Here is a 57,671-nt window from a genome sequence, read left to right on the forward strand (position 1 = left end):
AAAGCAGCGCATTGCTTTGTTTTCCCTGTGCGGGATACTGGAGAAAAATATGTCTGATTTACGCCAACGCTTTTTTATTGAGGACTGCCCTGTTCGCGGTGAAGTGGTGCATCTGGAAGAAGCATTGCAAACCATTTTGGCGCAACGTGAATATATGCCTGCAGTACAAAGCCTGTTAGGCGAAATGTTAAGTGCAACAGCATTACTTGCCAGCACACTGAAAATCCGTGGTCGTATTAGCTTACAGATTCAGGCAAGCGGCACCTTCAAATGGGCAATGGCTGAATGTAACCATTTAGGTGAAGTTCGTGCTCTGGCTGATTATGAAGAAGATCCAAGATTTGTAGAAGGTCATGATAGCCGCACGGTACTTGCAGCGTTAACCAATCCAGTTCTGTTCATTAATATTGAACCTGAGCACGGCGAACGCTATCAAGGGATCGTACCGCTTGATCAACCGACCTTGGCAGGGTGCTTGACGCAATATTACGATTTATCGGCGCAGATCCCGACGCATATCGTATTGGCGACCAACAGCAAACGTTCAGGTGGTTTACTGATTCAATTACTTCCTCGTAATGATGAAGAAGAGCAAAAAATGGTGGACGAAGACCTGTGGCCTCGTCTGACCATGCTTACTGAAACCTTAAAACCAGAAGAGCTGACCGATCTTTCAGCCAATGAAATCCTCTATCGTTTGTATAACGAAGAAGAAGTGCGTTTGCCTGAAATTGAACAGTTAAAGTTTGGTTGCACCTGCTCTAAAGAGCGTTGTGCCAATGCATTGATTCAGATTGGTGTAGATGCGGTACACGAAACTTTAGAAGCGCAAAACCCGATCCAGATGGATTGCCAGTTCTGTAATACACGCTATGAATTTACAGCAGAAGAAGCTTTGGCTTTATTCGGTGAACATTTAAGTTAATTTACCCAATGTTCAAAAATAAAAAGAGACGGGCTTCCGTCTTTTTTTATTTTGTATTAAGGTCTACCCGATAAAACAATTTTTAAATCTTCCAATAATATCGACCTTATGATTAAGCTATGAATTACTTCGAATATTTGCTGTTTATTGTGAGTGTGGTGGTCCTCATTGCCACGCCCGGCCCTGTGATGATTCTGGTAGCCAGTGCCGGACTCAAAGGCGGTTATAAAAAAGCTTTACAGACCATCTTTGGAACCAACTTTGCTTCTTTAATCCTGATTTTTATTTCAGTGCTGATTCTCAAGGGCTTTCTCACCATTGATGAAAATTACCTGAAAGCCATTCGGGTGTTAGGTTGCCTTTATATTGCTTATCTTGGTTATAGCATTATTAAAGAAGTCATTCAGGCACCGCATCCAACTGCAATTCAAACCGTATCGGCACAAAATGGTGGTTTTAAGAAAGGGTTTCTGGTCGGAATTTCCAATCCTAAAGATATTATTTTCTTCTCGGCATTTTTCCCGCAATTTATTTCAATTTCATCCAATATCAATTTTAGCCTCAGTCTATTGACCGTGACGTGGATCGTTCTAGATTTCCTGACTTTATCTTTGGTATATCTGTTCTTCCGTCGCTTATCGCAAAGCAGTATTTATCCAAAAATTCTCGGTTTATGCGGTGTCTTGCTGGTCTTGATTGCGCTCTATGGTCTAATCGAAACCTTTATCTAGACGTTCAACCAAGCCAAATAAAATTATTTACACACTGTTTTCTGATTCAAACAGAACAAGTCTTATACAATCGAATCCATTGAAATCTCTTGGATTCGTTTCATAATGAAAGAAACACAACATTATTATATTTAAAGATCATGGCAAAAAATTATTATGAAGAGCTAGGTGTTTCCAGAGATGCCTCAGCAGATGAAATCAAAAAAGCCTATCGAAAACTGGCGCGTAAATATCATCCTGACATTAGTAAAGAAGCAGATGCTGAAGCCAAAATGCAGGCGATTAATGTCGCCTATGACACCCTAAGCGATAGCACCAAGAAAGCTGAATATGATCAGATGCTGGATCACCCACAAGGTTTTTCCAACTTTGGTCAAGGCAACCAAAGCGGTTTCGATGGTTCGCAGTTCTATCGCCAGAGTTCAGGAGAAGGGGCAGATTTTAGTGGCTTTGAAGACCTGTTTGGTCGTTTTGGTTCAGGCTTTGGTGGTGGGCAACAACGCTCTCAACGCCAACAGCGTAGCTATCGGGGTGAAGATCAACATGCCAGTATTCAGGTCGATTTAGATATCGCCTATCACGGATCAACCCAGCAAATCACGCTACAAATTCCGACTTATAACGTCTATGGTGAGCCTGAGGTTCAACGCAAAACCTTAGAAGTTAAAATTCCAAAAGGAATGAAGGAAGGTCAGCAAATCCGTCTCAATGGTCAAGGCCAGAGTGGTATCAATGGCGGCGCAAATGGCGATCTTTATATCGAGATTCAGTACAAGGATACTGACCGGATTCGTGTTGAAGGTGCTGATGTATATCAAACTATTGATGTCAGTCCTTGGGAAGCGGGTCTCGGGCAAAGTATTGAAGTCAATACCCCTGCTGGACAGCTCAAGGTAAACTTGCCGAAAAACGCCAAGAATGGACAACAGTTACGTTTAAAAGAGAAAGGCATTCCGAATAAGACTGCGGGGCATCTGTACCTGATTATTAATATTGTTTTACCGCCAGCGCACAGTGAGCAAGAGCAACAGGCTTATCAACAATTTGCCGAAGCCTTTGCTGCATTCAAACCTCGTGCCTCATAAGGAGTAAGATCATGACAACGATTCAATACAAAGAAATTCAATATGACGGTCACTGCCAAGTTGAAATCATTGATGAACAATTGGCACTTGATCTTGAACACTTTGCAGAAGCATGTGGTCAAAGTACCGAATGGGTACTCAAACTGATCGATTATGATATTTTGCAAATCTCTGTCGATCCGCAAAGCTATCAGTTTATTGGTGAAGATGTCAGCCGTGCTCGGCGTGCCTATCGCCTGCAACGTGACTTTGATGCAAGCCTGTCAGCAGTAGCCGTGATGCTGGATTTAATCGATGAAGTGCAACAGCTTCGCAAACAGCTCAAACATTTTCATTAACCAATATTCTTAATTTAACGAACAACTAGATAAAATCTGATACTCGAGGGGGTCATCCACAACCTGAGCGAAGATAAACAAAGCACTGCTTTGTCTGAAGCGCAAGACGAACAGCTATGCTGTGAGTATGGCATCAAAAGTGAACCTTGCGGAGCTTTAGTCGCTCTTCATGTGGATGACGGTGCCTTTGCTCTTGCGAAGCTTTAAACGCTTCTCAGGTCGAAACCAAAGTAAGGCGAGCCTGAACGAACCAAAGCGATTAAAGCTTTGGTGAAGTGCAAGACGAAGTAGTTAATCCTGAGAACAGATGAGAACTCAGTATGACTCCACTAAAAATTACTTTTTAACAATGAAATATTTGAACGAAATCTGTTATTTCAGCTTGGTCATTTTCTCCACTTCTTTTAGCGTTTGCTTAATCGGTTCGTAGTCCAGAAACCATAGCAAATTCAGATTACGCTGCTTATGTTGCTGTGCTAACAAATCAATCACGCTCCGCTCACCGCGCCCAACCAGATGCTGACGATAGAAATAATATAGCAGCAACACAGTACTCATCAGCATCACGCCCAGCATGATCCAGAATCCGACAGGTGATTTCAACCCTGGAATAAACTCGAAGTTCATCCCATATACACCCGTTAATAAGGTTAATGGCGCAAAAATGGCTGTGATAATGGCTAATATGCGCATGTTTTCATTGGTTTGATTGGCAATCGCAGAAAAGTGCAAATCGATAGCCGACTGAATTGCATTACGCAAACGTAAGGTATGTTTCTGTACCCGTTCGACATGGCTCATCAGGTCATTCAAACGCACCAGCAAGATGTCTTGGGCCTTATGCTTATGCTCACCCACGACATGATGATAATTATCGACCAGTTCATCTCTAAACTCCTGCAAAGTTTCAATCTGCTCCTCACATAAATTTTCGATTTGCTGAAATGCCATGTCTTCATGGAATAACTGATGCCATTGCTTAAAACGACGATTCCCCTGTAACAACTGCTGCTGCCAATATTCAACCCGACGCGTTAACGGTGTGCGCAGATTCAGATAGCCATCAATCATGCTGTTCAGCAAGCGCAAGCAGAGGTCTGCGGGTGTCGCAGGTAATTTACGTGGTTTATTCTGTTCGGCAATCGGACGTCCCATAATGGTCTGTAGACGCTGTATATAGCTTTCGACGGCCTGATTTCCCTGCTCGCGTACACTCACCAGAACTTGTGGCGTCAGGATAAAACTCATTGGCGTGGTGGCGAGTCCAAAAACACTCTCATGGGATTCCAGAACATTTTCGCTTTCAAGAATCTGGTCATCTGGGCTAATTAACTTACGGAACACCAAGAGATCGTATTCTTCAACCGTATCAAAAGCACAAGGATGCTCAATATTGAGTAAATCGCGCATATGGAATTCATTCAAAACCAATCCCGTATGCCGACAAATATCGCTTTGCCACGTCTCGGTATGATTGACCAGATCCTGTCTTAAACTATCGACCCACAAAAATTCCAGCGCGTGTTCTGCTTGTTGTTCTGTACTAATAAAAATTGTATTTTCACTGTTATGGCGATAAAAATAATAAAGCTGCATAGGACAATATGAATTTGGATAGCTACTGAAATGCTGCCATGAAGCGTCGTAAAAAGCTATCGCTATTCAACCCACTATTTCCTGCACAATAAAAAAGCCTCACATGGAGGCTTTTTTAACAGATAAAAGATTATGCATCTTCTTTAACGATACCGTGCTTTAACGCCAGATCGAGTTGTTCTTTATCTAATGCCTTATCCCATTTCGCAACTACGATAGTCGCACATGCATTCCCGACAAGGTTGGTCAATGCACGACATTCAGACATGAAACGGTCAATACCTAAAATCAGCGCCATACCTGCAACTGGAATTGCGGGCACGACTGAAAGTGTAGCTGCCAAGGTAATAAAGCCTGCGCCAGTGATTCCTGCTGCACCTTTAGAGCTCAGCATTGCCACCAATAAAATGGTGATCTGTTGAGTCAGCGTCAATTCGATATTACATGCCTGCGCGATAAACAAGGCTGCCAAGGTCATGTAAATATTGGTACCATCCAGATTAAATGAATAGCCTGTCGGAATGACTAAGCCAACCACTGATTTTTCACAGCCCGCCTTTTCCATTTTCGCCATTAATGAAGGTAATGCTGCTTCAGATGAACTGGTACCGAGTACCAACCAGAGTTCATCTTTAATATAACGAATCAGATCAATAATCGAGAAGCCGTTATAACGTGCGACTGCACCCAGAATCACAATGACAAACAGTAAAGCCGTAATATAGAAGGTCGCAATCAGCAACATCAAATTACCAATCGAGCTAATCCCATACGCACCAATGGTAAAGGCCATTGCACCAAACGCACCAATCGGCGCGAACTTCATCAACATACCGACCAAGGTGAAAACGGGATTGGTCAATTGTTGAAGAAAGTCTGTGACTGGACGGCCTAAATCACCTGATTTTGCCAAAGCCAAACCAAATAATACGGCAACGAATAGAACCTGAAGAATTTGTCCCGATACGAATGGGCTGACCAACGTATCTGGAATAATATTCATTAAGAAGCCAGTAATCGAAGATTCATGCGCCTTAGCTGCATATTCATCGACTTTGGTGCTGTGCAAGGTACTTGGATCAATATTTAAGCCATGACCTGGCTCAATCACATTTCCGACAATCAGACCCACAATCAAAGCCAAGGTTGAAAAGGTCAGGAAGTAAATCATTGCCTTCCCGGTAACTCGTCCAACACTTCCAATATTTTTCATCCCTGCGATCCCTGTTACAACCGTCAGGAAAATCACAGGAGCAATGATCATTTTCACCATTTTAATGAATGCTTCGCCTAGTGGCTTCAAGCTTTCACCAAACTCAGGAAAGAAATGACCGAGTAGTATCCCCGCAACAATTGCGAAGATCACTTGTACATAGAGAATTTGATAGAACTTTGGTTTCTTGGGAGGTTGTTGGTCATCTTGACCTGCGGCTACATGATCGACAAGCATGTGCAATATTCCTTCATATTGAGATGAACAAATAGACTTCCGACTGTCTATCTAAAACCACATAAATACGGCAGGCACGGAAATTTGGGGAATTCTACGTTAGTTGTTGGGCTCAGATTTAAAGCATTAGACTAATGTCTAATATAAAGAAATTTTATGTTTACAGTTTCAACTTTTTATACTTATAACAATCATTAACTTAATAGAAAAAGCGCATTGTTTGTACAATGCGCTTTTTTTAGTCGAAAGACTGAGCTAGCTTATGCTTGCTCGATATCTTTCATTGTCAACTTGATACGACCACGGTTGTCGACATCAGCAACTTGTACTTTAACTTCCTGACCTTCTTTCAATACGTCAGTCACGTTCGCAATACGTTCGTTTGAAATTTGCGAAATATGAAGAAGACCATCAGTACCCGGCATGATGTTTACAAATGCACCGAATTCTACAATACGGATTACTTTACCGTCATAGATCTTACCTGGTTCAACCTCAGCAGTAAGTGCTTGAATTTTTGCAATCGCAGCACGAGCAGCAGCTTTAGTTTCACCAAATACGCGAACTGTACCATTATCTTCAATATCAATTGCAGCTTTAGTTTCTTCAGTAATGGCACGAATCGTTGCGCCGCCTTTACCAATCACATCACGGATCTTATCTGGATTGATGTTAATCACTTCAAATGTCGGTGCATTCGCACTGATTTCTGCACGTGCACGTGAAATCACTTTATTCATTTCATTGAGGATGTGCATACGACCAGCAAATGCTTGGTTTAATGCAACCTCCATGATTTCTTCAGTGATACCTTCGATCTTGATATCCATTTGAAGTGCAGTAATACCGTTTGCAGAACCTGCGACTTTAAAGTCCATATCACCTAAGTGATCTTCATCACCCAAGATGTCAGAAAGAACTGCGAAACGCTCCCCTTCTTTCACTAGGCCCATTGCGATACCCGCAACTGGTGCTTTAAGTGGAACACCTGCATCCATAAGTGATAATGAAGCACCACATACAGAAGCCATTGAAGATGAACCATTAGATTCCGTAATATCAGAAACGATACGAATTACGTACGGGAAGCGGTCAGCCGCTGGAAGAACAGCTTGAACACCACGACGTGCTAAACGGCCATGACCGATTTCACGACGCTTAGGACCAGATTCACGACCAGTTTCACCTACAGAGTATGCAGGGAAGTTATAGTGCAACATGAAGTTGTCAGTTTTCGTACCTGAAAGGGTATCAACCATCAACGCATCACGCGTGTTACCCAAAGTTGTTGTAACCAACGCCTGAGTTTCACCACGCGTGAATAACGCAGAACCGTGTGCACGGTCTAATACGCCAACTTGTACGTCGATACCACGAACAGTTTTGGTATCACGACCATCAATACGCGGCTTACCAGACAAGATGTTGTCACGTACAGTACGGTATTTAAGGTCTTCAAATAATTCATTTACTTCGTCAGCAATACCAGTCTCGTCATTTTCAGGAACGAACTGAGCAACCGCTTCTGCATAAAGTGCATCAAGTGCCGCATAACGGTCTTGTTTGATTGCAATGGTATATGCTTCAGAAATCTTCGCTTCGAAAGCTGCTTTTAATTGCTCAAGAAGCACTTCGTTTTTGCTTGGAGCAACCCAAGTTGATTCAACTGCGCCCGCAGCAGCAGCAAATTCTTTAATCGCTTGAATTGCGATTTGCATTTCGTCATGACCGAAAAGAACAGCACCAAGCATTTGGTCTTCTGAAAGCTCTTTTGCTTCAGATTCAACCATTAATACTGCAGATTCAGTACCAGCAACAACAAGATCAAGGTCAGATTGTGCAAGTTGTTCGAAGTTCGGGTTAAGAACGTATTCACCGTTAATTAAACCAACACGCGCACCACCGATTGGACCACGGAATGGTGTACCTGCAATTGACAATGCAGCAGATGTACCGAGCATTGCAGCAATATCGGCATCCATGGTTTTGTCAGAAGAAACAACAGTTGCTGTGACTTGAATCTCGTTGAAGTAACCTTCTGGGAACAACGGACGGATTGGACGGTCGATCAAACGTGAAATTAAAGTTTCAGCTTCAGAAGCACGACCTTCACGCTTACCGTAACCACCAGGGATACGACCAGCAGCATATTGTTTTTCTTGGTAGTTAACAGTCAACGGGAAAAAGTCTTGACCCGCTTTTGCTTTAGGCTGGGCAACAACTGCAACCAGAACAGTCACGCCACCCATGGTAACTAAAACTGTATTGGCTTGACGTGCAACACGACCCGTTTCTAAAACAACTTGATGTTGACCAAATTGAAATTCTTTACGAATGATATTAAACATTGACATGTATTATATTTTCCTAGTTTTATTCTAGTGAGACCCCTAAGGTTTGGCATTCAGACCACCACTAGCGTGTGGATAAATGACAAAGCTTAGAAGCCATCGCACTAGATCAAAAATTTTTAAATAAAAGTTAAACACAAAGAAGGAGCGAACAAGCGCCCCTTCTAAACTCACCTAACGGAAATTAGGTGAAACTCTCTTTTCAGCGATAAGGCATTGCAACATGCGAAATAGCGAAAACAAAGTAAAATCGAATTAACGACGTAAACCTAATGCGCCGATCAAAGCAACATAACGACCGTGATCTTTACCGTTTAAGTAGTCAAGTAATTTACGACGTTGGTTTACCATACGAATCAAACCACGACGGCTGTGATGGTCGTGTTTGTGTTCTTTAAAGTGACCTTGCAAATCATTGATTTGAGCAGACAATAAAGCAACTTGTACTTCAGGTGAACCAGTGTCGTTTTCAGCACGAGCAAATTTAGCGATGATCTCTGCGCGATCTGCGTTAGTTAAAGCCATTCGATTTCTCCGAGATGCTTAAAAAATAAAATGATATTGATCAGTTGAAAACAACTGACTGCCGTGCATCACTACAGCAAGGCGCTATTTTAAGTGATCTATCGCTATATTGCAAAATTGTTTTATGTTTGCCGGCATTTCGGCAGCTGACAGCATTGCACAAAATAGGCACACTACCCTTGCCCTGTTTAGATTCATGACAGAGGAAAAAAGAAAATGAAAAAATTGCGAGGGATGCGTGAAAATTTTATCAACCAATACTTGCTACGTTCCACATGACCTCAATCAGGTGATTCGCACCAAAGATGAAGTTTCGGCTGAATTGGGTGGCATGACAGAAAAGCAGATTCAAAAAATCTGGAGTAGTGTCGAAGCTCTCTATAAAACGGGGAATTATCCACTCATCACCTTATGTTTACGCCGACAGGGACAAATTCTGTTAAACCGCAGTATTGGTTATGCGCAAGGCAACTCGACGGAAGGCTTAGCACCTGATGCCAAGATTGCGACCCCAGATACACCTATCTGCCTGTTTTCTGCATCTAAAATGGTGACAGCCATGTTAGTGCATATGCTGGATGAGCGTGGCGACCTGAACTTACTTGATCCGATTAGCTATTACATTCCTGAATATGGCGTCAATGGCAAACGCCGTGCCACGATTTTTCATTTGCTTTCGCATCGTGGCGGCATTCCACGTATTGATAGCGAAGTAACGCCAGAGCTGCTATTTAATCAGGAAGAAATCTTAAAACTGCTTTATGCCGCGAAACCAGTTTCCCCTTCAGGTACACACCTTGCCTATCATGCCGTCACTGCAGGTTATATTCTGGGTGAAATCGTTCAACGCGTGACAGGACAAAGTGTTCGCGAATTCCTCGCGGAGCACATCGAAAAACCGATGGGCTTAGACTATTTTAACTATGGTTTAAAAGCTGAATATCGCGATGATGTAGCCTTGAACTATGCCACAGGGATTCATCCAAGCTTAGGCACAGATTTTTACCTCAACCATGTGTTAGGAGGTGGTCTGCAACTGGCGGTGGATGTCACCAATGATCATCGCTTTATGGATACGATTTGTCCTGCGGGTAACATTTATACCAGTGCTGAACAAGCGGGACGATTTTTTGAAATGCTGCTCAGTGGTGGTGAATATAAAGGCAAGCAAATCATGAGTGAAAAAACCGTATTCCGCTCAACCTTGCCGACCTCTGGCATTAGTCTGGATCGAACCCTATTAGCACCAATGCGCTATGCGCTGGGGCCAATGCTGGGTAGTAATCCTGTGGGCTTATTTGGTCCAATGACAGGTCAGGCGTTTGGTCATATCGGTTTCTCAAATATTTTGTGTTGGGCTGACCCTGAACGTGATATTAGTGTGTCCTTGCTTACCACAGGTAAATCAGTCGTAGGTACGCATCTACCTGCACTGGCAAAAACGTTGTACCAGATCTCCACAAATTGTCCAAAAATTCCGAAAAACCAGCGCCGTTCACTGTTTGCGACAGATCGCACTGAGGCGGATCTGGTTTAGCACTTAAATTAAGACAAAACATCAAAACAAAAAAAGCCCAAGTTTCAACTTGGGCCTTTGCGCTGAGGTTTTATTATTATCATTTTGCTTTATTTTTCTTGTTAACTCTTCTTCTCCTTTCACATTCATACCCTCTGAATGATCTTACACACATCATTGTCTTTATTATCTCGTTCTTGTGTGTGCTGTTTCTATACTGACTATTCTGTCAGAATCAATTGTGGAGAAAAATAGCATTTTTCTTATCTCTGTGTAAGATAAAACGTACAAGTCTGTATAACATTTAACTTAATAATAACAAAAAATTGTTCTACAACAGAATTCTCATTTCTTCTTTTTATCTGACTTGATTCAACACATACAAAGCGACAAAAACATGAATATTCACGTTTTGATTGGATTATAGAAATAGATTGATGGTGAAAAATTTGACGTGCTGAAACAGTAAAAATAAAAAAGCCCTGTAGTCTCTCCCAAAACTACAAGGCTTAGCGGCTGTAAGTTTCCTCTCTTATCACTTACTTCACTGTAAGTTCGCTGTCATCACGACGTTATTATTATATTTTTGCGATTTACCTAGCTTTCCGTGCTAGGCTCTTTGTGGGTACATAATCTCAAAAAGCTTTAATTTGCTCTAGCGACAATATCTCGAATCTTTGTAAGCTTTTACTTACAAAAGCTCATATTTTGTAGAAAAAGTTCACAATATAACCAAATTGATCTTTTGCACTAAACCACTGCGGCGTACTGTCCGTGTTGTGAGTGCCTGTTGTAGCGCATTTGGATCAGCCAAAATACTTACCACTTTTTTCGCCCGGGTGACCGCTGTATAGATCAGTTCCTGACTCAGCAATTTCTCCGCATTTGCATCCAGTACAATCGCGGTATGAGTAAATTCGGAACCTTGAGATTTATGGATCGTCAAGGCAAATGCAGTCTGCATATTTCGTGGTAAACGATGTGCTGCAATCCATTTGTTCAGGCTGGGAAAAAAGACTTCAAATTGCTGTGACTGGGTTCTATGTTTGAAGCAGATCCCGATATCCCCATTGGAAATACCGAGCTGGTAATCATTATAGGTCATCATCACTGGACGTCCGATATACCAGTCCCCTACGGCAATTTGTTTGAGTTGCTGGTTCAGCCATTGTTCAGCATGACGATTCAGCTGTTCAATCCCCAATTGTCCGTGGCGAATCGCGGTTAAAATACGATAGTCATCGAAGGCCTGAATCACCTGTGAAATATATTGCTCAGGTTCATCTGCCTTTAGATAAGTTTTTAATGCCTCGACATAGCCTTGAAAACCATACATTAATTTCTGCTGTGCCGTCGTAATATCAGTCTCATTCTGTTCTGGCAGATACTCAAGCTGAATCAGGTCAGGCATATCTTTAGATAAGGCCACTGCTTGTAAAGCTGTTGCTGGTACGATCTGACTTTCCAGATTTTCCAATACAGAAACAGCTTCTGCCTGATTGTGCTGATCCTGAATAAATCTTGCCAGTTGTCCAATCTTGGCCTCTCCAGAGAAACGACGACTGGTTTGCAGTTGCACCCGATTCTCCGCCAGTGCAGGAACTTGCTGTAAATCTGCCAAGACTGACCCAACATCAACCGAAGCCAACTGATTGGCATCTCCCAATAAAATAATGCGGCAAGCATCAGGCACCGCTTCAAATAAGGCAGTTGCCAGATTTAAATCTAGCATTGAGGCTTCATCAACGACAATCACGTCATAAGGTAAAGGTTGTTTCTGATTAAAACGAGGAATCTGCCGATTGCCCATACCCAATAAACGATGCAGAGTTTGTGTATTCTGATGGCGTAATTCATCGGTAATCAGTCCCGATGCCACCAGTTTTGGATCATTAAATGAGTTCTGTAATGCTTCCTGCATACGTTGTGCTGCTTTGCCTGTCGGGGCTGCCATCGCAATCCGAATATCAGGAATCATCTGATTCAGGGCAGCAATAATACGTGCCAACGTATAGGTTTTACCTGTACCCGGCCCGCCTGTAATAATACTCAGCCCTTGTTGCAACACCATTTTCAATGCTGCTTGCTGATGTTGATCACTCAGTAAATCGTGATAATCCTCAGCCTGAATGCTCTGAATCGTTTGTCGCTTTAATCGACAAATCTGATGAGCGAGGCGTTGCTCTAATTGCCAATATCGGTATAATGCCAAGCCCTGCTGATCATAGACGCACGGCGCCACCTGAGTGGTTGCAAGCTCACTAGAAACAGAAAGATCTCCGAGGGCTTCAAGCTGTAGTGGATTGACTTCAATACAACTATCGCCTTGCAAGCTGGCCTCAACCAGTTGCTGTAATACTTGTGCAGCGCCAACAGATTGCGATGATTGAGAAAATGTTGCTTGTGTGAGGTAGTTACTCCACATATTCAACCAAGTCATTTGCTCAGGCTGATTATCCACTAGCTTGTCCACAGAGTTATCCTCAAACTTACCCACACGCTTGTCCACAAGGTTATAAACATATTTATCCACATGATAAGTTTTTGTTTAGTTTAGCTTCATACATTTTATCTACACCATTTTTCCAGCTTTATCCTCAGAGAAATATCCAAGAATTGCATCCAAACGCAAGATAAATTCGTCCTCAGGTTTCCAGTACAGACAGCCTTGTTGCGCCTGTCCATTCATCCCACGTAAATATAAATAAGATGCCCCACCCAAATGCTGCTCTATGCTGTAGTTCTGCAATTTCACGCTCAGATAACGGTGCAACGCGACCAGATATAAAGCCGCTTGTAGCCAATAACTAGAGAGCGACATACTTTCTGCAATCTGATCATGCTGATAATCGGCTTGGTCCGTACCTAAATAATTACTTTTATAATCGGCGATATGGTAACGCTGACCATCGAAGTAAACTAAATCGATTGAACCATTCAGATAACGGGCAGACTTGGCCTCAAGCAGTTCAGGCATCTGGATCTCATATTCTTCAAACAGTTGCTGCACACGCTGCATTGCCAGCACCCGATCCGATAACGCCAGATAGAATGGACATTCCGATAGATATTGCCCCACAAGCAGTTGCTTTAATTGAAAGCCCTGATTCAGTGGCGTTACCAGTACATCCTGCAACCATGCCGCAATCCATTCATACAGTTGCTGTTCTGGTTGCTCCTGCTCTGGAAAGTGCTGTTGATATTGTTCGAGTAAATCGACCCATAAACTTTGATAGGTATTTTTAAAACGACGGCGAATTTCCTCAATCCACGTTTCTGGTCGCTGAAAATCAATCTGCTCAAAAATCTCATGCAGAAAGTTGCCCGCCAGCGTGCCTTTAGGAAAGTATTGCTTAATCCATGCGATCGGTTGAGAGGTTGCTAAACTCTGATGACTGGCAAGATTAAGTTCATCTTCGGCCTGTTCAAAATCGGGGTCGATATTCGCCAGTCGGTCAACGCGATTGGCCTTGTGCTTGAGATGCTGCGCCAGATAACTGAAACTGGTCTTGCCACGTGCATAAAAGCGTTGCTCAGGCAAAGGCTGGGCAGCAAGCAGGAGCTTTTGTTTGTCCTGCTGATGATAGGCGGCATACGGTCGTTCAAGTACCAAAGCTTCATCTGCACAACAACGATGCTGAAACGGCTCACCCTGATTTTTCCAGAAGGCCAGACCAGAAAACTTATTTTTATCCCCTTTTTCAGGTTCAAATACCGCATAAACCCGATGGCTGGCACGCGTCAGTGCCACATACCATAAACGGTTTTGCTCAGCTAAGGCGCGTTGCTGATGTTGATCTAACTCAGCCTGCTGTAGAAAGTTTTTATCTGCGACAGCAACCACCCGTTGCGTACGGATCTGCCCTGTTTCTGGATGCTGAATCTCGGCAGTCGAAAAATTTAAACTCTTCTGCATTTCAACAAAGGCTTTGTTGGCACCAAGCAGAAACACGATTTTATATTCCAGCCCTTTGGACTGATGAATCGTCATCAACTGTACGCCAGCTTCACTGGACAGCTTATGTTCTAGCTCCCATTCACGGTCACTAGGCGAATGCAGTTGTTTGAGATACCAGTGATACAGATTTTGTATGCCTTGTACATGTTCGCTGTGCTGACTCAGAATGTCGGTGAGATGACGTAAATTGACCACCGCACGCTCATTATCCTTACTCTGCGTTGCCACCAGTTGCTGCCAGATGCCAAACTGGTTTAAACAACGTTGCCACGCCGCCAGAAAACCTTGATTGAGCCACATCTCCCGTATTTCATCCAGTTGCTGGATATAAGCACTTAAGCCTTCTGGACTTTGCTCAAGCGCCAACAAACGGGTTAAATCAAAGCCAAATAAACGGCTCAGTAAGGCACGCTTTAATTTGGCCTCATCATAAGGATTGAGAATGGCGGTTAACAATGCCCCAATATCCTGTGCAATCGCTGAATCAAAGACACTGCGTTTGGAAGGACGGTTGACCCGAATCCCCAAACGTTCCAATACGTATTGCACTTCATCGAGTTGGCGATGGCTACGGGAGAGTACTGCAATATCATCTTCGCAAATGGCTTTAGGGGCTTCACCCTCCAAATACAATTGTGTTGCATGCGCCTGATTTAACAGCGTCTGTATTTTCCAAGCCACTTGGGTCGCTTGTTCATTACCATCCTGTAGCTGCAACCAGCGTAATGGTGCGGGATTGATCTGGTTATTTTCAATCAAGGCAGGATGTGGACGCGATCCCGCCTGAATCGGGTCATACAATACCTGCTCACCAAAATCGGTCTGTCGCTGGAACAGGACATCTACCACCTCGACCAGTTCTTTCACTGAACGATGGTTATGAATCAGCTTATAGACACGCCCCTGCTTGGACATAATATCCTGATGGGCATTCAGGAACGTCAGCATATCGCCGCCACGGAAACCATAAATGGCCTGCTTACGATCCCCGACCATGATCATGCAGCCCTTTTTATAGCGCTGTGGATGTCGCCAAATACTGGCCAACATATCATCCTGATCTTGGTTGGTGTCCTGAAATTCATCCACCAGAATCAGCGGATAACGTGCCTGTACAAATACGGCAAAACGTTGTCCCTGCTCGCCTTTTAATGCTTCAGACAAGGTTTTAATTTGCTGGGAAAATGTGGTTTCGCCCTTTTGCTGCAATACTTGTGGCAGCCTTTTTTTGACCTCAATACACAGATAGGCCTTTAGATAAACCTGTAATTGTTCAAATTGTTGCTGTGTTTGTTGTAATGCCTGACCAAGCGTCTGTAACTGCAATATTGCAGGATGCTGATAAAATCCATCACTAATGTCTGCAGGACATTTCTTAAAAATTTTCTGATTATCGAGCTTGTCTAAAAATTTAAATAAGGCATCGCGATCTGCCTCAAAATAAGCATCAAAAACCTGTATCGATGTAGGTTGCTTTAAAGCGTTTAATAGCGCAGGACAATGCACTGTAAACAGCTTATTAAAAGCATGGTTGCGGAAAGACGTACCATTAATATGGGAATAATGCGCGCCATCCAGATGAAAATATTCAGCCAGCTCAGCCAATTCAATCTGTTCAGCTTGCTGCTGCCATTGCTGTAATTGCGCCAGTTCAATCTCAGGCATGGCTGGTAATTTAAATTGAGCCGAACTAAAGTTGAGAGAACTCTCGACCATCGAGACAAAATGGTCGACACTCTTGAGACCGCCGACGCTATAAAGTGCATCAATCACTTGTTGTGGTTGAGCCTGAATCCATTCACGCAATACATCATGAATCAATTGACGAGTATAGCTTTTTGCATCATCGGTAATCTGTGCCGCTTCGATCTTGCCACTTTCAAAAGCAAACTCTCTGAGCAACTTCTGGCTAAAGCTGTCCAGTGTTCCGACAAATAATTCATCTAACTGATCAATCACCAGTTTCAAGCGTTCACAGGCGTAGGCAATACGAGGTGCACAAGTCTGTAAAACCTGCTGTTTGAGCGGATCCGACTCTTGTACAGCCAATGCCTGAATATCCTGTTCCAGCACTGTACGTAACGGTTCCAGATATTGCTGCATCTCCACCAGACGTAAACGGATACGGCTTTTTAACTCGGCAGCGGCGGCACGGGTAAAGGTGGTTGCAATGACCTGATTGGGCAGATATTTCTCCAAGAAAATACGCACCATCAAGCTGGACAGCGTATAAGTCTTGCCTGTCCCCGCTGAGGCTTCAATCAGATGTAGACCTTCGAATTGAATATCTCGAATCGGTTGAAAAGACGTATTTTCTATAGATGACATAAGCCCCATACTCTGAAACTAAAACGATGCGCGAAGGCATGGCAATCATTTTTAATCATAACTGATTGTATTCGAACTTTCACAGCCGTTGTGCTGAGTCCACATCTCTCCGAATAGATGTTATACATCTATATTTCATCGTATTTCAGGATCTATCGCGATGAATATAGGCGATACGGAATATGCAATAAATAAATTCGAAGGAAAATAAATCTATGAAAAATATTATCTTTCTATCTGTCATTATTGGGGCAACTTTAGTTAGTGGATGTAGCAAGTCAAATAATAGCTCGACAGCCCCGAATCATAGCGCCACAGCAGATACAACAGAAGATGACATTTCGGGTCATAATGACACAAATCACTCATCCAATACTTTTGCTATTCAAAACATCCCAATCTCAACCCATCAGTTTGGAGAATTTCCCTTTTTTAATCTTCCAGCAGGGTTGATCACCACTAACCCACCGATTCAACGTAAATATGACATCGTCTACTTTCCTATTAACGGAGTGATGACGCCCATCGAAGGCCGTGTATGGAAATCTCATATTTCTCTAGAGAAACCAGAAAATGGGGACTGGTCTCTGCCTTACTTCTTAAAAAGTTACGATGATGCAATCACTGCGGTCGGTGGGAAAAAGATATTTGACGGAAAAATCACAGATCAGGAATATAAACGCTATCACGATCAGGCACCCTATTTAGGTGAAGATGGCTCGATTGGCTACGCGGATCAGGACATTAAAGTCTATATTATTCGCAGGCCAGATGGCGATGACATCTACCTTCAACTAACTGGTGATACCGCTTCTGGTCGCGTCAACATTTTACAAGAAAAGCCATTTAAACAGACCATCACATTACTCCAGTCAGAGGAGATTCAGCAACAACTGGAAGACACAGGTAAAGCCATTCTATATATCAATTTCGACAGCAATAAAGCGACCTTAAAACCTGAAGGTATGGTCAGTATTCAAGAGATCAAGGAAGTACTCGATAAAGATCCTCAACTTAAGCTTGAAATACAGGGCTATACAGATGATATAGGCAGCGCTGAGCATAACCAGATGTTGAGTCAGGCACGTGCAGAAGCCGTCAAGAATGAGCTTGTTAGAGCCAACATTTCCTCTAATCGGCTTCAGGCAACAGGCTTTGGGCAGACTAAGCCGATTGCAGATAATCAGACCGAGCAAGGAAAAGCGAAGAATAGACGAGTCGAGCTGGTCAAACTCAATGCTGACTAACAGTCCCCATACTCCAACGCTTGTTGATATAGGACAATCAAGATATTCCTGCACTCAACAAGCGGGTGTTGCCGATGTGCTATTCCACACGTAAAAATTCAAAAATAGGTTGGTACAAGCGATAGGAATAGTGATCACAAGCATATTGCAATAATGCTGCTGCATCCTGTTCTTGCAAAATAAACTGCCAGTCCCGATGTAACTTACAGGCTTCATTCTGGGTCATATCAAAGCCAGAGAAATCGCCTGTATCATTCCAGTCTTTCAGCACCTGCTTTTGACTGTCTTCAACTAATACCTGCTTTGAATCCAGCTCAAACCATTCGTATTGCTTAACTTTTTCCAGTGGCTTTAACATCAATGCCGCAGGTAAAACCACAGGCTGTTGTTGTGCAGTTTGCCAAAGTTCCAGCCACGCATGTAAATAAGTCTGTGCTTGCTGGGAACTCAAACCTTCACAAATCACGGTCTGATCGCTAAATACCACGATACGGCGTTTTTCAGTTGCCGTCTCATGATTCAATACCGTGAGCCACAACAGATATTCCAGCCAGACCTTGGCAAAACGTTTGGCACGTGCGCTTGAAGCATCCAGACTAATCCAGTCCTGCCCGATGTGTTTCGGGGTCATACAACCGATCTGTAAATGTTTCGACACCCGCCAAACACGCTGTGTGGTTTCTGTCGGCGCTGGGGCATATTGCTGCAAACGTTCCAGTAAACGCTGTTGCTCTAAGCGGCTTTGCTGCCAAGCACTTTGCTGGACTTTGCCTACAGGCAACTGATCTTGTAATAACTGAGGTGAAGTCTTGTCATCATGCTGCTGTAAAAAATGACGAATGGCATATTTACCCAAACCATCTAGCAATAAAGGCTCAGTTTGATCAACGAGTTCTGTTGCACTCAGGTTTTCTACACCCAAAGTTTTTAAGTACAAACGGGCTGGAAAAGTAACATCCTGAATCCATTGCTGACCATCCAGAATCAGCATTTCATTATTTTCAACAGGATAAACGGTATTGACCCAAGCCGCTCGTTCGCCTTTTTCCTGCTGGATTTGCGAAGCAACTTTAAACCATTGATCTTTAAAACGAATATGGCCTTGTTCTGCCATAAAGCCTAATGGATCAAAGGGTTGTAAGCGATGAATATAGAAAAGTGGATACAACTGTGTCGGGAGTTGCAAGGCTGCAAATTCTTTAGAAAAATCCTCTATATCTCCAGAGTCACCCTTTTTGAAAGATGGGCTGAGAGCAATTTCCCCCAATGAAGTCTCTTCCTCTGAAAGAGATTTAGAGAGGGGTGGCTTTATAATCAGTGCCAAGTGATCACGGAAATTTTGTAACACACTGGATGGCTCTCGTACTTCACCATCATTCACATCAAAACCATTATAGAACAACCATAATTGTTCCTGCGCCAACAAGACCGCATCTAAAAAAGCGCCCTGATCATCTTCCAGACGAGAACGATCCCCCAATTGCTGACGTAACGCATCCATCAAATCAAAAGGAATATGACTATCACGATTTGGAAATTTTCCTGTATCCAGATTCAACATCACAATCAGTCGATAAGGAATTGGCCGAATCTGACCAATCTGGCTAAAGGTAATTTGCCCTGTGGGTTCAACCTGCGCTGACTGGCTTTCCAGCGTCCGTTGAATTTCTTCAATGATATAAGGCAGAGGCAAAGAAATCTGGCGTAACTGGCTTTCCATATCTTCATAATAACTTGCCAGCGTCAGCATCCGCTCCTGCTTCTGAATAATCTCACGCACAGCTTTTAAGGCCACAATATCGGCCTGTTCAAACTCTTGAACATCTGCTTTCAGGCGTTTTAGCCATGTCTCTACTGGTAAGCGCTGGCCTTGCTCATGCGCCACCAGCCAGTGACGTCGCACCGACAAATCCTGATATATCTGGATCAGAATACCAATCAGTTCAAAATCACTTGGCTGTACCGCTGCATAACTTAAAGTTTGCTGCACCATTACATGCGCAGGCACGGCAATGCCTAAAGCCAAACGATCTAAAGCAAACTTAAAGCTATAACGGTAATCTTGATCATCGGCACTTAAACTGTGCTTGAGATGCTCCTCATCCAGACCGCGTTTAAAACCCGCTTCATTGAGCAAGGTCAGGATGCGTTGTGCCTGACTATAATCCAGTCCATAACGCTGTTGGGTTGCTGATAGATTCAACCAGTCAGCAAAATCATCTTGCGTCATTCGAGTTTGCGTCAGTTGCAAACGGCCCAGCACTGCCCGCCAAGCATTCAGTGCATCGAGCTGGGCCACACCTGCAATTTTAACGGGTAGGAACACATCATGATCATTGGGTACTGAAGGGAAAACACTACGAATCAGCGGCTCAAGCTCTGCCAGATTCGGGGTCAGAATCAGAATATCGTTGGGACGACGTGGTGATGAATCTGACTGGGAAAGCCAATGTAAGAGCTGTTCTTTTAACACCTCCAGCTGTCTGAGGCTCGAATGACAGACATGGAACTGAACCGATTTATCCTCGGCTGCCAGTTCATATTGCTCGGGTAATGGCTCTGCCAGATAGAAAATATCCGACTGGATTTTGCCCAGTAAGGTCTCGGGAAAATAATCTTCAAATGCATCAACCCATTTCCCCTCCTCGCCCGTTGCAAGTTGTGATAACAAGGAAAAGTGATCACGCGCCTGCTTGCCTAAACGGGTGAGTAAAGGATGACGAGATTCACGATTTAGGGCATTAAAACCTAAACTGAAACGCTCAAAAAAAGCAGTAATTTCTGCATCGGTTGCCTTGGGATGCTTGGCAATAAAACGTTCTTTCACGCCTAAGTCATAACGTTGCTTCCACAAGGGATCGACACTATCTGCCCAATACTCTTGTGAAGGGTTATAGTGCAAAATCACCACATCAAGATATTGACCTAAACGGCGTAAAAACTGCAGCTGGCTGGGTGGCAAATCAAGCACCGTAAAAACGATCACCTGATTCGGTAATTGTGCTAAAGCTTTTGCCCGTGTCTGCTCATTGTCTAAAGTCTTCCAGAAATCAGCATCAATTCCCTGCATTTCAATAAAGTCATCATGGAAATAGTTTTGCCATAACCAGCGTTGCCACGCTTCCAGTTGCTCGGTCTGGTTTAAGCTAAAGGCTGAGGTCTGCTGATCCGTCTTGGCGATCAGCTGTTCAATATTCAGTGCTTTATTCTGTCCCCAAGTCGAGAGCCAGTTCGTTGTGCAACTGCATTCACTGCGACAGCCTTTTTGACAATGACCGCGATAAATCATGTAGTTATTAAAGAGTTGCGACACCTGCTCCGCCACCCAATACAACATGCTCTGCTTTTTTAACTGTTTTTCTGTGCCCTGCGGTAATTGGGCCGCACTGTCATAAATGCGCTGCACAATTGAATATAAAGGATGATCTGTAGCAAGATCGAGCTGATCAGCACGGATAAAGGGCTGCAAGGCTTGGTGAATACGCCATTTTAAAATTAATCGTGGAATATTGGCCTTTCGCACCTGCTCCTTATTTTCAAGCACCTGCTGATAGGCATACCACTGAAAACCACGAATACGCTGATGGAATTGATAATTGGCGGTCATGCCTTGCTGTTCAGCAATCTTCTGTGTTAACCATTGTTCTTGTGCAGGACTCGGGACAATAAAATGCTGGGTTTTAAACACCTGAAAAGGTGAATCACTGGGCTGGGTAATTGATGCCATCACGCCTTGTAATAACACTTCAAGACGTTGACTTTGAATAACATGAATACCCATGTATTAATATAACCTCATCAAAAAATGATCATTTTGTTGCACGAAAACGTCCATAATAGTCACTATACAACATTCAACTTCATATCATGAAGTCACGTTAAATACACAATCCAACAAAAAAATTGTTTTGAAATTCACCATTCAATACGATTGAATGTACTATCAAGGGATAGACTTTAGGTATAACTTTATGAAAATTGAAAAAATTCCTGATTCCATTGACCCAAGTTTAAACTTGGAACAAATCCGTGACGAATGTTTAGAACTCACTAAAAAACGTGCATATTGGTCCGCAGGTGCAGCAATTGTACCGATTCCATTCTTTGATGTGGTGGTTGATTTGGGCATGCTGACCCAGATTATTCCCGATATTAATGCCCGCTTTGGTTTGGCACCTGAACATATCAGTGTTTACGACCCTGAAACTAAAAAAGTTCACTGGGACGAACTACGTAAACGCGGATTTGAGTTTTCAGGTTTTGTGGTGGCGCGTACCGCGATGAAAAAGTCGTTTAATGGCTTTTTCACCAAGATTGCCACCAAACAGGTGACTAAATTTATTCCTTTAGGCGGACAACTTGTGGCAGCCAGTCTCGGCTATTTCATGATGCGTAAAATCACTGAAGCGCATGTACAGGATTGCTATAATCTGGCAAAACGGATTCAGCAAAAAAGCCGTAATACCATTGTTGCTTAAATCAAAAACGAGCAGGTATCGATTTAAATACCTGCTTTTTATTGGTTTGGTCAGGTGAAATGAAAAACTGAAAATTGCCCTTATTACTCGACCAAATTCATGTGTTATTCACTTCACACCTCAGGACTCCTGTTTACATCACACCAACACACCCATAAAAAAACACCACAATTACGTTAATATTCACTTAATTTTTTAAGCTTTCATAAAGATTGTATTTTTAATCTCCACATCTCGATGATAATTAGATGATGGAGCGTCGTTGTGCAAACTAGCCAATCACCTTCTCGTGTCCGTGCGATTTTTAACGTGACCAGCGGGAACTTCCTTGAACAATACGACTTCTTCCTTTTCGGTCTCTATGCACAGGCGATAGGCGAGACTTTCTTCCATTCCGATAGCAGTTATGCTGCACTGATGAAAACCTTTTTGGTGTTTGCTGTCAGTTTTCTGATGCGCCCGATTGGTGCGCTGGTACTTGGCCCTTATGTTGACCGGATCGGCCGCCGTAAAGGTCTAATGGTGACTTTGAGCATTATGGCTTTTGGTTCTTTAATCATTGCATTTACGCCAAGCTATGCCAGTATCGGCTTTGCAGCCACAGTCCTTATTTTCGCGGGTCGGCTTGCGCAAGGTTTCTCTGCTGGCGTTGAACTTGGCGGGGTCTCGGTTTATTTGGCAGAAATTGCCGAGCCACATAACCGTGGTTTTATCACCAGTTGGCAATCAGCGAGTCAGCAAGTCGCGGTGATCTTCGCTGCTGTGTTGGGCTATCTCGTCAGTGTCGTTTTCACTAAAGCTCAGGTTGATGCATGGGCATGGCGTATTCCCTTTTTTGTCGGCTGTGCCATCATTCCATTTATTTTCTGGCTACGGAAGTCACTGGCTGAAACAGAAGCTTTTGCCTCGCGTAAAGAACATCCAAGCACTCGACAAATTCTAAGCACTTTGGCGGCCAACTGGAAAATTGTGCTGGCAGGTGTGTGTATGGTCGCGACGACAACAACGATGTTCTACTTTATTACTGTCTATACACCGACTTACGGTAAAGAAGTACTCCATTTAACCCGCACCGAAAGTTTAATCGCCACGATTATGGTTGGGCTAAGTAACTTTATTTTATTACCGATTGGCGGACATCTTTCTGACAAATTTGGTCGAAAACCACTGTTAATCACCACAACCTTGTTGATCTTTATCAGTGCTTATCCACTACTGACTTGGTTGACCCATACCATTAGCCTGTCGCATATGTTGATGGTGCTGTTGTGGTTCTCTTTGCTGTATAGCTTCTACAACGGTGCGCTGGTGGTTTCACTAGCGGAAATGATGCCGAGTTCAGTCCGCATTGCTGGTTTCTCCGTGGCTTATAGCTTTGCCACCTCGATTTTTGGTGGACTCACACCGATGATTGCAACCTATCTGGTACAGACCTCAGGCAATAAGAGCATGCCTGCTTTCTGGCTGATGTTCGCCGCAATCACCAGTTTAATCGCGACACTGATCGTATTCCGTCAGCATCGCAGCTATAGCGCACAATTGGCGAGTAACAATTAATTTAATTGAAGTTAGCTGTAAGGCGGATTAATCCGCCTTCAGTTGTTGCAAGATTGCTTTTAAAACCTGGATCCGTGCTGAATATTTATCATCCGTCGCAATTACATACCACGGTGCATAATCGGTATCGGTTCGTTCAAACATATCCGCTGCTGCTTTGAGATAATCATCCCATTTATCCCGATTACGCCAATCTTCTTCAGTAATCTTAAAGCGTTTATGTGGCGTTTGTTCCCGTGCTTTAAAGCGTAAGGCTTGTTCATCCTTGCTAATCGCTAGCCAGATTTTCACAATTACCGTTTGGCTATCCACCAAGTTTTCTTCAAAACGGTTAATTTCGCTATAGGCCCGCTGCCATTCGACCGTCGAGGCAAAACCTTCAATCCGTTCAACCAACACACGGCCATACCAAGTGCGGTCAAAAATCGCAATCTTGCCACTATCATTCAGCTTGCTCCAGAAACGCCATAAATATGGACGGCGTAACTCATAACGCTCAGGTGCGGCAATGGTGTGAATCTCATATTCTCTTGGATCAAGTTTTTTCACGATGCGCTTGATCGCTCCACCTTTACCAGCTGCGTCCATCCCTTCAAAAGCAATTACCACTTTACGTTCATCATAGCGCAACTTATCCGCCACTTTTTTGGTGAGCTTACTCAGTTCTTCCTTATAATCTTCTTTTTCCAGATTGGCTTGCTCTGGTTCCAATAGGCGCTGTGGGATTTTTGCCTGTTGCCACTTCTGGGTCACTTTAGTCTGGTGTTCTGGCAACTCTTGCAAGGTTTGCAAAAGATATTGTGCGAAACATTGATCACGCAACTTTTCATCTTCGCCATCAATAATAAACCAGTCATCGGTAAAGCGTTGGCTCAAGCCCTCCAAGGTATCGTATTGTTTTTTATTCCGCCAATCCAGACCGTGTAATTTATGCCAGCGTTGTTCCGAAGCATCGATTTGGTCTAAGCGCTTTTGTAGCGATTTCCACGATAAATCAAACCAGACTTTGACAATATGTACATGATTATTTTGCAAATCATGTTCAAAAGCCCGCATTTGTTCAATATAGGCATCAAACAGATTTTCATCCAGTGGCTTGGACACATGCATCGCGGTGGTAAGCAAATCGCTATACCAGTTACCAAACATCACCACGATTTGCCCTTCAGCAGGAATAAAACGGGTGTAAGACTGCCAAAAAGGCTGGTTATTTGTTAAAAATTGCGGTGCATCAGCCTTTACCCGTAAATAACGTGGATCTAGCCATTCACGTAACTGTTTCACGGCCTCACCTTTACCGGCCAGCTCAATACCACTCACCAGAACCAGAACACTTTTTGCATTTTTCTTATCACGGCTTTCTTTTAATGCATATTGCGCCTCAATCAGCTCTAAAGAGAGTTCATCTTCGTCACGTAATTCAAATGTGGGTTGTTGTTTACTCATGTGCTGCTCTAACTGGCTCATTATTAAAATTAAAATTGCTATGGTTCAAACTATAAATGTTCACGGAAAACCCCGTGTACAGTTTATGTTGACTGTACCGACACGGCTATAGTGACTAATTATTAAGCATTTAAAGTTTATGCTGTCATGGTTCTCCGCTATGATGATGCCTATGATTTTATCGTTTTATTTTCTTTGAGTTCGAACATGTCAAAACTCGCTGCATTTGATCAACTTTTATTACAATATCAATCTTTGAATTACCACCAGAATCCAGCGATTGCGCAGAGATTGCATGAAGTACAGGCATGGATGAAAGCACGTATTGCCGAGACGCATGCCGAGTTTTTTGCCGAACCCAAGAACCAGCTTATGGCAGCGTACTTTTTAAATCGCTTATATGGTGGGCCAGACTTTGATGCAATGGCGCAACAAATCGAACGTCTGCTCAAATATGCCCATAAAGCCGAAAGCCTTCTCCCGGAAAATGCGATTAAAACAGGCACTAAATCAGTGAGTTTAGCGGTACTTGCAACACGACTCGATGAGCAAGTTGCCCAGCAGCTGTTAGAAGATTATCCCCTCGAAACACCTTTAACGGATGAGATCATGCGCCAGACCTTGATCAAACTCGATCAGGGTGAAGCGCGTTATGAACAACTCCAGTTGCTGGATGAATTAGGCCTGACGCTTGATAAATATATGCGTTCAACCATGATGTATGCTGCCTTTAAAATGTGCAAAGGCATCGCACATAAATACCAGTTTGATGGCATGTATGAGTTTATTCAGGAAGGTTTCGCTGCGATGAAACCCATGAAATCTGCGGCAACCTTTATCAAAACCTTCAGTGAAAAAGAGCGTGAAATTATTGATAAAGTTCATGCAGGACACCCAAATCCATTCCGTGGCTAGGATAAGTCTGCTTCTATTTCAGCCACGCATATGATGGCTGAAATAGAAAAATGAGTCTTTTCAAATCTTAAGAAAAATTAAAACCCTTTTGAGAAAGTGACTTTCTGTATATTATTCATATCAATTACATGCGAAACCCTGTAAAAAGATACAAAATCTGTCATCATGCTTGCTGATTCGTGCCGCTAGAGCGAAAGTTTAGGAGAAAACAATGTCTAACGAAAACCAACAGCCTACCCCAGAAGTTGAGCAAAACCCAAGTTCAGACAAAGTCAGCCCTTTCTTAAACACGCCACTTCCACAAGGCACACCACAAGGTCAGCAACAGTCTCTACAACAAGATGCAGCGCCGACCTCAACAGCTTCTATTCCAAAATATAATTTGCCGCGCGGTGCCAATACAGGCAACGTTGGTGCAACCACACACTTCGGTTATCAAACCGTGAGTAGTGATGATAAGGCACAAAAAGTTGCCGAAGTGTTCCATTCCGTTGCCAGCAAATACGACATCATGAATGACTTGATGTCATTTGGTATTCACCGTCTATGGAAACGCTTTGCGATTAATATGTCAGGCGTTCGTCGTGGTCAGCACGTACTGGATATCGCAGGTGGTACCGGCGATTTAGCTAAAGTATTCAGCCGTGAAGTTGGACCGCAGGGTCATGTTGTTTTATCAGACATCAACGAATCAATGTTAAATGTTGGCCGTGATCGTCTGATTGATGCAGGCTGCACTAACGTTGATTTCGTACTTGCCAATGCTGAAACTTTAGAGCCATTTGCAGACAACAGTTTTGATTTAGTTACCATTAGTTTTGGTCTGCGTAACGTGACTGATAAAGATGCTGCGTTACAAGCCATGTATCGCGTGCTTAAGCCAGGCGGCCGCCTATTGATTCTTGAGTTTTCTAAGCCAGTGTTTGAGCCATTCTCAAAGCTGTATGACCTTTATTCATTCACAGCATTGCCGATCATGGGCAAACTGGTTGCCAATGACTCAGAAAGCTATAAATATCTGGCTGAATCGATTCGTATGCACCCAGACCAGCGTACCCTGAAAGGAATGATGGAAAATGCAGGTTTCCAAAGCTGTGACTATCACAACTTAACAGGTGGTATTGTTGCGGTTCATCGTGGATTCAAACTTTAAGGTTTAAGATATGTGGTCGATTTTAGCACTCGGTGCAGTCGAACGTATCATTCATCATGTGATTGATCTGGATGCGATTACGCGCATTCAGATCAATCAGTTACAAGGTCAATTATTACGTGTTGTGATCGATAGCCCACAACTCTCGGTTGATGTGTTTTTTGATGAGAATAGAGTTCGTCTCGAACCGACCGTGACGGGACAAAGTCAAAGCCCTTCTATTTTTGAACAGCGCCCTTTTGATCCTCAGCATAAACTTACGGATGCAACAGCAACCTTACATGTTGAAAATACGGTTGAGTTGGTTAAATTATTGCTCAGCGACATGGATCAGATTGGCAATATTCCATTGCAAGGTGATTATCACTTATTGCAGGATATTCAAAAAATCATGCAGCAAGCAGAGCCAGATCTCGCAGCGCATTTATCCCCGTGGATCGGTCCACAACTGGCACATGAGTTGGGTAAAGTGCAACTTGCACCGAAACAGTTAAAACGCTCACTACAAAGCCATTTATTTTTTGTTGAAGATGCCTTAAAAGAAGATAGCGGTTTATTTGCCCCACGTTGGCAAATGGATGATCTCAATCGAGAGACCCGCCAACTCAATCAGGAAATTGATCGTCTGGAAGCCAAGCTTCAACAGCTCAATGCTCAATTCAATCCACAAAAGCAACCCACATAAGACTAGGTAAGACTTTATATGATTCCGCATGTTACACGGTTACACGAACTCTGGCGTATCGCAGCACACTATCGCCTTGATACCCTGTTCCCTGCGGAAGAATTACCAGTTAAAGCACGTCATGCATTAAATATCATTAAAATGCATCCCGCGGCTTGGTCAAGTCGTGAAAAGAAGAATCCGCTTAAACTAAAAGAAGCGCTTGAAGAAATGGGGCCGCTGGCGATTAAGCTGGGACAACTGTTGTCTACACGCCGCGACCTGATTCCACCAGAAGTATTATCGCAACTGGTGTTATTGCAAGATCAAGTCAAGCCCTATGACACCCAACTGGCAAAACAACGGATTCAGGAATCACTTAAAGCAGATGTGACCACCCTGTTCTCCCGCTTTGATGAACAACCGCTTGCTGCCGCTTCGATTGCACAAGTGCATACAGCAGCTTTGCATGATGGTCGCGAAGTCGTAGTCAAGGTCACTCGTCCTGATATTCGCAGTCAAATCTTACAAGACTTTGAAATTCTGGCTTGGTTAGGTGACTGGCTGGAAAACCGTTTGGAAGCAGCCCGTGCCTTGCATCTGACAGAGATTATTCAAGATTATCGTCAGATTATTTTAAATGAGCTTGACCTGAGTCTGGAAGCCGATAATACCCGTCGTATGCGTCACTACTTTACGGGTTCAAGCATGATGTACGTGCCTGAAGTCTATATGGACAGTAAAGATGTAATGGTAGCGGAACGTATTACTGGCGTGCCGATCTCTGACATCGCGACCTTTGACCGTTTAGGCATGGATCGTGCGGATCTGGCAGAAAAAGGCCTGACCATTTTCTTCACCCAAGTATTCCGAGATAATTTTTTCCATGCAGATATGCATCCGGGAAATGTCTTTGTCGAGACCATTAACCCAAGCAATCCACGCTTTATTGCGCTGGACTGTGCCATCATGGGTGAACTGTCCAAACATGACCAGATGACGGTTGCACGTATGTTGCTTGCCGTAATGAACAGCAACTTTATGCAATTGATTCAAATCGTGCATCAGGCAGGCTGGATTCCACCGGGTACGGATCAGGATGCATTATCGCGTGAAATGCGCCGTACTGTTGGGCCAATGGTTTCAAAGCCGATGGATCAACTGGATTTTGCAGGTATCCTGATTCAGGTCATGGATATTGCCCGTCGTTTCCATCTGGAAATTCCACCACAACTCATGCTACTGCTCAAGACACTGGTGCATGTGGAAGGTTTGGGTACTGATCTTTATCCGCAACTGGATATCTGGAAACTAGCAAAACCGATTCTGACCGAATGGGTGAAAGCCAATATGAACCCCGTCAAGAATGTCAAAGAACTGGGCCAGCAAATCCCAGATCTATTACTTGGCGCGCAAGACATTCCAAGCCTGTTGATCGATAGTCTGAATGGATTAAAAAACCAGTCTGCATGGCATGACAAGCAACTTCGTGAAATCCAGCACATGCGTTTGCAAATGCAGCAACAGCAACGTCGCAGCTGGATGTTTGGCAGCACCATGCTGATTTTGCTGACCATTGCCATTATTACACCATGGTTTATTTCCATTGTCCTGATTGTGCTGAGTAGCCTGTTGGCGCTTTGGCGTATTGCGAAATAAATTCTGCTTTAAATCAAACAAAGGCTGTATCGATAGATATAGCCTTTCTTTTTGTCCTCAAATTCATTTTTTCTTAAAACCCAGCAAAAATGCAGCCAATTTTCAATTTAAAAATCATTTCAGGAAAATTTTATATTGAACTTAGGCCAGCCTTACCTAAGCCCTTTTCCTGTTTTGAGAAGTAGATGATCATTTTTTGCTGATTGCTCATCGAAGTTACGACTAAGGCAATCAAATTAAAAAATAGATGAAAGGATGCAAATTTGAGTTTAAGGAATAGCGCAGAGAATTACGGCACAATTGCAAAATGGCTACATTGGACCACAGCATTGCTATTTTTATGTGCCTATTGCAGTGTTTATTACCGCCATTGGTTTACCGAAAAAGGTACAGCTGAAAACTGGACTGCTCTACAAATGCATCTTTCTGTGGGCGTAAGTATTGCGGTGCTTGTTATCCTTCGCGTGATCTGGCGTCTCAGCAATCCACAACCGAAGTTAGAACCTGCCAGCCCGCTCATGACTTTTGCAGCGCATGCAGGGCATTTTGCCTTATATGCCATTATGATCATTGCACCATTAACAGGTTATCTAGGTACCAGTGTAAATACGGAATTCTTTTTCCTGTTTGAGATCCCCCAATTTGAGCATACAGCCCTGTTCCAAAGCTGGATTTCACAAGGCCTGGGCTTAACCTTTGAAGAATTTGAGCAACCAATTGATTTTATTCATAAGCAAATTCTTGGACAATGGCTGATCTGGATGTTGATCCTTGGGCATGCAGGCGCAGCGCTGTATCACCACTTTATCAAAAAAGACCGCACCCTCCTCAAAATGACCACTGGGCAAAATCCACCTAAATAAACCCATCTATTATTTAAAAAGTGCTTAGATTTTCATTTTTAAAAAGTCGTGCAGATCAGTTAAGATCATGACTGAACATGCCAATAAAGACTTTAAAAGAATAAGCAATGAAAACTCCACACTTTGCGATTGTCGGTGCAGGTACTGCTGGACTTGCCACAGCCATTTTACTTGCACGTGCAGGCAATCAAGTCACGCTATTTGAGCAGGTTGATGAACTTTCCCCTGTAGGTGCAGGTTTACTTTTACAACCCGCAGGTTTAGCCGTATTTGAACATCTAGGTGTACTTGAATCTGCACTAAAATTAGGCGCGAGAGTCACAGGATTAGAAGGTCAGCTTGCAGATAAACGACTGTTGGTAAATAGTCATTATCGTGAGGCAGGCAGCAATCTATATGGACTCGGCATTCATCGTGCAACTTTATGTCACGTTCTCACCCAAAAACTGGCTGAATATTCTAGTCATGTCACTTGGCGGATGAATCACTCGATCGACCAGATTCAGGAAAGTACTCATGCAGTTCGGCTATTCGGTACGTATCAGCAACAGAAATTTGATGAACATTTTGATGCGGTACTGATTGCCAATGGTGCACGTAGCCAGTTACGCCCTAAAGCATGGGTAAAAGTGGATCAGGCTTATCCGTGGGGTGCGGCATGGAGTATCGTGCCAGAATGCCCAAACTTAAATCCTGAAATTTTGCATCAATTCTATGATCGCTCCAAAATCATGATGGGTGTGCTGCCTACAGGTGCAATCCCGACCGCTCCACAGCAACGTCTTTCTAGCGTGTTCTGGAGTTTGCCTACCCCGCAACTGGGTGCTTTCCTAAAAGATGAATCGGCGAAACAACAATGGTTAAAGCAAGTCGGCGATCGTTGGTCTGAAGTTGGAGAATGGCTCAAACAGCTTTTGACAAATGAACAGAATCAACCTCAATGGCTTTCCGCTCAATACCGTGATGTGGTGATGTCACAATTTGGACAAGGTCGAATCGGTGTGATCGGTGACGCTGCCCATGCCATGAGCCCACAACTGGGACAAGGTGCCAATATGGCTTTACTGGATGCATGGGCTTTTTCTCAATCCTTACAGGCTGCAACCCATCATCAGCAAACTGACTGGCCGATGCTCTGGCAACACTACCATCAACATCGACGTTCTTCGACCCAGTTCTACCAGTTTCTCAGCCGATTATTAACGCCATTGTATCAATCCGATCATTGGTGGGCGGGCGGCATACGCGATCTGACTTTCCCATGGATGTATCAAATTCCCTACTTCCGTAAAGAAATGGCAATCACCATTTCAGGTTTAAAAACGGGACTATTTCAGCAACTGGATTATCAGCAAGTGGCACATTATGCTGGATCAAACCATGCATTGAAAAATACCAATGCATCTGTCCCTGAATATGAATGAGCACAGTGAAATATGAAAATTAGTCATCTAGATCATTTGGTTCTGACCGTTGCCGATATTGAGACAACTTGTAATTTCTATCAATCAGCCCTGAATTTTGAAGTCATTGATTTCGGTGAAAACCGCAAGGCACTACAATTCGGCACTCAAAAAATTAATCTGCATCAAGTCGGCAAAGAGTTTGAACCTAAAGCATTTCGACCAACCGCAGGTTCAGCCGATTTATGTTTTATTGCGGAAACACCACTGAATGAAGTGATTGCACACCTTCAGGCACAGCAGATTGAAATCATTGAAGGCCCTGTGCAAAGAACAGGTGCGATGGGCAAAATCCTTTCGATTTATTTTCGTGATCCAGATCAGAATTTGATTGAAATTTCAAACGCTCTTTAATGCCCTATCCACGATTTTTTACCCCACAAGCATAGCCAACCCCAGCCACAAACGCTACACTAGCTGCTTTCCACCCAATGGATTTTCACTCATGTCAAACTGGTTAGATGAAGTTAAATTTGATTCCAATGGTCTTGTTCCTGCCATTGCACAACATCATCAAACTGGTCGAGTGTTAATGGTTGCGTGGATGAATCGTGAGGCTTTGCAACTCACTGCTGAAAAAAATCAGGCGGTGTATTACTCGCGTTCACGTCAAAAGTTGTGGCACAAAGGCGAAGAGTCTGGGCACTTTCAAACCGTGCATGAAATTCGTCTGGATTGCGATGCCGATGTCATTATTCTACAAATTGAACAGCATGGTGGCATTGCCTGTCATACGGGTCGTGAATCTTGCTTCTATCGCAAGCTCACCCCACAAGGTTGGGAAATCGTAGATGCCCAACTCAAAGATCCAACAGCGATTTACGGCGCATCTGCAAAAGTTGAAGCACATGATCACGTTCAAAGTGAACAGGTTGATGTGCTTGCTTATCTCGGGCGTTTGATGCAAGAACGCAAAAATGCCGAAGCAGATAACTCTTATGTTGCCAGCCTGTACAAAAAAGGCATCAATAAAATTTTAGAAAAAGTCGGTGAGGAAAGTGTCGAAAGCATTATCGCTGCCAAAGATTATGCAGTACATGCCTCACTAGAAAATAAACACGATCTGGTTTATGAGGTCGCTGATCTCTGGTTCCACAGTATTGTCATGCTGGGTTATTTCGACCTTGATCCGCAAGTGGTACTGGATGAGCTGGCACGTCGCCAAGGTTTGTCTGGTTTAGTTGAAAAAGCGAACCGTAGTAAAGAAGCGTAAATAGAGCCTGTGTCAAATATAGAAAAACCAAAAGCCACCTATGAGCAAGCGATTGCCATAGACAATGCCCGTTTAGGTCAATCTTTTAAAGTGATTGCGTATGCTGGCACAGGTAAAACCACCACTTTGCAAATGATCAGTGATGCCATGCCTGAACGGCGTGGTATGTATCTGGCCTTTAACAAGGCGATTGCTTCAGAAGCACAGAATAAATTTCATGGCAACGTAAACTGTCGTACCTTCCACTCACTGGCATTTCGCAGTGTTCCACGTGGAGTCACCGACAAATTACGTCTGCCCCGTCTCAGCCCAAGTTTTATTGCCAAAGAATATCGCTTAGAGCCAATTACTCTGCGCCGCTTGATGGGCGGACGTTATGAAAAATATGTGTTGATGCCCAGCCGTCTGGCCAGTCTGGTGGCCAATGCGGTGAGCTACTTTTGCTCGACCAGTTCCCAATACCCTGCCCCACGTCATATTCAGGCACCGAGCTGGTTACATTTGGACGATATTGAAGCCTTACAGCAGCACCTTTACCCTGCGGTAGAACGCCGTTGGCTGGAATCGATTGATCCGAATCATCAGGCTGGAATCGGGCATGATATTTACCTGAAACTATGGGCTTTATCAGAACCGAATATTCCTGCAGATTATGTGCTGTTCGATGAAGCACAAGATGCAGACCCATTGATGTTGGGCATTTTACTGCGTCAAAAAAGTACCCAAGTGATTTATGTTGGTGATGCGCATCAGCAAATCTATGCATGGCGTGGTGCAATCAATGCCATGCAACAAATGCCTTTGCCTGAAAGTCGCCTCACCACCTCTTTCCGTTTTGGTGAAGCGATTGCCGATGTTGCCAACAGCTTGCTGGGTGCATTGAATGAAACCGTTCCCTTACTCGGCAATCCAAATGTAAAATCGAGTGTGGTGAATAAACCGCACACCAAAATGCGTGATGCCATCCTCTGCCGTACCAATGCCCGCGCGATGGAGTTACTGCTTTCTGGTCTGGTACATGGCGATAAAGTCAGCCTGCAAGCCGATCATCAAAAACTGAGCCGCTTTGTCGATGCCGCAAGTTTGCTTAAACAAGGTAAACGCATTACCGATGTGCCTGAACTGGCTTGGTTCAACTCATGGCATGATGTGCATGAATATTGTGAAACCAATGATGGTAGCGATATCAAACCTTTAGTGAAGCTGGTTGATGATCACGGAACTGAACCGCTGAAAAAAGCATTGGCAAAAATTACGCCGATTGAACAGGCAGACTATGTCATTTCAACTGCACACAAAGCCAAAGGTCTGGAATGGAATCGCGTCCATATCGAAGACGATTACCAATTTAAAATAAATGGTATGGAACATAAAATTACAGATGAAGAGTTAAGACTACTTTACGTGGCCTGCACGCGTGCTAAAGTAAGTTTAAATATTCATCATTTATACGACTTAATACAACAATTAAAACAGCGGGCGCCCTCAAGTCTTCGTCAGTCAGCAGGTTAAAGCGCTCATGATTGAGGTCAGCTTATGCAACTTGAATCGGTTCTATTTAAACACATCGGGATGTTTCGGGATTTAAAACTCGATTTCTATCCTGAACAACACCCCATTACCTTGATTCTGGGTGATCAGGCCACTGGTAAAAGCACGATTTTAAAAAATATCTACCAAAGCCTGACCTGGTTTTCTGCACGCTATAAAGATATACGCACCGCTGGGGTAGTGATTGCCGATCAGGATATTCTGTTAAATCGACTACAAGCCAAAATCCAGATTCATGTCCGCATGAGCAGCGAGCTAAATGGCGCTTTGCCTGAAAGTAGTACTGCACAGACCGAAGATACACAAACTTGCATGTGGAAGTTATACAAAACTTTCAATGCACAAGGTGTTGGCATCAGTCAGGTGGAAACCCAGCAACTCGACCAACTGGTAACGCTGTACCAGAAAACCAATCAGCAGGATCCGCTACTTGGCTTGCCATTGATCGCCTATTATCCCGCTGAACGCTTTGTGCAAGATATTAATTTACAAAGTAAAAATACGCCGGGGACTTTGCAGGAAATTGCCGCCTATGATCTAACAGCAATTCCTTACACCACTTTTGCGCGTTTTTTTGAATGGTTGCGTGAAATCAGCGATGTGGAAAATGCGCATTCAGCTCATATTGTCAGACGTTTAATGGGCAACGATTTTAATCAGCAAAATCAGTCAGAAATTTTGCAAGAATTGCAGCAGGAACTGGTCAATCATCCCAAACAGCTGTCTGCACCGAATTTGTATGCCTTGAAAAGCAGTCTGCAAACTGTTTTTCCCGAACTGAATGATATTTACATTCAATACGTTCCTAAACTTCAGTTAATGGTGCGCTATCAGGAAAAGACGCTGCCATTTCAACTGCTGTCTGCTTCCATGAAAGCATGGATTGCGCTGGTGGGAGATATTAGCCGACGATTGTGTTTATTGAATCAGCATTGTTTTAATCCCTGTCTGGAAGGTGAAGGCATTTTGCTGATTGATCAGATTGATCATCAGCTCGACCAGCATATGTGTGCTGAAATTTTGGCGCGCTTACATGAAGCATTCCCTCGCCTGCAAATTATTAGCACAGGCAACCGTGATGCTTTACTGGAGCATGCTGCGCAATACCAATGCCTGAAACTGGATCAAAAAGGCGTTTATGAAATCGATCTGGAAGCATCCCAACAACAACTTTCTGCCTTGTATCAAGAGTTAGCGCAAGCAGAAGAAATGAGCTTAATCGAACAACAAAATTTGCTCCAAGCTGATCCTTTATCGAACAAAGTGGATGATTTATTTCATCAGATTCAGGGGCTAAATGAACAAGAAAAAAGCGATTTAATCAACTTGCTCAAGATAGATGACACCCCGCAGGAGAGCCCACTTTAAACGATTGCCCGAACTGGATAATTCTGTGGTTTAAAACAAAAAGTGTTGTTATTTTCATGTAATAACATCAGATTTTTATTGATGTTTTGTAGTAAAATAAATCTCATTTTTTATTTTCAAGTTGTGCAATACAACTTGCTGCCTCCGTTAACTTGATTGGGCTTCAAGATTTAAAGTTTTTGGTATTCTCTTTGAGTGCCTGTAAGTCTTGAAAAAAATTCACCCTTAGGTCTCGACCTAAATCATCGACATGGATACCAGTGTGCTACCGATTATTATCCTATTACCGCTCATACTCGGCACCACCCTTGTCTCACAATTGCAACGTATTTCACGGGGCGTGACGGCACTTGGGGCGATTGGCATCAGCCTTAGCTGTTTTATTTTACTTCTTACTCAGGCAGAAACGGTTCTTCAGGGCAATACCCTGCAACAAAGCTGGGACTGGCTTCCGCAGCTTGGAATCAATCTTAGTTTTCGCCTAGATGCATTAGGTTTATTGTTTGGTCTGCTGATTAGCGGTATCGGCACACTCATTTATATTTATGCCTATTATTATCTCAGCCCGAAGAACTCGCTCAGTAAACTCTATCAATTATTAATGCTGTTTATGGCAGCAATGCTCGGGATTTCGCTCTCCAACAACCTGATCCTGTTATTGGTGTTTTGGGAGTTAACCAGTATTTCCTCTTTCCTGCTGGTCGGTTACTGGAGTCAGTATGATGCTGCCCAGCGTGGTGCCCGTATGGCACTTACGATCACAGGAATGGGTGGTTTGGCAATGCTGGGGGGCTTTGTCTTACTGGGTCAAATCACAGGCACCTATCAAATTGATCAACTGGTGCTGATGAAAGATACCATTCAGCAACATGAGCTTTTTGTTCCGACCTTACTGCTGATTTTACTTGGGGCTTTCACCAAAAGTGCACAGTTTCCGTTTCACTTCTGGTTACCCAATGCCATGGCGGCACCCACGCCTGTTTCAGCCTACCTGCATTCGGCAACAATGGTTAAGGCAGGGATTTTCCTGCTGGCACGTTTAGCGCCTATTTTTATTGGCGCTGCGCTGTACCACAACATCGTTACTTTTGTCGGTTTATTCACATTGTGTATGGCCGCAGGTTTTGCGATTTTCAAAGAAGATCTCAAAGGGCTATTGGCTTATTCGACCATTAGTCATTTAGGTCTGATTGTCTGCTTACTCGGTATCGGTTCACCTCTCGCAGTTGCAGCAGCTGTATTCCACATCATTAACCATGCCACCTTTAAAGCGGCATTGTTCATGATTGCAGGGATTATCGACCATGAAACGGGTACCCGTGATTTACGTAAGCTGAGTGGCGTCTGGCAACTGCTTCCATTCACTGCCACCCTAACCATGATCACCGCTGCATCTATGGCAGGCGTTCCACTGACCAATGGTTTCATCTCCAAAGAGATGTTCTTTACTGAATTACTGGCAAATCTATCTGGCCCAGTCATGGTGATCTCAGCGATCGTTGCGACCTTGGCAGGTATTTTCGCGGTGAGTTATTCGATTCGTCTGGTTCACGGTGTCTTCTTCGATGGCCCACTTGGTAAACAGGTTCCAAATAAAGATGCGCATGAACCACCATTAGGCATGCGCTTGCCTGCAATCATTCTTGCGACTTTGTGTATCTTGGTCGGTATCCTCCCTGCCCTACTCGCTGGCACGCTCGTGAATAGCGTAACGCGTGCAAGTCTGGCTCAACCTGAATTTGAAGGTGTGCATCTTGCGATTTGGCATGGGGTTAATGCACCGTTGCTAATGAGTGTGATTGCCTTGATTGGTGGGGCATTGTTCTATTTCGCACTAGCCAAAGACGGACGCATTCGCAAGATTGATCTTGATCCTCAGTTGGGTAAATTTCAGGGCAGAGTTCTATTCGATCTATTCCTGAAACATTTACTACTCAGCAGTCGCCGCATGAAGCAAACCACCGAAAATGGTTCTCTGCAAAGCTATCTGCTCTGGATTGTCCTCTTTAGTATTGTCATGGTGGCACTGCCACTGTTGAATCAGGGACTCACCACAGGTACACGAGAACTGACACATGCGCCGTGGGTAGCTATCGTTTTATGGCTCACATTGTTCTCTGGTTGCTGGATGATGCTTTGGTTCCATCATGAACGAATCAAAGCGGTTCTAATCAGTGGTGCGGTTGGTTTAGTGGTGACAATGGTTTTCGTGACCATGTCTGCACCTGACCTTGCATTAACACAAATTACCGTAGACGTTGTTACGACGGTTTTACTGTTAATGAGTCTGTCATTATTGCCGCAACTGACGCCATACGAGTCAAGTCGTTCACGTCGCTGGAGAGATGCAAGTCTGGCAATCGCAGGCGGTTTAGGGATTGGCTGGATTGCATGGTTGTTACTGACACGTGACCATAATTCAATTTCATGGTTCTTCATGCAACAGGCGATTCCACTCGGCGGTGGATCAAATGTCGTCAACGTTATTCTCGTGGACTTCCGTGGATTCGATACCTTCGGTGAAATCACCGTATTGGGCATCGCAGCAATTGGTGCGCTGTGCTTGATGGATGGCATGCGTGCGCATGGCACGACCATGACACAAGGTCTGACTTATCGTTTTAACCCATCTCCACTGATGTTACGTATTACTGCGTCATGGATCTTACCGCTTGCGCTTGTGGTGAGTGTGTATATTTTCATGCGCGGTCATAACCTTCCAGGTGGTGGCTTCATTGCAGGCTTAATTACCTCAATGGCCTTAGTAATCCAGTACATCGTGCTGGGACAAGACCAGACTGAACAGATGATCAAAGCCAAATCTGGACGTCTTTATGAGTTGTGGATTGGTTCAGGTTTAACCATTGCAGGCTTAACTGGTATAGCTGCCTGGTTCTGGGCGCGTCCATTCCTCACCAGTGCACATATTTATGTGGAAGCACCTTTACTCGGAAAAATGCACCTTGCATCGGCTGTTGCCTTTGATACTGGTGTCTATATTACCGTTGTAGGGGCTGCCATGTTATTGATCTCGGTCTTGGGGGACTCACGTCACTCCAGTATGTCAGGCCCGATCCCAAGTGGAGATAAAGAAAATGGTTAGTATTGAATTTTTACTCGCTTCAGGGATTGGTTTATTAACGGCAACAGGTATTTATTTAATTCTACGTGCCAGAACGTTTCCTGTTGTGCTTGGCCTTGCCATGATTGGTTATGCGGTCAACCTGTTCCTGTTCGCAATGGGGCGCTTGCAAATTAACGCCCCTGCTGTTTTGACACAAGCCACTAAAGTCACCGATCCATTGCCACAGGCACTGGTCTTGACGGCTATTGTCATTGGCTTTGCAACCACAGCATTTATTGTGCAACTTGCCTTACGCAGCCGTTATGAATCAGGTACTGATCATGTCGACTCGAAAGAAGAACCCACCTTGACTTATGACCCACGTGAGGATGAGCCATAATGTTTGATTTTTATACTTTCTGGCACGCTCACGCTCCGATTATCAGTATTTTAATTCCGGCTTTTACCAGTTTTATCTTGATCTTACTCGGTAATCCGGGTGCAGGTTCTTTAAAACGCGATTGGCGTCAACCTTGGCGTCGCGGTATCAGTCTGGGTTCAGCAATTTTAGGTCTGATCACCGCAATCAGTTATCTCTCGATTGCCAGTACTGGCCAAATCACGGTTTATCAACTCAGTGAATGGTCTGCACCTTTTGGTATTGTTCTGGTTCTCGATCAACTCTCTGCATTTATGCTGGTGCTCACTTATCTTCTTGCCGTACCTGTAATCTGGTTCGCAAGCGATAACTGGGACACACGTGGACGCTATTTCCATACCATGGTGCATTTCCTGTTGATGGGAATCGCAGGTGCATTCCTCACAGGCGACTTGTTCAACTTATTCGTATTTTTTGAAATCCTGTTGATGGCTTCGTATGTGTTGCTATTACACGGTCAAGGTCGTCCCCGTTTTCAACTGGGAATTCACTACGTCACCATTAACTTACTTGCCTCTGCCCTGTTCCTGATCGGTTTAGGGATGATCTATGGCAGTGTAGGTAGCTTAAATATGGCCGATGTCGGTCGTCTTGTACCGACCTTGGATGGTGATCAGCATAAACTTGCAATTGCAGGTGGTTTTTTACTGTTTGTGGTATTTGGTATTAAAGCAGCCATGCTACCTGTCGGCTTCTGGTTACCAAAAACCTATGCCGTTGCCAGCACGCCTGTTGCAGCACTGTTTACCATTATGACCAAAGTCGGCATCTACGCGATTTTGCGGGTCAATGGAACCGTGTTTGATGATGCTATGGCACAGAGCATTTTCAAGAATTGCTTACTGATTATTGGCTTGATTACTTCACTTTATGGTGTAGTTGGCGCAATTGGTGCAGAACGTCTCCGTCGTTTTGTCGGCTTTATGGTGTTGTCATCGATTGGTACCTTGCTGATTGCAATTGCCATGTTCAATACAGCAGCATGGGCCGCGGCACTCTATTACTTGGTACACAGTACCTTAATCGCAGCCGCATTCTATTTATTCTGTGGCTGGATGACATCACAACGTGGTTCTTTCAAAGATCATTTGAAAGTTGCACCTAAAATCAAACAGGAAAAAGCAGCAGCATTTACCTATTTCATCATTGCGTTAATGTTGGCTGGTTTACCACCTTTCAGTGGTTTCTTGGGCAAAGTCTTTATTTTACAAGCCACAGCTGAAACGCCGTATCAAGGCTGGACCATTGCAGTCATCTTGATTGTCAGCTTGCTCAGCATCATCGCGCTGACACGTGTTGGTTTTATTCTGTTCTGGCGTGCAACACCTCCAGAAGAAGACCAGAAAGAAGCTGCTTATGCTGAATATCAGGCCTTACCTGAAGTTGCACCAAAACGTAATGACAAGGCGATCTACATCCTGCTTGCCAGCTTGATGGCCTATGTGGTTTTTGCCGCGCCAATACAAAGCTATACCACAGCAACTGCTCAGCAAATCCAGAACCATGCATTATATAACCAGACCATTCTGAAAAATGATGCACAAGGTCGTCCAATCAGTGTTCAGCCTTACGATCCAAGCTATTTACCTGAAACCAAGTATGGTGGTGAAGTAGAAGATCATAATGCCGTATTGATTCCGGATATTATTTCCAAGCCGACCTTACAAGGTGAACATATTTCCGAATATAAACAGCGTCAAATCGCTGGGCAGGTTTTAGAAGCACCGACCATTCCAAATAACACGCAGTTAAAACCAATGGAGGATCACTAATGCAAAAATCATCTTTGCTTGACCGTTGGTTCCCACATCCATTTGTGTCTGTTCTGATTTTCCTGAGCTGGCTAATGCTGGCTCACAGTCTGGATGCAACTGATATTTTAATTGCCGTGATTCTGGCAGTCGGGATTGCACGTTTAGTGAGTCCATTTATTGCCAGAACACCACATATTCACTGGACGCCTGCCATTAAACTGGTTTTTGTGGTGCTTTGGGATATCGTGATCTCTAATTTCCGTGTTGCTAAAATGGTACTCGGACCAATGGATCAATTGCATCCTAAATGGTATCGCGTTCCATTGGACACCGAGCACGAACAAGTGAATACCTTGCTGGCAATGATCATCACTACCACTCCAGGTACGGTTTCGGCGGGTATTGATCAGGAACGTGGTGATATTCTGGTGCATGCGCTCAGTACCGATAATGCCGAGCTGGATATTCAGGACATCAAAAAGCGCTATGAAATGCCTTTAATCGAAATCTTTGACGTGAAGATTACAGCAGAAGGAGCAACCAAATGACTATTTTACCTTATGCATTGGGTATTGGTTTAATTGCGATTACCATCTCCATGTTCATGTGTTTGATTCGTCTGATTGTCGGCCCTTCTGTGATTGACCGCTTGCTGGCACTAGATACACTCTTCTTGAACGCCACCTGTTTAATCGTGGTATTGGGCATTTATTGGGTCAGCACCAATTTATTTGAAGGTGCACTTCTAGTGGCAATGCTGGGCTTTGTTTCAACCGCTGCCCTCGCCCGCTATTTCACAACCGGTCATGTGATTGATTAAGGAGCTCCAGCATGCAATTGATTTTTGAGATTATCATTTCATTCTTTGTGGTGTTTGGCGCATTCTTTATGCTGGTTGGTTCAATCGGCATGATCCGCCTGCCAGACTTATTTATGCGTCTACACGCACCGACCAAATCCAGTACGCTGGGTCTCGGGAGCTTCCTGATCGCTGCAATGATCTTCTCAGCAACACAAGGCCGTTTCGGTTTTGCCGAGCTGCTGATTACTTTATTTGCATTTATCACTGCGCCAGTATCAGCGAATTTGATGGCTCAAGCAGCCATTCACTTACGCTTACGCTCAACCAGTGGTGATGTACCAGAAGCATTAAATCGTCCTCTTCCTTGGCAACGCTATCGTCGTCATCCATTGAAGAAAGATTAACACTTTTATTCAGCGCATAAAAAAGCCACCCGAAGGTGGCTTTTTTAATCACTCATAATTTTAAAACCATAAAAAATGATTTTTATTATTTTAAATTTCTCTGAGCTACCTATCACAAACCCCACTAGTAAGTTCATGGCTTCAACCAGATTAGTATTTCCCTATAAAGCTAAATTACGTAGATATATAACAAACCTACTTATAATTTACTAATATGGCATGACGATAAAAGTCATATTTGCAACACCAGCATTATCGCTGTAGTAATTAAAGTTATCGTTCATATACCAATAATAATTTCTCGTTTTTCCACTGTCGTTTATGTAATACCAAGTTCCACCTTTAGACTGATCAAATTTCTCCTCATAACCAACCGCTGAGTATTCTCCATTGCCCAAGCTACACAACCCCATAAGTTGCGCACGTCGAAGCCAAGTGACAACTTGTTCATTTGGCTCAAAGTCCCAACCATAAAGAGGACGATTAGAGGAGGTATCCTTGTTATCAGTCCAAAGCGAGGAGGTCGCCGAGGCCCAATAGAAAATATGACCAGGTGGAACCACCAGAGGTGGATGAGTCGGATTAGTGAAGAGCGGCTTATCTGTAGCTACGGCCTGCAAAAAGATGCTTTGCGCATTTTTTGGAGTGATTACTACTTTTGCATCAACCTGTGTCGTCTCATTTGGAACGACCTTATCTTTATGCTTAACTATGTCTTTATCTTTATCAAGACTAGGGTTTGGTTCTTTCCACTTTCTTGTATCATTCATTTCACAATCTCCGTTAAGTCAAATAATTAGAATTTATTATTAATAGTAGCGAGTCAGAAAACCAAAGATTCTACAAGACAACCAACTCATCTTATTTGTCACCACCAGCACAAGATTCTAAATATTGATATAGAAGTCAGATTTAAATTCATCTAAAAATAATGCAATATTTTGTTTATTTTTTAACCACAACTTAACACTAATATTCCATTCAAATAGAGTCAAGAATCCAATATATCAATCCGACAAGCAGTGTTTCTTGAACAAACAAGACCATTTATTTTTATAAAAAATTAAATATTTTCATTACAGATACTCCAGAATATGAAAAAAGCCACCCGAAGGTGGCTTTTTTATATCTATTTACTTTTGTTCATCTTGCTCTTGTTCAGGCAGATCTTTAACCGCTTCAGCAATCAGACCAAACATATAGTTACCATAGGCATTGGTCTTGTCGTAATGGAAACGCAATCTTGGCGTAATACGTGTCTTGATACGACGACTCAACTCATGACGCAGGAAACCAGATGCTTTATTCAAAACATCCAAGGTTTCTTTATTTGCAGCTTCACTTTGGTCATCACCAAGTTCACGGCCCATTACAGTGACATATACTTCAGCATATCCCATATCTGCACTGACTTTCACGGCTGAGATGGTCACAAGACCACCCAGACGTGGATCTTTAAGCTCCTGACGGATAAGCTCAGACAACTCACGCTGTACCGAATCCGCCATGCGCTTTAAGCGTTGGCTACCCGCCATTAAAGACTCCGTTTAATCAATTGAACATCATACACTTCGATCTTGTCTTGTGCCTTGATGTCTTTATAGCCTTTGACTGCAAGACCACATTCCATACCAGCACGAACTTCTTCAACCACTTCTTTATAGCGACGAAGAGATTCAAGCTCGCCTTGGAACACAACCACGTCATCACGTAATACGCGAATTGGCTTGTTACGGTGTAATACACCTTCAAGTACCATACAGCCTGCTGCTGCACCAAACTTACTTGAGTGGAATACTTCACGCACTTCAGCAACACCCAAGATTGTCTCACGGTGTTCAGGTGCAAGCTTACCGCTCATTGCAGCTTTTACATCATCAATCAATTGATAGATGATGCTGTAGTAACGAATATCGATACCATCTTGGTCAGCTTTTTGACGTGCTGTGTTGTCCGCACGTACGTTGAAGCCTAACAATACAGCTTCTGAAGATTCAGCCAACGTTACGTCTGACTCGGTGATTGCACCTACGCCAGAACCGATTACACGGACTTTAACTTCATCAGTTGCAAGCTCATCAAGTGCAACATGCAATGCTTCCAAAGTACCGCGTACGTCAGTTTTGAGTACCACGTTAACTGTTGGAACATCTTTTTTGCCCATTGATGCCATGATGTTTTCAAGACGCATCGAGCTTGCGCGCTCAAGACGTTTTTGACGTTCACGGTCTGCACGAGCATCAGCAACTTCACGTGCTTTCTTCTCGTCATTAACCACAAGAACTTCATCACCCGCCATTGGCGCTTCTGGTAAACCTAAGATTTCTACAGGAATTGATGGGCCTGCAGAAGTGATACGTTGACCATTTTCATCTGACATTGCACGTACACGACCATACGATGAACCTGCCAATACAAGGTCACCAATGTTCAATGTACCGTTTTGTACAAGAATCGACGTTACTGCACCACGGCCTTTATCAACACGTGCTTCAATTACAACACCTTGTGCCGCACCTTCAGCAGAAGCTTTAAGCTCCATCAATTCAGATTGGATCAGGATCAGGTCAAGTAAACCATCGATACCTTCACCAGAATGTGCAGATACTTTAGCGATTGGAACATCACCGCCCCACTCTTCAGGTACGATACCTTTGGTGGTCAATTCGTTTAATACGCGATCTGGATCAGCTGATTCTTTATCCATTTTGTTGATTGCAACAATGATTGGCGTACCCGCAGCACGCGCATGGTCAATTGCTTCAGCTGTTTGTGGCATTACACCATCATCAGCAGCAACAACAAGTACCACGATATCAGTTGCTTTCGCACCACGTGCACGCATAGATGTAAATGCTGCGTGTCCCGGTGTATCTAAGAAAGTAATAATGCCTTTCTCAGTTTCAACATGGTAAGCACCTATGTGCTGAGTAATACCACCCGCTTCGCCCGCTGCCACTTTAGAGCGACGGATACGATCCAGTAATGACGTTTTACCATGGTCAACGTGACCCATGATTGTAACGACTGGTGGACGAGTTGTTTGCTCACCACGTGCTTCTTCAGCTGCAACCAACAAGTTGTCTTCTGCTTGTGTATCAGAAACTAATACTGGGTTGTGACCCAATTCTTCAACGACAAGTACAGCGGTATCTTGATCAATCGCTTGGTTCTGAGTAACAAGCTCACCCATTTTCATGAGGGTCTTGATGACTTCACGAACTTTAACAGCCATTTTCTGTGCAAGATCGGCAACAATGATTTTCTCACCGATCTCTACATCATAAACCTGCTTCTTCACAGGCTTTTCAAAACCATGCTTGTTGGCTTGGCTTGTTTTCAAGCCGCGCTTGTGATGGCTCTTGCTAAAGCTTTGTTCAGACTGAGCATCGCCACCACGACCGCCTTTCTTACCACCACGTGGGTTTGCAGTCGCGCCACCGCGTTTGATTTCACGGTCTTCCTTATTGAAAGAATCTTCATATGCCTGACCAACAAGACCAGCAGCTAAAGGTGAATCATCAATCACACGAATGGTTGCAGTTGCATCATCATTTGAATATTTTGATGCCATCTGACGCATTTGCTCAAGCGTACGTTGCTGCGCTTCTTCAGCTGCTTTACGACGTACTGCTTCTTCAGTCGCTTTCAACTGAGCAGTTTGCTCTTCACGTGCTTTTTTCTGTTCTGGTGTTTCTGTAGGACGAACAACAGGTGCTTTAATGACCTTGTCGCTATTACGCTTTTTCACCACAACAGCTGCTTTCGCAGTGGTTTGACCTGAACTATCAGAAGTATGCGCTGCACGCATTGCTTCTAATGTTGCATTTGCTTTTTGTTCAGCGCTATGACGAGCTTTTTGATCTGCTTCATCACGTACTTTTTGTTCAGCACGTACTTTAGCATCTGCTTCTACACGCGCTTTTGCTTCAGCTGCAAGTAACTCTGGATTTGGCTTAGCAAAAACTTGTTTCTTACGAACTTCAACATTAATGCTTTTTGCTTTACCTGAAGTACTTGTAACTTTAGCAGTACTCGTTGTTTTACGTTTCAACGCAATCTTTCCTGTGTTACCACTTTCCTGACCATGTACTTTTTTCAAGTGATTGACCAAAGTATCTTGCTGTTCAGTGGTAATAATGTCATCTGCTTTACGCTGTGGTAAGCCTGCTTCGCGAACCTGTTCCAGGAGTTTCTCTACAGGACGTTCTACACTGAGTGCTAACTCTTGAATCGACTTGTCCGTCATCTATTATCTCCTAGTTAAACCATGATTCACGTGCTTTCATGATTAACTGACCCGCTTTGTCATGACCTAAACCTTCGATATCAGAAATATCGTCAGTTGCCTGGTCTGCCAAATCATCAACAGTAACCACACCACGCGCCGCCAATGCATACGCAATCTCAGTTGTCATACCTTCCATACCGAGAAGTTCTGCACTTGGCTCTTGAATATTTTCTTGCTGTTTCAATGCATCCGTCAAAGCAGCTTCTTTCGCACGACTCTGTAGCAATTCAACCAAATCAGCTTCAAGCTCGATTTCGTCAAATGTTTCAGCTGGAACGTAAGCAATCTCTTCTAATGAAGTGAAGCCCATTTCAACCAATGCCATTGCCAAGTCTTCTTCAATATCAAGACGTGTAATAAACATGTCTAAATATTGCTGTGCTTCATTTTGCTGACGAGCACGATACTCTTCTTCTAACATCATGTCGAGTTTATAACCCGTCAATTCAGATGCTAAACGAACATTTTGCCCTTGCGAACCAATTGCACGCGCTAACTGATCATTGGTCGCAAAGATGATGTCAGCACTACGTGCATCTTCATCAAGGACAATACCTGATACATCAGCTGGCTCTAACGCACTTGCGATATATTGTGCTGGATCATCAGACCACACCACCACATCAATACGCTCACCGTTCAACTCTTGCTGTACAGCTTGGATACGTGTACCACGCATACCAATACATGCACCTACTGGGTCAATACGATGGTCATTGGTTTTCACTGCAATTTTAGCACGAACACCCGGTTGACGCGCTGCTGCTTTAATTTCGATGATTTCTTCAGAAATTTCTGGAATTTCTTTCTTCATCAATGCAATCAGCATTTCAGGACGTGCGCGAGACAATAATAATTGTGCGCCACGACCTTCACGGTTTACATTGTACAAAATTGCATTGATACGCTGTTTAGGACGTAAAATTTCTTTGTGAATAGTTTCTTCACGCGCCAAGTAAGCTTCAGCGTTGTCACCAAGATCAATGATAAAGCCATCTTTGGTTTGCTTTTTCACTTCACCGTAAATCAACTCACCGACTTTAGATTCATACGCATCTGCAACCAATGCACGCTCTGCTTCACGAATCTTCTGTACGATCACTTGTTTAGCGATTTGCGCAGCAATACGACCGAACTCGATTGATTCAACTTCAAGCTCACGCACATCACCGATTGACCATTTCGCAGGGTCTACATCAGAAATTGCGTCTTGGCATGCTGGCATTTCATGATCTTCATCCGCAACCACTGTCCATTGACGGAAGGTACGGTAATCACCAGTTTTACGATCAATCTCAACACGGAGTTGAGCTTCTTCAGAATGTGTGCCTTCGTAAAACTTTTTCTTCGTTGCCGCAACAAGTGCTTGCTCTAACGCTTGGAAGATCGCTTCACGACTAACACCTTTTTCATTACTAACCGTTTCTGCAACGGTAAGAATTTCGCGGCCCATAAGTCACCTACCGATTTCTTATAAAATTAAGTTAATATTAGTCTTGATAGATTAAATTTGCTTTATCAATATTATTACTATCAATTTCAAGCACATGATTACCTTCAACTTCGACCTGAATGATTTCATTTTCCAAGTCTACAGAAAGTAATTTCGCCTGAAATTTGCGACGGTTCTCGACAGCAGCAATTAATCGTAAAGCCACTTGTTGCCCGATATAGGCAGGTAATTGATTAAGTTGGAAAAATGGACGATCCCAACCTGGTGATGATACTTCTAAAGCATATTCACCCGAAATTGGATCATGGACATCAAGCATTGCACCCACTTGTTGTGTTACCAGAACACAATCCTGAACGCCAATACCACGCCCGAGTTCAACTTCACCATCTTCATTGAGGACAGGTTCAGCATTTTCATCTACGACTTTATCGATATAAATACGTAGTAAAGAACGCTTACCTTGTGGCAGGAATTCAATCCCCCACAGATCTACACCACACGCAGCTACAGCTGGCGCAATAAGATCATGCAATGCTTGAGATTTATTTGATAATTTCATGTACTCTCGTCGCTCTTATACGAGCCAATCAATCTTAACCGTATAGTGAAGCACGACTATTTGACCAATTGATGTCGAACAACTACACGATAGCTAAACAACCAATAAAAAAGGGCGTAAATCGCCCCTATGTTACACAGAAAAGCTTAGCCCACTGTGCAAAAAGGCCCACCTTATTGTGAGCCTCTTTTTAGAAACTTGGTAGCGGGAGCTGGATTTGAACCAACGACCTTCGGGTTATGAGCCCGACGAGCTACCAGACTGCTCCATCCCGCATCAACGTGCAAAAATTATATACAAATATGAAAAAAAGTCAATTTAAGTTTTCTTCATATCCGTCTGATTAAGTTGCACCTTAATCAAATGGTAGCGGGAGCTGGATTTGAACCAACGACCTTCGGGTTATGAGCCCGACGAGCTACCAGACTGCTCCATCCCGCATCAACACAAACACTGCATACACCGAACTTAACTGGTTATTAAGTTTGGTGCGGAAGGGGGGACTTGAACCCCCACGCCCGAAAGCACTACCACCTCAAGGTAGCGTGTCTACCAATTCCACCACCACCGCAGTTTGTGGGACGCATTCTATTCCTTTAAATACAAAAAGGAAAGTCCTAAATCGACTTATTCAGTCGTTTTAGGTGCATTTGATGAAGTTTCAGGCGATGTTGCCGGCGCAGATGTCGTCGTTTGAACAGTTTTCAAACTATATGCATCTGTGGTTTGTTTCTTTGCAAACACAGCGAGTGTCAAACTGGTGACAAAAAACAGCGCTGTAAAAATCGCAGTCATACGAGTTAAAAAGTTGCCTGCGCCTGAAGCACCAAATACGGTTGCAGCACCGCCACCACCAAATGATGCGCCTGCTTCTGCACCTTTACCTTGTTGTACCAGAACCAAAGCAATAATCAAAATTGCTAGAATGATGTGTACAACGAGTATAAAACTATACATCTCTATTCCTCGTTATTTGCTTTGCGCAAATGCTTTTGCGATTTGGTAAAAAGATTGCGCATTTAAAGATGCACCACCCACCAAAGCACCATTAATATCTGGGCATGCCGCCAATTCAACCGCATTTTCAGCTTTAACACTACCACCATACAAGATCGCAGTATTTGCGCCAAATGCAGTAATCTGCTTTAAGCCTTCACGAATTTTTGCATGCATCGCCTGAGCATCTGCGGGTGACGCGGTTTTACCCGTCCCGATTGCCCAAATCGGTTCATACGCTACCACAATATTTTGCCATTGTTCAGCTTTTACCACCGCTGCAATATCACAAATTTGTTGTAATACGACTTGCTCTGCTGCACCCTGCTCACGTTGCTCCAAGCTTTCACCGACGCAATAAATCACGGTTAAACCAGCACTTAAGGCATTTTGCAGCTTTGCTTTTAATATTTCGACATTGTCACCAAATAATTCACGGCGTTCTGAATGTCCAATCAATACATATTCAATCTGACTGTCTTTTAACAGTTCCGCACTCACTTCACCTGTGTAAGCACCTGTACCTGCCACACGAGAAAGATCCTGAGCCACAGTATAAACGGCTCTGGCTGCATCTTTTAACTGAGCGTGGACACCCGTCAGCGCAATCGTCGTTGGCGCTACACCAATATGACATTGCTCAGGAGAAATATTGTCCTGCTGTAATAACTGCTTAAATTCTTCTATTAGTTGGAAAGCATTCGCATGCATTGGATTCATTTTCCAATTGCCAACAACCCAAGGGGTAATGGTCGAGTTCGACATACTTCGCCCGCCTACTGTTAATTTTCAAAAATGCTGCATATTTTACACGGATTTTTATAAAATTCAGTTTTTTTCTATTGTTTAGATATAAATCAATTTAAAATTTATCTGAATCTAAAATACGCTTTGTTTTACAACGCACATCGCTCTCGTATTTATTTGAAAACAAGAAGCTTCTGGCTGGAAAAAGTATAGGATCAATTTAGAAATTAACGTATTACATAAAATTAATTTGTAAAAAAACTCGATCAGTTCAAAGTTTAGCGATGAATCAAGGCAAAAACGACACTTTCTCTAGTGGCATTTTTGCCTAACAAAAGTATAATTTTTAGGATACATATTATAAACATTTATTGTCATAAGGCGGACAGATGTCAGGATTACATACGTCTCCAAAGTTTTCGGGGTTTATTCGACGGTTAGTTGAAGACAGTCATCTGTCTGCGGCAACCATGCAATCAGCGATTGATGCTGCTAAAAGAGCACAACAAGACATCGTCGCACACTTAATTGAACATCATCGTTTATCGCCACTTACCATTGCTGAAACCATTGCAGCCGAGTTTGGCGAACCTCTGTTTGATCTGGCAGTCTACGATACTGCCTTGCTGCCGCGTGATCTGGCAGACAATAAGCTGATTCAGAAACATAGAGTCGCTCCCCTACTGCAACGAGGCCAGATCCTGTACGTTGCCACCAGTAACCCGACCAATATCGAAGCTCTGGATGCAATTCGCTTTAACACCAAGCTCAATATCGAACCGATCATTGTTGAACACACTAAATTAGAAAAACTGATTGAACAGCAATTTGGGGATTCGGGGAGTTTTGACTTTGGTGATAGCGAAGATTTTGATCTGGATATTGATGTAAGTCAGGATCCGGCAAAAGAAGAAGACGATGCCCCACAAGGCGATGAGTCACCGATTGTTAAATATATCAATAAATTACTGATTGATGCGATTCGCATGGGTGCATCCGATTTACATTTTGAACCTTATGAAAAAATGTATCGGGTTCGCTATCGCGTTGATGGTGTACTCCGTCAAATTGCCAATCCGCCTTTGCAAATGGCAACACGTTTAGCGTCTCGTTTAAAAGTTATGTCGCAAATGGACATTTCAGAAAAACGGATGCCTCAAGATGGTCGTATTAAATTAAAGCTCTCTAAAACCAAAGCCATCGACTTCCGTGTGAACTCACTGCCGACGCTGTTTGGTGAGAAACTGGTGCTGCGTATTCTTGATCCATCCAGCGCCATGCTCGGAATCGAAGCACTCGGTTACGAAGATGAACAAAAAGCTTTATTTATGGAAGCGCTGGATAAGCCTCAAGGCATGCTTCTGATTACCGGCCCAACGGGTTCTGGTAAAACGGTCTCGTTATATACAGGTCTCAATATCTTAAATACTGAAGATACCAATATTTCTACAGCCGAAGATCCTGTCGAGATCAATCTGGAAGGGATTAATCAGGTCAACGTCAATCCTAAAACTGGCCTTACCTTCTCTGCTGCATTGAAAGCCTTCTTACGCCAGGATCCAGACATCATCATGGTGGGTGAGATCCGGGATCTGGAAACAGCAGAAATTGCCATTAAAGCTGCCCAAACAGGCCATATGGTAATGTCGACACTGCATACCAACAGCGCACCTGAAACCTTGACCCGTTTACGTAATATGGGCGTACCGTCCTTCAATATTGCCACTTCGGTGAATCTGGTGATTGCACAACGCTTGGCACGTCGCTTATGCTCTCAGTGTAAGACACCGATCGACATACCGAAACAAAGCCTTTTAGAGCTTGGCTTTACTGAACAGGATATGGCTGATCCTGATTTCAAAATTTTTCAGCCTGTGGGTTGTTCTGAATGTCGTGAAGGCTACAAAGGCCGTGTCGGTGTTTATGAAGTCATGAAAGTCACGCCAGAAATTTCTAGAATTATTATGGAAGACGGCAATGCCTTACAAATTGCAGCCGCATCAGAACAAGCAGGTTTTAGTAATTTACGTCGTTCAGGTTTAAGAAAGGTGATGCAAGGAATTACCTCTTTGCAGGAAATTAACCGCGTGACAAGTGAATAAAATCAATAAAAAGGATTAATAATCATGGCAGCTAAAAAAGCGCAAATGATGCCAACTTTTGCTTATGAAGGGGTCGACCGGAAAGGAGCAAAAATTAAAGGGGAATTACCAGCTCGTAATATGGCTTTGGCGAAAGTCACCTTACGAAAACAAGGCGTCACCATTAAGAATATTCGGGAAAAGCGCAAGAATATCCTTGAAGGTCTGATGAAGAAAAAAGTCACGACGCTGGATATCACTATTTTCACTCGCCAATTGGCAACCATGATGAAAGCAGGCGTACCACTGGTACAAGGCTTTGAAATCGTTGCAGAAGGTCTGGAAAACCCTTCTATGCGTGAAGTGGTATTGGGGATCAAAGGTGAAGTTGAAGGTGGTAATACTTTTGCTGGCGCCTTAAAAAAATACCCGCAATATTTTGATAATCTGTTCTGCTCGCTGGTGGAATCTGGTGAACAATCAGGTGCGCTCGAAACCATGTTAGACCGCGTTGCGATCTATAAAGAAAAAAGTGAGCTGCTCAAACAGAAAATTAAAAAGGCCATGAAGTATCCAGCCACCGTTATTGTGGTGGCTGTGATCGTGACCATTATTCTGATGGTTAAAGTTGTACCTGTATTTCAGGACTTGTTCAGCTCTTTTGGTGCAGACCTCCCTGCGTTCACCAAAATGGTAGTGAATATGTCCAAATGGATGCAAGAGTACTGGTTTATTCTGATTATTGTAATTGGTGCAATCATTGCAGCCTTTCTGGAAGCAAAAAAACGCAGTAAAAAGTTCCGCGATCTTCTGGACAAAATGGCATTGAAAGCGCCAATTTTTGGGGATCTAGTTTATAAAGCGATTATTGCGCGCTATAGCCGTACCCTAGCAACGACCTTCGCAGCAGGTGTACCGCTGATTGATGCGCTAGAATCAACTGCGGGGGCGACCAATAACGTCATTTATGAAGAAGCGGTCATGAAAATTCGTGAAGATGTCGCAACAGGTCAGCAACTGCAATTCGCCATGCGTGTTTCGAACCGCTTCCCTTCGATGGCGATTCAAATGGTCGCAATTGGTGAAGAGTCTGGTGCTTTAGACAGTATGCTGGATAAGGTTGCCACTCATTATGAAAACGAAGTCGACAATGCCGTAGATGGTTTAACGTCTATGATGGAACCGTTAATCATGGCTATACTTGGTATTTTAGTCGGTGGCCTCGTTGTTGCCATGTATCTACCAATCTTCCAAATGGGTTCTGTGGTCTAATACGCATGCAACAAATTATTTATTATTTTATTGAAAACCCAACTGCACTTTATCTTGCGGTTGGGCTTTTTAGTTTATGCATTGGCAGCTTTTTAAATGTTGTCATCTTCCGCACCCCAAAAATGATGGAGCAAGAATGGCATCAGGAATGCCAGATGCTACTTAATCCAGAACAGCCGATAATTGACCAAAGTAAACTGACCTTGAGTCAACCCGCTTCGACCTGCCCCAAATGCGACTCTGCGATTCGCTGGTACCAGAATATTCCTGTTATTAGCTGGTTAGCGCTGCGGGGTAAATGTGGAACCTGTCAGAATCCAATCAGTATTCGTTATCCGTTCATTGAACTGCTGACCATGCTGTGCTCGCTGGTGGTGGTTGCTGTTTTCGGCCCTACTCTAAAGATGCTATTTGGTTTAGTGCTCACTTGGGTATTGATCACACTGACCTTTATTGATTTTGATACCCAATTGCTACCAGACCGCTTTACCCTTCCCCTAGCCGCCTTAGGTTTAGGGATCAACAGTTATGCCATTTATACCTCTGCCAGTCTGGCAATCTGGGGTTATATCATTGGTTTTTTATGCCTCTGGATCGTGTATTACATTTTCAAATTAATCACAGGTAAAGAAGGCATGGGCTATGGCGACTTTAAACTGTTAGCCGCCTTAGGTGCATGGATGGGGCCAATGCTGCTGCCCTTAATCGTGCTACTCTCTTCAATGGTGGGTGCGATTATTGGTATTATTTTGATGAAAATGCGTGGTGAAAATCAGCCATTTGCATTTGGTCCTTATATTGCAATTGCAGGCTGGATCGCCTTTTTATGGGGCGATCAGATCATGAAAGTTTATTTAGGTGGTTAATATGAGTTTTATCTTGGGTATTACAGGCGGTATTGGTAGTGGAAAATCGGCTGCTACACAATGGTTTGAATCCCAAGGTATTACTGTCGTCGATGCGGATATCGTAGCAAGAGAAGTGGTTGAGCCAGGCCAACCTACATTGCAAGCGATACAACAGGCCTTTGGCGACTGGGTTTTATTAGAAGACGGCAATTTAAATCGAAGAGCGCTGCGTGAGCATATTTTCCAGTTTCCAGAAGCTCGTCAAACGCTGGAAAAAATTACCCACCCAGCCATTCGCCAGTCTATTATTCAGCAGTTACAACAGGCCGAAAGTCCTTATGTGATTTTGGTTTCACCTTTACTTTTTGAAACCAACCAGCATGAACTCACGCATCATACCTTGCTGGTGGATGCTGATGAGCAAACCCAGTTACAACGAGCCAGTCAGCGTGATGGGCAAAGCGAAGAACAAATTCGTAAAATCATTGCAGCACAAATGCCCCGCGCTCAAAAACAACAGCTTGCCAATGATATTGTCATCAATGATGGCTTATTAGAGCATCTGCATCAGCAACTTAAACCATTACACTTGAGTTATTTGCAACGCGCAGAACACGCCTTCTAACGTTGTTTCTGCTGAGCCAACTGCGCAGCCAAGCTGTCTTTACGGAACCAGCGCCATGGCTGCAATGCGCCAATCCCCATCCCGATTAGGCCACAAACAATCGCGGCATTCAATGGTTCATTCAATAAAGGAACTGCAATAATCGCGGCAATAAAAGGTGCCAAAGTTACAATACTACCTGTTTTAAATGCACCTAATCGCTCAATAGCAGCCACATAAGTCAGCGTTGCCACAATCACAACCAGCACACCATGAAAAAGCCCTTGAATCAATAAATGTAGAGGTGATGCTTCATGAAAATGCTTGGGAATAAATAGAAGATAAATAGGGAGATAGATGATTGCAGACCAGATCACCACACCCGCAGTTGCGTGCCATGCAGAGAGATTCCACTGTTTCAGCAAAACAGTGAAAATTCCCCACCAGATTGCACTGACAAATAGAAGTAGATCTCCGACGCCCAATCCTGAGGCTTGATCATGCAGCATTAAATAGCTCATGAGTACCAAGGCACTCATCATGATGACTAAGCTCACCCAAGTATGTTTATCAAAAGGTTGCCTAAATAAGATATAGGCAGCGACGGCGGTACATAGCGGAATACAGCCATTCAGGAAAATGGCAGCATGTGCGGCTGGTGCATGTAAAAAGGCGGTATAGACGGTAAGGCAATACACCAGTCCGCCAATCAGCGCCAAAATAACGGGGCGCGGATTCCATAAAAAAGCCAGATCTTTTTTATAGATCAAAACTGGCAATAAAATCAGGGAAGCAATGGCAAAGCGCATGGCCACCAGATCCCAGACACTGACCTGCCAATGTGCATTGAGGCGGGAAAAAATCGTAAATCCGCCCCAAATACACATCGTGATCAGGACAAAGAAATAGCCTTGCGTACGAGCAGTCATTTAGGCTTACATAGAACAATATGAGCTTAAATTATACACCACGTTGACGGCAGGCTTCATACAATGCCATACCTGTTGCCACACTGACATTTAAACTTTGCAGGTCCCCCGACATCGGGATATACACGGTATGATCACATTGTGACTGGGTAATCGGTCTTAAACCCGTATCTTCAGCACCCATGACAATCACCACAGGACCTTTAAAATCACATTGATGAATCGGCAATGCTTTTTCATCCAACATGGTACCAATCACACGGGTGTGTGTGCTGTCTTTCAGATGTGCCAAGGTTCTTGCCAGATTGGTCACTTGAATAAACTTAACTTTCTCGGCACCACCAGCTGCAACTTTACGCGCTGTCGGCGTCAAGCTTGCTGAACGATCACGTGGCACAATCACCGCCTGAACACCCATCGCTGCCGCAGTACGAATACACGCGCCAAGATTGTGTGGGTCAGTCACCTGATCAAGCGCCAATAACAACGCATCTGGAGACTGCTGCATAAGTTCATCCAGATCTTTTTCATTCAAGGTCGGATGAGGGCGAACTGCGGCAACCACCCCTTGATGGAAAGGTAAACCAGCCAGTTTCTCCAGACTGTCACGACTGGCTTTTTGAATACTGATGCCAAAAGGTTCAGCAAGCTGCAAGATTTTTTGCAAACGCTGGTCATCTCGACCTTTTAATGTAAATAAAGTCAAAACGCGTTCAGGCTCTAACTCCAACAATGACTCCACCGAATGAACGCCATAATAATATTCAGGTTTTGCCATGAACGACCTCGTTTAGCACTTCCTCTTTTACAAAAAAGAGAATTAGGAATTTTGAAAAATAAAAATCCTGCAAAGTGACTTTACAGGTGAGGAGCGATTATAGCTCCGCAAGAGTACTTAATAAAAAAATCCTGCAAAATGTCTTTACAGGATTTTTATTGACTCTAGTGTACTCGATTTAGAAAGGAATAGGTTAGCCTTCTAAATGACAGACATAATCAAGTACATCGTCTGCTTCAATCAGAAAGGTACTATTGCCAGGGACAT

General features: G+C 43.5%; 45 protein-coding genes, 3 tRNA genes and 2 pseudogenes (1 of these 50 only partly in view). 28 read left to right on the forward strand and 22 right to left on the reverse strand.

Going from position 1 to position 57,671, the window contains the following annotated elements:
* Positions 1–49: 49 nt before the first annotated feature.
* The 4 genes from hslO to AWW72_RS17260 all read left to right on the forward strand — a co-directional run bounded on the left by hslO (position 50) and on the right by AWW72_RS17260 (position 3,079).
* Positions 50–925, forward strand: coding sequence for an Hsp33 family molecular chaperone HslO (gene hslO, locus AWW72_RS17245; RefSeq protein WP_005255398.1), 876 nt, complete (start codon positions 50–52; stop codon positions 923–925).
* Between the two features lie 119 nt (positions 926–1,044).
* Positions 1,045–1,656: a LysE family translocator gene (locus AWW72_RS17250; protein ID WP_062848124.1), complete on the forward strand. Its 612-nt coding sequence runs from the start codon at positions 1,045–1,047 to the stop codon at positions 1,654–1,656.
* A 140-nt stretch (positions 1,657–1,796) separates the two neighbouring features.
* Positions 1,797–2,741 (forward strand): DnaJ C-terminal domain-containing protein, encoded by a 945-nt coding sequence (locus AWW72_RS17255; RefSeq protein WP_062848125.1) that lies wholly within the window; start codon positions 1,797–1,799, stop codon positions 2,739–2,741.
* Positions 2,742–2,752: 11 nt separating this feature from the next.
* Entirely contained in the window at positions 2,753–3,079 is a 327-nt protein-coding gene (locus tag AWW72_RS17260; protein WP_004774148.1) for a chaperone modulator CbpM, read from the forward strand.
* Positions 3,080–3,451: 372 nt separating this feature from the next.
* On the opposite strand, the gene AWW72_RS17265 is transcribed toward AWW72_RS17260, so the two are convergent.
* From AWW72_RS17265 to rpsO, 4 genes are all read right to left on the reverse strand, one after another.
* Entirely contained in the window at positions 3,452–4,675 is a 1,224-nt protein-coding gene (locus AWW72_RS17265) for a magnesium transporter CorA family protein (protein ID WP_004774147.1), read from the reverse strand.
* Positions 4,676–4,805: 130 nt separating this feature from the next.
* On the reverse strand, positions 4,806–6,125 hold the full coding sequence (locus tag AWW72_RS17270; RefSeq protein ID WP_005226497.1) for a dicarboxylate/amino acid:cation symporter: 1,320 nt from the start codon (positions 6,123–6,125) through the stop codon (positions 4,806–4,808).
* Between the two features lie 260 nt (positions 6,126–6,385).
* Positions 6,386–8,473, reverse strand: coding sequence for a polyribonucleotide nucleotidyltransferase (gene pnp, locus AWW72_RS17275; protein WP_171067053.1), 2,088 nt, complete (start codon positions 8,471–8,473; stop codon positions 6,386–6,388).
* Positions 8,474–8,731: 258 nt separating this feature from the next.
* Positions 8,732–9,001: a 30S ribosomal protein S15 gene (gene rpsO / locus AWW72_RS17280; RefSeq protein ID WP_004774141.1), complete on the reverse strand. Its 270-nt coding sequence runs from the start codon at positions 8,999–9,001 to the stop codon at positions 8,732–8,734.
* A 238-nt stretch (positions 9,002–9,239) separates the two neighbouring features.
* On the opposite strand from rpsO, the gene AWW72_RS17285 reads away from it, so the two are divergent.
* Positions 9,240–10,538 (forward strand): serine hydrolase domain-containing protein, encoded by a 1,299-nt coding sequence (locus tag AWW72_RS17285; RefSeq protein ID WP_062848126.1) that lies wholly within the window; start codon positions 9,240–9,242, stop codon positions 10,536–10,538.
* Positions 10,539–11,238: 700 nt separating this feature from the next.
* On the opposite strand, the gene recD is transcribed toward AWW72_RS17285, so the two are convergent.
* Both recD and AWW72_RS17295 read right to left on the reverse strand, forming a co-directional pair.
* Positions 11,239–12,990 carry an exodeoxyribonuclease V subunit alpha gene (gene recD / locus AWW72_RS17290; protein ID WP_212815508.1) on the reverse strand — a complete coding sequence of 584 codons (1,752 nt, stop codon included), beginning with the start codon at positions 12,988–12,990 and terminating at the stop codon, positions 11,239–11,241.
* A 99-nt stretch (positions 12,991–13,089) separates the two neighbouring features.
* Positions 13,090–16,803, reverse strand: a complete 3,714-nt coding sequence (locus AWW72_RS17295) for a UvrD-helicase domain-containing protein (protein WP_062848128.1) — start codon at positions 16,801–16,803, stop codon at positions 13,090–13,092.
* A gap of 215 nt (positions 16,804–17,018) precedes the next feature.
* On the opposite strand from AWW72_RS17295, the gene AWW72_RS17300 reads away from it, so the two are divergent.
* Positions 17,019–18,050: an OmpA family protein gene (locus tag AWW72_RS17300; RefSeq protein WP_062848129.1), complete on the forward strand. Its 1,032-nt coding sequence runs from the start codon at positions 17,019–17,021 to the stop codon at positions 18,048–18,050.
* A 79-nt stretch (positions 18,051–18,129) separates the two neighbouring features.
* Here AWW72_RS17300 and AWW72_RS19870 read toward each other — a convergent pair.
* A pseudogene (locus tag AWW72_RS19870) lies at positions 18,130–19,239 on the reverse strand (exodeoxyribonuclease V subunit gamma); the annotation flags it as partial.
* A 104-nt stretch (positions 19,240–19,343) separates the two neighbouring features.
* Positions 19,344–21,831: pseudogene (locus AWW72_RS17305) on the reverse strand (exodeoxyribonuclease V subunit gamma); the annotation flags it as partial.
* Between the two features lie 190 nt (positions 21,832–22,021).
* On the opposite strand from AWW72_RS17305, the gene AWW72_RS17310 reads away from it, so the two are divergent.
* Both AWW72_RS17310 and AWW72_RS17315 read left to right on the forward strand, forming a co-directional pair.
* Positions 22,022–22,528: a hypothetical protein gene (locus AWW72_RS17310; RefSeq protein ID WP_047431420.1), complete on the forward strand. Its 507-nt coding sequence runs from the start codon at positions 22,022–22,024 to the stop codon at positions 22,526–22,528.
* A 264-nt stretch (positions 22,529–22,792) separates the two neighbouring features.
* Positions 22,793–24,085 carry an MFS transporter gene (locus tag AWW72_RS17315; RefSeq protein ID WP_062848131.1) on the forward strand — a complete coding sequence of 431 codons (1,293 nt, stop codon included), beginning with the start codon at positions 22,793–22,795 and terminating at the stop codon, positions 24,083–24,085.
* Positions 24,086–24,112: 27 nt separating this feature from the next.
* Here AWW72_RS17315 and pap read toward each other — a convergent pair whose 3' ends face one another.
* The gene (gene pap, locus AWW72_RS17320) at positions 24,113–25,531 is read right to left on the reverse strand and encodes a polyphosphate:AMP phosphotransferase (RefSeq protein WP_062848167.1); all 1,419 of its coding nucleotides are present in this window, start codon (positions 25,529–25,531) and stop codon (positions 24,113–24,115) included.
* A 207-nt stretch (positions 25,532–25,738) separates the two neighbouring features.
* Between pap and AWW72_RS17325 the strand changes: the two genes are divergently transcribed.
* The 16 genes from AWW72_RS17325 to AWW72_RS17400 all read left to right on the forward strand — a co-directional run bounded on the left by AWW72_RS17325 (position 25,739) and on the right by AWW72_RS17400 (position 42,843).
* Positions 25,739–26,446 (forward strand): DUF8198 family protein, encoded by a 708-nt coding sequence (locus tag AWW72_RS17325; protein ID WP_212815510.1) that lies wholly within the window; start codon positions 25,739–25,741, stop codon positions 26,444–26,446.
* Positions 26,447–26,657: 211 nt separating this feature from the next.
* Positions 26,658–27,599, forward strand: a complete 942-nt coding sequence (ubiE, locus tag AWW72_RS17330; RefSeq protein ID WP_062848133.1) for a bifunctional demethylmenaquinone methyltransferase/2-methoxy-6-polyprenyl-1,4-benzoquinol methylase UbiE — start codon at positions 26,658–26,660, stop codon at positions 27,597–27,599.
* A 10-nt stretch (positions 27,600–27,609) separates the two neighbouring features.
* The gene (locus AWW72_RS17335) at positions 27,610–28,284 is read left to right on the forward strand and encodes a ubiquinone biosynthesis accessory factor UbiJ (RefSeq protein WP_062848134.1); all 675 of its coding nucleotides are present in this window, start codon (positions 27,610–27,612) and stop codon (positions 28,282–28,284) included.
* Between the two features lie 18 nt (positions 28,285–28,302).
* Positions 28,303–29,922, forward strand: a complete 1,620-nt coding sequence (locus AWW72_RS17340) for an ABC1 kinase family protein (RefSeq protein WP_004774121.1) — start codon at positions 28,303–28,305, stop codon at positions 29,920–29,922.
* A gap of 263 nt (positions 29,923–30,185) precedes the next feature.
* Entirely contained in the window at positions 30,186–30,785 is a 600-nt protein-coding gene (locus AWW72_RS17345) for a cytochrome b (RefSeq protein WP_062848135.1), read from the forward strand.
* A 107-nt stretch (positions 30,786–30,892) separates the two neighbouring features.
* Positions 30,893–32,209: an FAD-dependent oxidoreductase gene (locus AWW72_RS17350; RefSeq protein ID WP_062848136.1), complete on the forward strand. Its 1,317-nt coding sequence runs from the start codon at positions 30,893–30,895 to the stop codon at positions 32,207–32,209.
* A 12-nt stretch (positions 32,210–32,221) separates the two neighbouring features.
* Complete coding sequence (locus AWW72_RS17355) at positions 32,222–32,602, forward strand: VOC family protein (RefSeq protein WP_062848137.1); 381 nt, start codon at positions 32,222–32,224, stop codon at positions 32,600–32,602.
* 91 nt (positions 32,603–32,693) lie between these two features.
* On the forward strand, positions 32,694–33,461 hold the full coding sequence (gene hisIE, locus AWW72_RS17360) for a bifunctional phosphoribosyl-AMP cyclohydrolase/phosphoribosyl-ATP diphosphatase HisIE (RefSeq protein ID WP_062848138.1): 768 nt from the start codon (positions 32,694–32,696) through the stop codon (positions 33,459–33,461).
* Between the two features lie 9 nt (positions 33,462–33,470).
* The gene (locus AWW72_RS17365) at positions 33,471–34,973 is read left to right on the forward strand and encodes a UvrD-helicase domain-containing protein (protein ID WP_004774114.1); all 1,503 of its coding nucleotides are present in this window, start codon (positions 33,471–33,473) and stop codon (positions 34,971–34,973) included.
* A gap of 24 nt (positions 34,974–34,997) precedes the next feature.
* A complete protein-coding gene (locus tag AWW72_RS17370) occupies positions 34,998–36,380 on the forward strand; it encodes an ATP-binding protein (protein ID WP_062848139.1) in 1,383 nt (460 codons plus the stop codon).
* 250 nt (positions 36,381–36,630) lie between these two features.
* Positions 36,631–39,483 carry a monovalent cation/H+ antiporter subunit A gene (locus AWW72_RS17375; RefSeq protein WP_062848140.1) on the forward strand — a complete coding sequence of 951 codons (2,853 nt, stop codon included), beginning with the start codon at positions 36,631–36,633 and terminating at the stop codon, positions 39,481–39,483.
* Complete coding sequence (locus AWW72_RS17380) at positions 39,476–39,844, forward strand: Na+/H+ antiporter subunit C (protein ID WP_004774108.1); 369 nt, start codon at positions 39,476–39,478, stop codon at positions 39,842–39,844. The genes AWW72_RS17375 and AWW72_RS17380 overlap by 8 nt, the downstream gene beginning before the upstream one ends.
* Positions 39,844–41,655, forward strand: a complete 1,812-nt coding sequence (locus AWW72_RS17385) for a monovalent cation/H+ antiporter subunit D (RefSeq protein ID WP_062848141.1) — start codon at positions 39,844–39,846, stop codon at positions 41,653–41,655. The genes AWW72_RS17380 and AWW72_RS17385 overlap by 1 nt, the downstream gene beginning before the upstream one ends.
* Positions 41,655–42,185 (forward strand): Na+/H+ antiporter subunit E, encoded by a 531-nt coding sequence (locus AWW72_RS17390; protein ID WP_004774105.1) that lies wholly within the window; start codon positions 41,655–41,657, stop codon positions 42,183–42,185. The genes AWW72_RS17385 and AWW72_RS17390 overlap by 1 nt, the downstream gene beginning before the upstream one ends.
* Entirely contained in the window at positions 42,182–42,457 is a 276-nt protein-coding gene (locus AWW72_RS17395) for a monovalent cation/H+ antiporter subunit F (RefSeq protein WP_004774102.1), read from the forward strand. Before AWW72_RS17390 ends, AWW72_RS17395 begins: the two co-directional genes overlap by 4 nt.
* 11 nt (positions 42,458–42,468) lie before the next feature.
* Positions 42,469–42,843: a Na+/H+ antiporter subunit G gene (locus AWW72_RS17400; protein ID WP_004774101.1), complete on the forward strand. Its 375-nt coding sequence runs from the start codon at positions 42,469–42,471 to the stop codon at positions 42,841–42,843.
* Positions 42,844–43,052: 209 nt separating this feature from the next.
* Here AWW72_RS17400 and AWW72_RS17405 read toward each other — a convergent pair whose 3' ends face one another.
* From AWW72_RS17405 to tpiA, 10 genes are all read right to left on the reverse strand, one after another.
* Positions 43,053–43,613: a hypothetical protein gene (locus AWW72_RS17405; RefSeq protein WP_062848142.1), complete on the reverse strand. Its 561-nt coding sequence runs from the start codon at positions 43,611–43,613 to the stop codon at positions 43,053–43,055.
* A 363-nt stretch (positions 43,614–43,976) separates the two neighbouring features.
* Positions 43,977–44,378 carry a ribosome-binding factor A gene (locus AWW72_RS17410; RefSeq protein WP_004774100.1) on the reverse strand — a complete coding sequence of 134 codons (402 nt, stop codon included), beginning with the start codon at positions 44,376–44,378 and terminating at the stop codon, positions 43,977–43,979.
* Positions 44,378–47,092: a translation initiation factor IF-2 gene (gene infB, locus AWW72_RS17415; RefSeq protein ID WP_004774098.1), complete on the reverse strand. Its 2,715-nt coding sequence runs from the start codon at positions 47,090–47,092 to the stop codon at positions 44,378–44,380. The genes AWW72_RS17410 and infB overlap by 1 nt, the downstream gene beginning before the upstream one ends.
* Positions 47,093–47,102: 10 nt before the next feature.
* Positions 47,103–48,587: a transcription termination factor NusA gene (gene nusA / locus AWW72_RS17420; RefSeq protein WP_004774096.1), complete on the reverse strand. Its 1,485-nt coding sequence runs from the start codon at positions 48,585–48,587 to the stop codon at positions 47,103–47,105.
* Between the two features lie 37 nt (positions 48,588–48,624).
* Positions 48,625–49,149: a ribosome maturation factor RimP gene (gene rimP / locus AWW72_RS17425; protein WP_004774094.1), complete on the reverse strand. Its 525-nt coding sequence runs from the start codon at positions 49,147–49,149 to the stop codon at positions 48,625–48,627.
* Between the two features lie 199 nt (positions 49,150–49,348).
* A tRNA-Met gene (locus AWW72_RS17430) sits at positions 49,349–49,425 on the reverse strand.
* A gap of 88 nt (positions 49,426–49,513) precedes the next feature.
* A tRNA-Met gene (locus AWW72_RS17435) sits at positions 49,514–49,590 on the reverse strand.
* 45 nt (positions 49,591–49,635) lie between these two features.
* Positions 49,636–49,720 (reverse strand) — tRNA-Leu (locus tag AWW72_RS17440).
* 56 nt (positions 49,721–49,776) lie between these two features.
* Positions 49,777–50,106, reverse strand: a complete 330-nt coding sequence (secG, locus tag AWW72_RS17445) for a preprotein translocase subunit SecG (RefSeq protein ID WP_062848143.1) — start codon at positions 50,104–50,106, stop codon at positions 49,777–49,779.
* A 12-nt stretch (positions 50,107–50,118) separates the two neighbouring features.
* Positions 50,119–50,910, reverse strand: coding sequence for a triose-phosphate isomerase (gene tpiA / locus AWW72_RS17450; RefSeq protein ID WP_004774091.1), 792 nt, complete (start codon positions 50,908–50,910; stop codon positions 50,119–50,121).
* A 371-nt stretch (positions 50,911–51,281) separates the two neighbouring features.
* On the opposite strand from tpiA, the gene pilB reads away from it, so the two are divergent.
* Genes pilB through coaE form a run of 4 tightly spaced genes read left to right on the forward strand, consistent with a single transcriptional unit; the run spans position 51,282 to position 55,718 of the window.
* Positions 51,282–52,994: a type IV-A pilus assembly ATPase PilB gene (pilB, locus tag AWW72_RS17455; RefSeq protein WP_004774090.1), complete on the forward strand. Its 1,713-nt coding sequence runs from the start codon at positions 51,282–51,284 to the stop codon at positions 52,992–52,994.
* A 24-nt stretch (positions 52,995–53,018) separates the two neighbouring features.
* Entirely contained in the window at positions 53,019–54,245 is a 1,227-nt protein-coding gene (locus AWW72_RS17460) for a type II secretion system F family protein (protein WP_004774089.1), read from the forward strand.
* Positions 54,246–54,250: 5 nt separating this feature from the next.
* Positions 54,251–55,111 carry a prepilin peptidase gene (locus AWW72_RS19795; RefSeq protein WP_005255469.1) on the forward strand — a complete coding sequence of 287 codons (861 nt, stop codon included), beginning with the start codon at positions 54,251–54,253 and terminating at the stop codon, positions 55,109–55,111.
* Position 55,112: 1 nt separating this feature from the next.
* Positions 55,113–55,718, forward strand: a complete 606-nt coding sequence (gene coaE / locus AWW72_RS17470) for a dephospho-CoA kinase (protein WP_062848144.1) — start codon at positions 55,113–55,115, stop codon at positions 55,716–55,718.
* Here coaE and AWW72_RS17475 read toward each other — a convergent pair.
* The 3 genes from AWW72_RS17475 to ppnP all read right to left on the reverse strand — a co-directional run.
* Positions 55,715–56,626, reverse strand: coding sequence for a DMT family transporter (locus tag AWW72_RS17475; protein ID WP_062848145.1), 912 nt, complete (start codon positions 56,624–56,626; stop codon positions 55,715–55,717). The genes coaE and AWW72_RS17475 overlap by 4 nt on opposite strands.
* A 31-nt stretch (positions 56,627–56,657) precedes the next feature.
* Positions 56,658–57,404, reverse strand: coding sequence for a 23S rRNA (guanosine(2251)-2'-O)-methyltransferase RlmB (gene rlmB, locus AWW72_RS17480; protein WP_004774084.1), 747 nt, complete (start codon positions 57,402–57,404; stop codon positions 56,658–56,660).
* Positions 57,405–57,597: 193 nt separating this feature from the next.
* On the reverse strand, positions 57,598–57,671 hold the end of the coding sequence (gene ppnP, locus AWW72_RS17485; RefSeq protein ID WP_004774082.1) for a pyrimidine/purine nucleoside phosphorylase. Its footprint extends 253 nt past the window's final position; 74 of the gene's 327 nt are visible here — the last part of the coding sequence; its start codon lies beyond the right edge, outside the window — the gene reads right to left on this strand; it ends in the stop codon at positions 57,598–57,600.

The organism is Acinetobacter sp. NRRL B-65365 (genome assembly GCF_001605865.1).
Lineage (GTDB): Bacteria > Pseudomonadota > Gammaproteobacteria > Pseudomonadales > Moraxellaceae > Acinetobacter > Acinetobacter vivianii.

Bases quoted from the DNA above. Each gene is read 5' to 3' on its own strand.
- hslO (WP_005255398.1), top strand. From the start codon at position 50: ATGTCTGATTTACGCCAACGCTTTTTTATTGAGGACTGCCCTGTTCGC.
- AWW72_RS17250 (WP_062848124.1), top strand. From the start codon at position 1,045: ATGAATTACTTCGAATATTTGCTGTTTATTGTGAGTGTGGTGGTCCTC.
- AWW72_RS17255 (WP_062848125.1), top strand. From the start codon at position 1,797: ATGGCAAAAAATTATTATGAAGAGCTAGGTGTTTCCAGAGATGCCTCA.
- AWW72_RS17260 (WP_004774148.1), top strand. From the start codon at position 2,753: ATGACAACGATTCAATACAAAGAAATTCAATATGACGGTCACTGCCAA.
- AWW72_RS17265 (WP_004774147.1), bottom strand. From the start codon at position 4,675: ATGCAGCTTTATTATTTTTATCGCCATAACAGTGAAAATACAATTTTT.
- AWW72_RS17270 (WP_005226497.1), bottom strand. From the start codon at position 6,125: ATGCTTGTCGATCATGTAGCCGCAGGTCAAGATGACCAACAACCTCCC.
- pnp (WP_171067053.1), bottom strand. From the start codon at position 8,473: ATGTTTAATATCATTCGTAAAGAATTTCAATTTGGTCAACATCAAGTT.
- rpsO (WP_004774141.1), bottom strand. From the start codon at position 9,001: ATGGCTTTAACTAACGCAGATCGCGCAGAGATCATCGCTAAATTTGCT.
- AWW72_RS17295 (WP_062848128.1), bottom strand. From the start codon at position 16,803: ATGTCATCTATAGAAAATACGTCTTTTCAACCGATTCGAGATATTCAA.
- AWW72_RS17300 (WP_062848129.1), top strand. From the start codon at position 17,019: ATGAAAAATATTATCTTTCTATCTGTCATTATTGGGGCAACTTTAGTT.
- AWW72_RS17310 (WP_047431420.1), top strand. From the start codon at position 22,022: ATGAAAATTGAAAAAATTCCTGATTCCATTGACCCAAGTTTAAACTTG.
- pap (WP_062848167.1), bottom strand. From the start codon at position 25,531: ATGAGTAAACAACAACCCACATTTGAATTACGTGACGAAGATGAACTC.
- AWW72_RS17325 (WP_212815510.1), top strand. From the start codon at position 25,739: ATGTCAAAACTCGCTGCATTTGATCAACTTTTATTACAATATCAATCT.
- ubiE (WP_062848133.1), top strand. From the start codon at position 26,658: ATGTCTAACGAAAACCAACAGCCTACCCCAGAAGTTGAGCAAAACCCA.
- AWW72_RS17335 (WP_062848134.1), top strand. From the start codon at position 27,610: ATGTGGTCGATTTTAGCACTCGGTGCAGTCGAACGTATCATTCATCAT.
- AWW72_RS17340 (WP_004774121.1), top strand. From the start codon at position 28,303: ATGATTCCGCATGTTACACGGTTACACGAACTCTGGCGTATCGCAGCA.
- AWW72_RS17350 (WP_062848136.1), top strand. From the start codon at position 30,893: ATGAAAACTCCACACTTTGCGATTGTCGGTGCAGGTACTGCTGGACTT.
- AWW72_RS17355 (WP_062848137.1), top strand. From the start codon at position 32,222: ATGAAAATTAGTCATCTAGATCATTTGGTTCTGACCGTTGCCGATATT.
- hisIE (WP_062848138.1), top strand. From the start codon at position 32,694: ATGTCAAACTGGTTAGATGAAGTTAAATTTGATTCCAATGGTCTTGTT.
- AWW72_RS17370 (WP_062848139.1), top strand. From the start codon at position 34,998: ATGCAACTTGAATCGGTTCTATTTAAACACATCGGGATGTTTCGGGAT.
- AWW72_RS17375 (WP_062848140.1), top strand. From the start codon at position 36,631: ATGGATACCAGTGTGCTACCGATTATTATCCTATTACCGCTCATACTC.
- AWW72_RS17380 (WP_004774108.1), top strand. From the start codon at position 39,476: ATGGTTAGTATTGAATTTTTACTCGCTTCAGGGATTGGTTTATTAACG.
- AWW72_RS17385 (WP_062848141.1), top strand. From the start codon at position 39,844: ATGTTTGATTTTTATACTTTCTGGCACGCTCACGCTCCGATTATCAGT.
- AWW72_RS17390 (WP_004774105.1), top strand. From the start codon at position 41,655: ATGCAAAAATCATCTTTGCTTGACCGTTGGTTCCCACATCCATTTGTG.
- AWW72_RS17395 (WP_004774102.1), top strand. From the start codon at position 42,182: ATGACTATTTTACCTTATGCATTGGGTATTGGTTTAATTGCGATTACC.
- AWW72_RS17400 (WP_004774101.1), top strand. From the start codon at position 42,469: ATGCAATTGATTTTTGAGATTATCATTTCATTCTTTGTGGTGTTTGGC.
- AWW72_RS17405 (WP_062848142.1), bottom strand. From the start codon at position 43,613: ATGAATGATACAAGAAAGTGGAAAGAACCAAACCCTAGTCTTGATAAA.
- AWW72_RS17410 (WP_004774100.1), bottom strand. From the start codon at position 44,378: ATGGCGGGTAGCCAACGCTTAAAGCGCATGGCGGATTCGGTACAGCGT.
- infB (WP_004774098.1), bottom strand. From the start codon at position 47,092: ATGACGGACAAGTCGATTCAAGAGTTAGCACTCAGTGTAGAACGTCCT.
- nusA (WP_004774096.1), bottom strand. From the start codon at position 48,587: ATGGGCCGCGAAATTCTTACCGTTGCAGAAACGGTTAGTAATGAAAAA.
- rimP (WP_004774094.1), bottom strand. From the start codon at position 49,149: ATGAAATTATCAAATAAATCTCAAGCATTGCATGATCTTATTGCGCCA.
- secG (WP_062848143.1), bottom strand. From the start codon at position 50,106: ATGTATAGTTTTATACTCGTTGTACACATCATTCTAGCAATTTTGATT.
- tpiA (WP_004774091.1), bottom strand. From the start codon at position 50,910: ATGTCGAACTCGACCATTACCCCTTGGGTTGTTGGCAATTGGAAAATG.
- pilB (WP_004774090.1), top strand. From the start codon at position 51,282: ATGTCAGGATTACATACGTCTCCAAAGTTTTCGGGGTTTATTCGACGG.
- AWW72_RS17460 (WP_004774089.1), top strand. From the start codon at position 53,019: ATGGCAGCTAAAAAAGCGCAAATGATGCCAACTTTTGCTTATGAAGGG.
- AWW72_RS19795 (WP_005255469.1), top strand. From the start codon at position 54,251: ATGCAACAAATTATTTATTATTTTATTGAAAACCCAACTGCACTTTAT.
- coaE (WP_062848144.1), top strand. From the start codon at position 55,113: ATGAGTTTTATCTTGGGTATTACAGGCGGTATTGGTAGTGGAAAATCG.
- AWW72_RS17475 (WP_062848145.1), bottom strand. From the start codon at position 56,626: ATGACTGCTCGTACGCAAGGCTATTTCTTTGTCCTGATCACGATGTGT.
- rlmB (WP_004774084.1), bottom strand. From the start codon at position 57,404: ATGGCAAAACCTGAATATTATTATGGCGTTCATTCGGTGGAGTCATTG.